At 33.9% G+C, this 57671-nt stretch carries 45 protein-coding genes (2 of these 45 running past the window's edge); 34 read left to right on the forward strand and 11 right to left on the reverse strand.

The window, feature by feature from the left end:
- From BLW74_RS05120 to BLW74_RS05205, 19 genes are all read left to right on the forward strand, one after another.
- Positions 1–1877 carry the 3' portion of a TraG family conjugative transposon ATPase gene (locus tag BLW74_RS05120; RefSeq protein ID WP_089690350.1) on the forward strand. 1174 nt of this gene lie to the left of the window's left edge, so only the last 1877 of its 3051 coding nucleotides appear in the window; its start codon lies beyond the left edge, outside the window; it ends in the stop codon at positions 1875–1877.
- 85 nt (positions 1878–1962) lie between these two features.
- The gene (locus BLW74_RS05125) at positions 1963–2619 is read left to right on the forward strand and encodes a hypothetical protein (RefSeq protein WP_089690351.1); all 657 of its coding nucleotides are present in this window, start codon (positions 1963–1965) and stop codon (positions 2617–2619) included.
- An 11-nt stretch (positions 2620–2630) separates the two neighbouring features.
- Complete coding sequence (locus BLW74_RS05130) at positions 2631–3317, forward strand: hypothetical protein (protein ID WP_089690352.1); 687 nt, start codon at positions 2631–2633, stop codon at positions 3315–3317.
- 3 nt (positions 3318–3320) lie between these two features.
- Positions 3321–3986, forward strand: coding sequence for a hypothetical protein (locus BLW74_RS05135; RefSeq protein WP_089690353.1), 666 nt, complete (start codon positions 3321–3323; stop codon positions 3984–3986).
- 4 nt (positions 3987–3990) lie between these two features.
- Positions 3991–4821, forward strand: coding sequence for a hypothetical protein (locus tag BLW74_RS05140; RefSeq protein WP_089690689.1), 831 nt, complete (start codon positions 3991–3993; stop codon positions 4819–4821).
- Positions 4822–4823: 2 nt separating this feature from the next.
- Positions 4824–6071 (forward strand): TraJ family protein, encoded by a 1248-nt coding sequence (locus BLW74_RS05145; RefSeq protein WP_089690354.1) that lies wholly within the window; start codon positions 4824–4826, stop codon positions 6069–6071.
- A gap of 45 nt (positions 6072–6116) precedes the next feature.
- On the forward strand, positions 6117–6731 hold the full coding sequence (gene traK, locus BLW74_RS05150) for a conjugative transposon protein TraK (protein ID WP_089690355.1): 615 nt from the start codon (positions 6117–6119) through the stop codon (positions 6729–6731).
- Positions 6732–6733: 2 nt separating this feature from the next.
- Entirely contained in the window at positions 6734–7087 is a 354-nt protein-coding gene (locus BLW74_RS05155) for a hypothetical protein (RefSeq protein WP_089690356.1), read from the forward strand.
- Positions 7083–8288 (forward strand): conjugative transposon protein TraM, encoded by a 1206-nt coding sequence (gene traM / locus BLW74_RS05160; protein ID WP_089690691.1) that lies wholly within the window; start codon positions 7083–7085, stop codon positions 8286–8288. The genes BLW74_RS05155 and traM overlap by 5 nt, the downstream gene beginning before the upstream one ends.
- 4 nt (positions 8289–8292) lie before the next feature.
- Positions 8293–9162, forward strand: a complete 870-nt coding sequence (locus tag BLW74_RS05165; protein ID WP_089690693.1) for a DUF4138 domain-containing protein — start codon at positions 8293–8295, stop codon at positions 9160–9162.
- Position 9163: 1 nt separating this feature from the next.
- On the forward strand, positions 9164–9469 hold the full coding sequence (locus BLW74_RS05170) for a hypothetical protein (protein ID WP_089690357.1): 306 nt from the start codon (positions 9164–9166) through the stop codon (positions 9467–9469).
- Between the two features lie 4 nt (positions 9470–9473).
- The gene (locus BLW74_RS05175; protein WP_089690358.1) at positions 9474–11459 is read left to right on the forward strand and encodes a type IV secretion system DNA-binding domain-containing protein; all 1986 of its coding nucleotides are present in this window, start codon (positions 9474–9476) and stop codon (positions 11457–11459) included.
- A 143-nt stretch (positions 11460–11602) separates the two neighbouring features.
- Complete coding sequence (locus BLW74_RS05180; protein ID WP_228424778.1) at positions 11603–12334, forward strand: M23 family metallopeptidase; 732 nt, start codon at positions 11603–11605, stop codon at positions 12332–12334.
- On the forward strand, positions 12327–13040 hold the full coding sequence (locus tag BLW74_RS05185; RefSeq protein WP_089690360.1) for a hypothetical protein: 714 nt from the start codon (positions 12327–12329) through the stop codon (positions 13038–13040). The genes BLW74_RS05180 and BLW74_RS05185 overlap by 8 nt, the downstream gene beginning before the upstream one ends.
- A gap of 197 nt (positions 13041–13237) precedes the next feature.
- A complete protein-coding gene (locus tag BLW74_RS05190) occupies positions 13238–14476 on the forward strand; it encodes a hypothetical protein (RefSeq protein ID WP_139265701.1) in 1239 nt (412 codons plus the stop codon).
- 70 nt (positions 14477–14546) lie between these two features.
- On the forward strand, positions 14547–15227 hold the full coding sequence (locus tag BLW74_RS05195; protein WP_089690362.1) for a hypothetical protein: 681 nt from the start codon (positions 14547–14549) through the stop codon (positions 15225–15227).
- Positions 15228–15231: 4 nt separating this feature from the next.
- Positions 15232–20565, forward strand: a complete 5334-nt coding sequence (locus BLW74_RS05200) for an Eco57I restriction-modification methylase domain-containing protein (RefSeq protein ID WP_089690694.1) — start codon at positions 15232–15234, stop codon at positions 20563–20565.
- A 1307-nt stretch (positions 20566–21872) separates the two neighbouring features.
- Positions 21873–22007, forward strand: a complete 135-nt coding sequence (locus BLW74_RS22785; protein ID WP_262487312.1) for a hypothetical protein — start codon at positions 21873–21875, stop codon at positions 22005–22007.
- 109 nt (positions 22008–22116) lie between these two features.
- Entirely contained in the window at positions 22117–26157 is a 4041-nt protein-coding gene (locus BLW74_RS05205) for a hypothetical protein (protein WP_089690363.1), read from the forward strand.
- A 110-nt stretch (positions 26158–26267) separates the two neighbouring features.
- Here BLW74_RS05205 and BLW74_RS05210 read toward each other — a convergent pair whose 3' ends face one another.
- Both BLW74_RS05210 and dinB read right to left on the reverse strand, forming a co-directional pair.
- On the reverse strand, positions 26268–29321 hold the full coding sequence (locus tag BLW74_RS05210) for a DNA polymerase III subunit alpha (protein ID WP_089690364.1): 3054 nt from the start codon (positions 29319–29321) through the stop codon (positions 26268–26270).
- A 17-nt stretch (positions 29322–29338) separates the two neighbouring features.
- On the reverse strand, positions 29339–30487 hold the full coding sequence (gene dinB / locus BLW74_RS05215) for a DNA polymerase IV (protein ID WP_089690365.1): 1149 nt from the start codon (positions 30485–30487) through the stop codon (positions 29339–29341).
- Positions 30488–30548: 61 nt separating this feature from the next.
- Between dinB and BLW74_RS05220 the strand changes: the two genes are divergently transcribed.
- The 13 genes from BLW74_RS05220 (at position 30549) to BLW74_RS05280 (ending at position 48650) form a co-directional block, all read left to right on the forward strand.
- Positions 30549–31352, forward strand: a complete 804-nt coding sequence (locus BLW74_RS05220; RefSeq protein WP_089690366.1) for an XRE family transcriptional regulator — start codon at positions 30549–30551, stop codon at positions 31350–31352.
- Positions 31353–31631: 279 nt separating this feature from the next.
- Positions 31632–32195, forward strand: coding sequence for a recombinase family protein (locus BLW74_RS05225; protein WP_089690367.1), 564 nt, complete (start codon positions 31632–31634; stop codon positions 32193–32195).
- 59 nt (positions 32196–32254) lie between these two features.
- Complete coding sequence (locus BLW74_RS05230) at positions 32255–33091, forward strand: DNA adenine methylase (protein ID WP_089690368.1); 837 nt, start codon at positions 32255–32257, stop codon at positions 33089–33091.
- Positions 33092–33094: 3 nt separating this feature from the next.
- Positions 33095–34285: a metallophosphoesterase family protein gene (locus BLW74_RS05235; protein ID WP_089690369.1), complete on the forward strand. Its 1191-nt coding sequence runs from the start codon at positions 33095–33097 to the stop codon at positions 34283–34285.
- Positions 34282–36063, forward strand: coding sequence for an ORC-CDC6 family AAA ATPase (locus BLW74_RS05240; RefSeq protein WP_089690370.1), 1782 nt, complete (start codon positions 34282–34284; stop codon positions 36061–36063). Before BLW74_RS05235 ends, BLW74_RS05240 begins: the two co-directional genes overlap by 4 nt.
- A 1-nt stretch (position 36064) precedes the next feature.
- Positions 36065–36976 (forward strand): hypothetical protein, encoded by a 912-nt coding sequence (locus BLW74_RS05245; protein WP_089690371.1) that lies wholly within the window; start codon positions 36065–36067, stop codon positions 36974–36976.
- Positions 36977–37440: 464 nt separating this feature from the next.
- Positions 37441–38040 carry a Crp/Fnr family transcriptional regulator gene (locus BLW74_RS05250; protein ID WP_089690696.1) on the forward strand — a complete coding sequence of 200 codons (600 nt, stop codon included), beginning with the start codon at positions 37441–37443 and terminating at the stop codon, positions 38038–38040.
- 1603 nt (positions 38041–39643) lie between these two features.
- Entirely contained in the window at positions 39644–40063 is a 420-nt protein-coding gene (locus tag BLW74_RS05255; RefSeq protein ID WP_089690372.1) for a hypothetical protein, read from the forward strand.
- Positions 40064–40070: 7 nt separating this feature from the next.
- On the forward strand, positions 40071–46385 hold the full coding sequence (locus BLW74_RS22625) for an RHS repeat-associated core domain-containing protein (protein ID WP_228424779.1): 6315 nt from the start codon (positions 40071–40073) through the stop codon (positions 46383–46385).
- A 3-nt stretch (positions 46386–46388) separates the two neighbouring features.
- Positions 46389–46841: a DUF4304 domain-containing protein gene (locus BLW74_RS05265; protein WP_089690374.1), complete on the forward strand. Its 453-nt coding sequence runs from the start codon at positions 46389–46391 to the stop codon at positions 46839–46841.
- A gap of 73 nt (positions 46842–46914) precedes the next feature.
- On the forward strand, positions 46915–47358 hold the full coding sequence (locus BLW74_RS05270) for a DUF4304 domain-containing protein (protein ID WP_089690375.1): 444 nt from the start codon (positions 46915–46917) through the stop codon (positions 47356–47358).
- Between the two features lie 114 nt (positions 47359–47472).
- On the forward strand, positions 47473–48015 hold the full coding sequence (locus tag BLW74_RS05275) for a DUF922 domain-containing protein (RefSeq protein WP_089690376.1): 543 nt from the start codon (positions 47473–47475) through the stop codon (positions 48013–48015).
- Positions 48016–48050: 35 nt separating this feature from the next.
- Positions 48051–48650 (forward strand): porin family protein, encoded by a 600-nt coding sequence (locus BLW74_RS05280; protein WP_089690377.1) that lies wholly within the window; start codon positions 48051–48053, stop codon positions 48648–48650.
- A 113-nt stretch (positions 48651–48763) separates the two neighbouring features.
- Here BLW74_RS05280 and BLW74_RS22850 read toward each other — a convergent pair whose 3' ends face one another.
- Entirely contained in the window at positions 48764–48946 is a 183-nt protein-coding gene (locus tag BLW74_RS22850; RefSeq protein WP_089690698.1) for a T9SS type A sorting domain-containing protein, read from the reverse strand.
- Positions 48947–49383: 437 nt separating this feature from the next.
- Here BLW74_RS22850 and BLW74_RS05290 point away from each other — a divergent pair, with 437 nt between their 5' ends.
- Both BLW74_RS05290 and BLW74_RS05295 read left to right on the forward strand, forming a co-directional pair.
- Entirely contained in the window at positions 49384–50196 is an 813-nt protein-coding gene (locus BLW74_RS05290) for a GLPGLI family protein (RefSeq protein ID WP_167358374.1), read from the forward strand.
- Positions 50197–50893: 697 nt separating this feature from the next.
- Entirely contained in the window at positions 50894–51253 is a 360-nt protein-coding gene (locus tag BLW74_RS05295; RefSeq protein WP_089690379.1) for a DUF6876 family protein, read from the forward strand.
- Positions 51254–52334: 1081 nt separating this feature from the next.
- Here the strand turns inward: BLW74_RS05295 and BLW74_RS05305 are convergent.
- The 8 genes from BLW74_RS05305 to BLW74_RS05340 all read right to left on the reverse strand — a co-directional run.
- On the reverse strand, positions 52335–52808 hold the full coding sequence (locus BLW74_RS05305; protein WP_089690380.1) for a PH domain-containing protein: 474 nt from the start codon (positions 52806–52808) through the stop codon (positions 52335–52337).
- Between the two features lie 125 nt (positions 52809–52933).
- The gene (locus BLW74_RS05310) at positions 52934–53644 is read right to left on the reverse strand and encodes a helix-turn-helix domain-containing protein (RefSeq protein ID WP_089690381.1); all 711 of its coding nucleotides are present in this window, start codon (positions 53642–53644) and stop codon (positions 52934–52936) included.
- The gene (locus BLW74_RS05315; RefSeq protein ID WP_089690700.1) at positions 53641–53895 is read right to left on the reverse strand and encodes a DUF3853 family protein; all 255 of its coding nucleotides are present in this window, start codon (positions 53893–53895) and stop codon (positions 53641–53643) included. Before BLW74_RS05315 ends, BLW74_RS05310 begins: the two co-directional genes overlap by 4 nt.
- Positions 53896–54066: 171 nt before the next feature.
- Positions 54067–54420, reverse strand: coding sequence for a helix-turn-helix domain-containing protein (locus BLW74_RS05320; protein WP_089690382.1), 354 nt, complete (start codon positions 54418–54420; stop codon positions 54067–54069).
- Between the two features lie 280 nt (positions 54421–54700).
- The gene (locus tag BLW74_RS05325; protein ID WP_089690702.1) at positions 54701–55525 is read right to left on the reverse strand and encodes a toprim domain-containing protein; all 825 of its coding nucleotides are present in this window, start codon (positions 55523–55525) and stop codon (positions 54701–54703) included.
- Between the two features lie 377 nt (positions 55526–55902).
- The gene (locus BLW74_RS05330; protein WP_089690383.1) at positions 55903–56892 is read right to left on the reverse strand and encodes a replication initiation protein; all 990 of its coding nucleotides are present in this window, start codon (positions 56890–56892) and stop codon (positions 55903–55905) included.
- Positions 56893–56899: 7 nt separating this feature from the next.
- The gene (locus BLW74_RS05335) at positions 56900–57181 is read right to left on the reverse strand and encodes a helix-turn-helix transcriptional regulator (protein ID WP_089690384.1); all 282 of its coding nucleotides are present in this window, start codon (positions 57179–57181) and stop codon (positions 56900–56902) included.
- 106 nt (positions 57182–57287) lie between these two features.
- Positions 57288–57671: the 3' portion of a hypothetical protein gene (locus BLW74_RS05340; RefSeq protein WP_139265702.1), read on the reverse strand. Its footprint extends 381 nt past the window's final position; 384 of the gene's 765 nt are visible here — the last part of the coding sequence; the start codon falls outside the window, past its right edge — the gene reads right to left on this strand; its stop codon occupies positions 57288–57290.

The following is a 57671-nucleotide window of genomic DNA, read 5'->3' on the forward strand; positions in this document are numbered from 1 at the left end:
AGTCCAACTTCTACCTAAGGTTTACAGACCGGCAAGGGGTCCCTATAAAAGTAGACCCTGCAGATTTACCAATGAAAACAGGAAGAATCAATAACAGAAATAAATTCGTTCTAGGGCCGTCAGGTTCAGGAAAGTCGTTCCTGATGAACAATATCGTTGAGCAGTACCTCACCTATAACTACGACGTTGTTATTGTCGACACCGGAGATTCTTATTCAGGAACCTGCCAATATAAAGGCGGAAGGTATATCCAATATACGGAAGAAAAACCTATTACGATGAATCCTTTCCTGATGGATAAAAAAGAGTTCAATATTGAAAAAATAGAATTTTTAACCAATTTGATATTTCTTATCTGGCAAGGTCCTGATGCTTCGATGTCTTCTGCGCAAAAGTCCATACTGGATAATGTACTGATGTCTTACTATCATCAGTATTTCAATTCAGGAACCGAATGGTATGAAGATAAAGATTCTGAAGAGCTGATCCTGTATCTTGGTAAATATAATATCCATATAGAAGATATTGTTGTTGGGCTTGATAATGGTTCAGAAGCACAGCATAACTATTATGATATTTTGGGAATTGCATTTAATGCTAAACCGGAAGAAATTAAGGAAGCCTTCCGAAATCTTGCTATTGAGTATCATCCGGATAAAAACGTTAATAACCCCAATTACGACAGCGAAAAGTTTTACAAAATCTATGAAGCTTATGAAACTCTGAATAACGAAGAGAGGAGGAGAGTTTATGATGAGTCCCAGCTGCTGTTAATTAAAGCGAATGAAATTTCAAGACAGCCCAAAACTGCAGAACCTTGGAATGAATCGATAAGAAAAGCCATTATCAAAAAAATTAGGGAGCTGGAAGAAAAGCTGGCAGTGAATGAACTTTCCTTTAATGGCTTCTATGATTATTGCGAGAAGTTCCTTCCATTGTACCTGAATAATAAGAAATACAAGATCAGAGAAATGGAGTTTAACCTCAGGACATTCCTTTTTGTATTAAGAGATTTTTACAAAGGCGGAAGGTACGGAACTACCCTAAACGAAAGTGCTGACAATACACTTTTTGACGAACCGTTTATCGTTTTTGAAATTGATAACGTAAAAGATAATCCAAAGCTTTTTCCTATTGTGACTTTGATCATCATGGATACGTTCATTCAGAAGATGCGACTGAGAAAGGACCGCAGGAAAGCCCTGATTATTGAAGAAGCCTGGAAAGCGATTGCCAGTAAACTGATGGGAGGATATATTTTATACTTATATAAAACTGTCAGAAAGTTCTGGGGTGAAGCGGTGGTAGTGACGCAAGAGCTGGATGACATCATTGGGAATGCTGTGGTGAAGGACAGTATTATCAACAATTCGGACACCTTTATTTTGCTTGATCAAACTAAGTTCAAAGATAATTTTGATAAGATTGCTTCGCTGCTTTCCCTCAATAAGGTGGAACAGAATAAAATCTTCACAATCAATAATCTTAACAATAAATATGGAAGAAGCCGTTTCAAGGAATTCTATCTAAAGCGGGGCCCCAGGGGAGAGGTCTATGGAAATGAAGTTTCTCTGGAACAGTACTTAACCTATACCACTGAAAAGCCGGAAAAATCTGCTCTTGAATACTATGTAAAAGAGTATGGAGACTTTGATAAGGCCCTGGAAATTTTTACAGCTCAGGTAAAAAGTTTTGAAGATGATATGGGAAGCATGGTCTCCCTGATTAACCTTTATCAAAAACCTTTAGACCGACTGGCTTTTGAATTTTACCATGAATTTAAATACAGGCACAGAGGGCAAAACATCATCAAAAATCTTCAGGCCGAGCTTGAAACAAGCAACCAATCTTTAGCACAGTATATACAGACTGCATAAGTTGGAAACCCATCGTGAGAGCTGGTAGCAGTTGTTACAGTCGAAAAAGACAAAATATAGATAAATTGATATAATTAAAGGTATTATGAAAACGCTAAGCATATTTATTTTACTCGGTTCAGGAGGTTTACTGTACGCTCAGAATACCTATATTGATCCTACTGTAACGGCAGCAATGATCCTGTATTCTGAAAACCTGAAAGCCAAGCAGAACGAAGTTATCGATGAAACTTCCAAGTTGAAGGATGCCCAAACCTGGGTGGGAACACAGGTGGTGGCGGCCAACGATATTCAGAACAAAATATTAAAAGGTTTGAAAGAAGTTTCAGGCACTTTACAAAATGGTATTCAGGTACAGCAGATTTATTCTGAACTGAATAAGTGCTACAATTATTCTTCACAGGTGGGCCAGTTGGCCTCTGCGCATCCGCAGTATGCCATTTTCGGGGTGAAAGCTTCCCAAAAGACCTATGAACAAAGCCTGAAAATCGTTACCGATATTTCAGATATTCTTGCGTCCGGAGAGCTCAATCTTGCTACTGCCGGAGACCGTTACAAAATTCTTCACAACATCTCGGGGAATGTGAAAAACCTCAAGCTTTGGCTTTTGGCGATTAAGTTGAGATTAGAGAAAGCCAATCGTTTAGGTTTCTGGAATTCCATAAATCCATTTGCGGGCTATATTAACACAGACAAAGGGATTGTAGAAAATATTATGAACAGGTACAGGAAGAATTTTTAAATCTGATGTTTATGAAAAAGAAGATTCTTTTGGGCTTATTTTTTTCTGCGATATACGTTGTCATCATCTCTTCCGGTGGTAGCTCAACCCCTGCATGGCAAAAGGAAAATGTCTCTTTTCCCATGATGGACATCCAAATCAATGCTGCGATGAAAGAGTACGACAGGCAAAAGGAAATGAGACAGAAACAAACGGCGAATGCTACTGTAGAGACTGCAAATCAATCACAGTGGAAAAATTTTAAAGAGAAGGTCACCAAGATCCAGGACAGGCTGAGAATTGTCTCATTTGCCATTCAGTCCATACCTACAGGAATTGCGATGAGCAGGGAGGTAACCAAGATAAAGAATAATCAAACTGCCATTATAAATGAGATTGGTTCAGCACCGTATTCCATTATAGCAGTATTACCTTCCCAGATAAAGTTTGTAGATGATCTGCAGATGGTGATACGGCTTATAACGGGAATTATCCTGTCTTATGGAGCCATTAACCAGATGGAAAAATCTGAACGTAAAATTTTATTGGATTATGCTTTGGGCGAAGTCAAAACATTAAGCAGAAATTCAACTTTTATGCTCTTAAAAATAAGGGATATCAAAGCGAAGGTTTTAAGAAACAAAAGAGCATTTCAATACTATGTTAACAGAGATCGGCAGGTTGTGAAAAATATCATGAACGACATTAAATCTTTTTAAAAAATGAAGCAGTTATTTTTTGGAGCTATCTTACTTTTTGGCGCTATTTCAGTAAACAGCCAGCAAATCGTTATCAATGATCAGTTATTAATCCAGCTTACAAAAGACCATGGCGTGAGACTGGCAAGTGAACAGACATTTTTGGATTCTTATGAAAAGCAGAAAAAACTTTATGATGAGATCAGTAATAATACCACAAAGATTATTGCGATTCAGGAGTATATTTACCAGCAGTTGAAAAATGTTAACTCAGCACTCACCCAAAGTAAAAAACTGATTTACCTGTATCAGTATTTTGGTAAGATTGTGAGCAATTCCGGTAAAATGCTGAGTCTATCCGCCGTACATCCGGAGTATGCGGTTTTGGTTTCAAAATATTACGTTGAAATTGGTAAGCAGGTTACTAAGCTTCAGCAGGAAATCTCACAGGATATTTTAAAAGAAGACAAGGACTTTTTGATGGATTCGATGGACAGGGAAATGCTCATTGAAAAGGTATTTACGCGTGTGAGAAATATTCACGGAAACATCCTGTACATCATTTTACGGTTGGAGAATGCCAGAAAAATACCCTATCTGTACCAAATACCTGTGCTCAAAAATTACATCAATATCGATAAAGCCATTGTAGGTGATATTATTCAGAAATACAAATATCTATTCAATTAAAATCATGAAACACATACAAAGAAAAACAGGTTTATTTCCACTCCTGCTTATAGCAGCCTCTTTATCCGGGCAGGTGAGTGTAAAAAGACTGAACGACCCTTCCATAGTAGCCCAGCATAAAAGGATGACTTTTGAAAGATGGGGAGACTGGCGACCTTACCCTAAGTACTTTCTTGGCATTCAGACCAATTTTGCGTATGCAACAGTCTGGGGATTATGGGCTCCGAAAATCAACAGGGACTATAAAGATGGCGATGATATAAGGCCCTTGAAACCTACAGGATTGCAGAATCAGCGATTTGCCCAATTGAAATTTCAGGAAGAGGAAGCGAAAAAAATTAAAGCTGCTTCGGACACCATTTATAAGCGAAGTGTACAGGATTTTGCACATTGGACATCTGCCACAGCAGATGCCGATCCGCTTTGGTTATTGTATTACAAGCGAATGCTGAAACCTATTACCGAATTTCCAGATACTCCGCAGAATTTTACCGATTGGAGGCTGAAAGACCAAAACACATATGAAGCTCTAAGTACTACAGGAACCTTAAAAAGACTTCAGGAAGAGCTGGACATGATCAAGGAAAAATACTCAATGTCCCGATCTATGGATATGCCTAGAGGGAAAAGGTTTATCATGTACCACGAAACGCTGATCAGGTGGCGGAAATTTGTTGAGGAATTAAGAAAATACAACAATAAGACAAACCTTCTTCTGGATTATAAAAATATTCTGAAGAATCATTTGTCCACCTCTTTACCACCTAGCTGGAGCCCAGCATCTGATAAACAAATTGTACATCGTACGATGCAGCAATACAAAAACAAATACTAAATATGAAAAATAAACTTACAGTTTTTTGCAGCCTGTTGGCTATACTGCTGCCTATTATGGGGTTTGCCCAGACAGACGGTGATTACAGCAATCTGCTTCAGTTTTTAAAAGGCGATGGAGCCTTTGAGAAATGGTTCATGGAGGTTTTTACCAAACTGGACAACAGTGTACAGGACAGTGCTGCCGGCTCGGCACTTGTGGGGAGAGCAATAGGAGGCATGGGAGCTCTAATGTACCTGGGTTACATGGGCTGGCAGATGGCTGCCGGAGACCGTGAATGGGAAATTACCCCCATGCTAAAACCTGTTCTGATCGGGTTTACACTCGTGTACTGGACCGGATTTGTTAATCTTATCCAGTCTCCTTTTGAAGCGATTGCTGAACCTGGTATAGCTATTTTCAGTGAGATCGAGTCTGAGGTCAATGATTTAAGAATTCAACGGTTTAAAAAGCAGCAACAGTTACTAGATGCAGTCATTAAATTGAAAGCTGAAGAAGATGCTAAACAGGACGTGATCGATAATACGGGGAAAGATGCGGATGACTCATGGTTTGATATCAGCGAAGGACTGGACAAGCTTATCCAGCCTATCAAAGAGTGGCAGATCAGAATGCAGTTCGATCTGCAGAAGCTGGTAGCTGAGCTCATTGAATTTGTCTGTCTTTCCATACTCAGGGTATGTGTGTACCTTGTTTTCTTTATCCAGAAGATTTGGTCTTATATTCTTATTATTTTAGGGCCTATCGCAGTAGGAACGGCGCTGATTCCCGGATTTGAAAACTCGCTGTACAGCTGGGTATCTAAGTTTATCAACATCAACCTGTATACTTTTGTCGCCTATACGATTATCAATATCGGCCAGCAATTAATTGCTTCGGGCTACGAGATGGAAATTGAAAGATACGACACCCTCTTAAGTAACGGAACCATTACCAATTTAGATGCACTTCTGGTATATGTGAGTAATTCAGGAATGATATACAACCAGCTTTTTACCTGCGTTGCGTATATCGTGACGGGAATCGGTGTTTTGATGACTCCCACTATTGCTGATACCATTGTAACGGCAGGAGGTGCGGGAGCGATGACCAAAATGAAAAGTGCTGCCGGAAAAATGGCAAGCAGTGCAAAAACAGCTGTGCTTGCTGTTAAAACAGGAGGTGCTTCAGTAGGGGCAGCGGCCGCAAAATCCGCAGCCGCGGGTTCAGCATCCGGCAGGGTGCAGGATGCTATGAAAAACGGAAAATAAACCCGATATGAATAATCCAATACTATCAACCAACAAAAAATAAATATGCTTATTAAAAATATCGAACAAAGGATTAAAGTCAATAAAGTTGTTTCATTGTCAACAATTGCTTTTGCGGTGTTTATCGTTATCTGTGGTTTTTTCTTTGCTTATAAAATGATTGAAGATTCCCGTAAATCCATTTACATTCTCGATAACGGGGTGCCTGTCCTTGCCAAACAAACCGATGTTCTTTTAAATCGTCCGGTTGAATACAAAGCTCAGATTGAACTTTTCCACAGGCTGTTTTTTACCCTGGCGCCAGACGATTCCTATATTAAGGATAATATTCAGAAGTCGCTCTATCTTATTGATGACAGCGGGAAAAAAGAATATACCAACCTGAGGGAAAAAGGTTTTTACAACCAGATCATCGCCTCGAGCTCCATGGTGAGTATTCATACCGATTCGATTAAGATCGATATGGAACTAAAGAAATTTGCTTTTTTCGGCAAACAGATGATTACCCGAAAATCATCGGTCATTACCCGAAAACTTAATACCTCAGGTTTTTTTGAAGATATCATCCGCAGTCCCAACAATCCCCATGGTGTGCTTCTTAAAAACTGGCGAATTATTGATAACGAAGAAATTTCAACCCAAAACAAAAACTCATATTAATAATGATTGCTTTAATTCAACAAACCGGACAAAGATGGTGGAACTGGGCTGTTAAGAATCCCCAACAGTTTTTTACGTATTCAATGATTTTTTTATCGGTTTCATTTATCGGGTCTATGATACAGGGAATTTTCTTTCCACCTGAAATGGCATTTAAAATTAAGCCTCCGGTTCTATATTCTAAGAGCCACTTTTCCCAAGGTACTGCAGGTAACAGAGAAAAGGAAATGGAAAGAATAGTCGCTGAGCTCAAAACTTTAAAAATAAAAAGAGACCGCCATGATTTACAAAAAGAAGACAGCCTGAGAATTGAATATTTGTTTAACCAATTTCAACAATTAAAAAATGGACATTAAAAAAATAGATTTCAAACAAAAAAAATACGTCATGCCTCTTTTAGCATTACCTTTTTTGCTGCTCTTCACTTATGTAGGGACTCAGTTTGTAAAAGATGATAAGGTAGAAGAAAAACCCAAAGAACTTTCTCTTTCACTGGGTGAATCGCAGGATTCGATTATGACTAAAAGTGATGCTTATGATGCCTTTTTCAAAAAAGAGGATAACAGAACCATGCTTGAGGGCCTCAATAAAGAAGAAGACAGCTTATTGCATTACGGAGATCAGCTGTCACTGGCCGAGAAAAGAAAAATTGATTCATTGAAAGCAGTAGGAGGAAGACAAAACAGGTACACAGGAAAAGGAAATCCGTCATCATATTATAATCCCAATGAGCAAAACGAGAACAGGGACTATAAAAGGTCTTCTGACATTATCAGGATGCTGAATGATAAATCCTATGGCAGGCCTGAAAGCCACTATTCAGATGAGTCTCCCAGATTCGCTGCTCCAAACACACAGCAGGATCCTGTAAAATATCTGAAGCAGCAAATGCTGGTGATGGATTCTTTAGAAAAATCCAGAGATCCTGAGTATCAAAGCAAGCTGGCAACAGAAGAGCAGCTCAAAGCTAACAAAGTAAAGCTGGATGAGTTTCTCCATTCCACTTTTAATGTCAGTAAATCCGGTATTAACAGTGATTTCAATGCTTTTTACAAGGAGAGTGAAAATAGCTTTATCAAGGCTGTGATCGATGAAAATAATAAGGGACTGCTGGGAAGCAGAATCCGGTTCCGTCTGCTGGAAAACATCTTTGTAGGGGGACGAAAACTCGATAAAGGATCAGTATTGTATGGTCAGATTTCGGGCTTTTCAATGCAGAGGGTTAATCTTAGCATTGTTTCGGTATATACCAAAGGTGAAATTTTTCCTGTCAATCTCTCTATTTACGATCTTGACGGAATGAAAGGTTTATATGTTCCCCAAAGTGTATTCAGGGATATGTTAAGTGAAATGGGAAGTAATTCCGTGCAGGGCACCCAGATGGATATGGGCGGTCAGGGCTTTTTCACCAGCATCGGCTCCAAACTGTTTACCTCTACGTCAAAATCGATTGCCAACCTGATTAAAACCAACAAAGCCAAACTAAAGTACAATTCCTATGTACTGCTGGTTGACGAAAAACAATTAAAAAATGTACAAAATCAACAGAAAAAATAAAAAGATGAAAGTAATTGTATTCACCCTGCTGTTATTGACAGCCCAATTTATAACGGCACAAACTGCTGCTAAAGAACAGATCATTTCCGAGTTACCTGAATTGGAGATCACGGAAGGGATTAATCTGCATATTATTTCACCAGAACCTATCCTGTACGTGGATTTATCTACTCAAAAGCTGACCGGAGATTTACCTGCCGGTAATATTGCCAGGGTCAAAATTACTGACTTTTCGGATAAAGATCTAAAAGAAAAAGAGAGAGCCCCTGGTGTTTTTTTGAGTGGAGATCAGATTGGAGTTATAACCGTTGTCGGACAATCATTTATTGCGCAATATAAGGCAATTTATAGAGATCGGGATAATCTCAATACCATAACCAATATTCATATACAACCTGAGGAAATGCAACCCATAGAGTTTGATAAAACCGCATTCTCCAATCTTGAGCTGAGAAAATTTGCTATGAATATCATTCAAAAAAATACAGAAAAAAAGCCAATCCGAGAAGAGCGAAGCCTGGGACTTAGCGTTCAGCTCAATAATGTATATGTTATCAGTGATTATATATTTTTAGATATGACTTTTAAGAATAAATCAAATCTTAGCTATGATATTGAAGCGCTTAAGTTTTCTGTAGAAGATAAGAAAATCCATAAGTCTACCAATAATCAAAGCATTGAAATGGCATCGATATTCCAACTGAATTCCCAGAAGCACTTCAGGAAGAATTTCAGAAATATTTATGTATTTAAAAAATTCACCTATCCCAATTCTAAAGTAATGATGATCCGGCTTATTGAAGAGCAGCTCTCAGGGAGGACCATTGAAATGAAAATCAATTATTCTGACATTCTTAAAGCAGATACTTTTTAATATGGATTATACAATAAAGTTATCAAAAACCCGCGCTGAAGAATTGAGGCATGAAGCTATCCTCTTTGGAATGGAGGATATTGGACATTACGTTTTGGAGAAACTGAAAGCAGGGATAAGGCGGGAAGAAAGTAAACCCATTAGAAATTTAATAGGGAAGAGAACATTATCAGCATACCAAAAAAATATTCTTAGGGATTTTGGACATGAATATTTTGAAAACTTATCCAACGCAAAAATATTTTATAAGAATGTGAAACATTTTATAGTGAGGCTCAGATTGAAATTGAAGAAAATTAGTTTTTAGGAGTATGCAAGAGCAACAGCACCAGATCAAAATTTATGGATTTCTGCAAAAGGCAGTTTATGCAGTGGTCGCATTAGATTGCGCTTCATTGTTTTACCTGAATGCCGGCATTCCTGTCGTTTCCAATTTGCTGAGGAATTTCTCAAAAATGAGCTTTATATATCCCCCTGTGAATGCCAAATTTGCCACATTGATCCTGATAGGATTGGTTGCCATTGGTACAAAGGCAAAGAAAAATAAGGACTTGAATGTAGGAACTGAAATTGTTATTCCTATAACTGTAGGCCTACTCATGATTTTTTCATCACTAATTTGGCAGGATGAAGCCGGAAATAGCCTCCGTCCCAAGATTTTTCCAGGACTCAACCTTTACCAGGTTGTTTATGCAGTTCTTTCATTTTTAGGAGCAGTAATTCTGCAAATGGGTGCAGATTCGATTTCGAAGTATATGCGTCAAAAAATGGGAAAAGACCGTTGGAATGTAGAGGAAGAAAGCTTTGAACAGAATACGGAATTGGTTGAAACAGATACCAGTATCAATATCCCATATCTGTTCCGGTACAACGGAAAAAACAATGAAGGTTGGATCAATATCAATCCGTTTCGCGGTACGATGGTTATTGGAACTCCGGGCAGTGGAAAAACATTTGGTGTTATAAACCCAGCCATTCGTCAAATGATTGCCAAAGGATTTTGCCTCTGTATTTATGATTTTAAATTCCCTGATTTAGGCCAGATTGCCTACTATCATTACCTTTTGAAAAAGAGTAAAGATTTGGAATATAATTATAGCTTTCATGTGATCAATCTCAATGATGTTGGAAAATCAAAGAGAGTTAATCCATTTCGGAAAGAATATGTGAAAACATTGGCAGAGGCCCAGGAAATGGCTGAAGCAATGGTATCATCGCTTCAAAAAGGTGGCGCAAGTGCCGGAGGTGGTTCAGACCAGTTTTTTACACAGTCAGCGATTAATTTTCTTTCATCATGTATTTATTTCTTTGCTACTCATGAAAATGGAAAATATTCAGATTTACCCCATATTCTTTCTTTTATGAACAGGAGTTACAAAGAGATTTTTGATACACTTTTCCATCACGAGGAATTGTATTCTCTTTTATCACCTTTCAAAACTGCTTATGATAACAAGGCATTTGATCAGCTGGAGGGGCAGGTGGGTACGCTCAAGATTTTCCTTTCCCGACTGGCAACCAAAGAAAGCTTTTGGGTATTTTCGGGTGATGAAGTTGAGTTGAAAATTACTGACCGAAAAAATCCGTCCATTATAATTCTCGCTTCCGACCCTGGAACACAGGATATTAATTCAGCACTATATTCCGCAGTGCTAAATAGAACTTTACGATTGGTGAATTCCAAGCATAATCTGCCGGGAGGAATTATTGCAGATGAGTTTCCAACCATATATATCCATAAGATTGACAATGTAGTAGCGACTGCAAGGAGCAACAGGGTTGCTGTTTTACTTGGACTTCAGGAACTTCCACAGCTTCGTCAGTTTTATAAAAAGGAAGTTGCAGATACCATTTCCTCTATTGTAGGAAACATTATCTCCGGCTCAGCGAGAGATAAGAACACCTTGGATTGGCTTGAAAAGCTATTTGGAAAAATCAAGCAAAAATCATTCTCCCAATCCATATCACAGCAGGGAACAACAACAAGTATCAATGAAAAGATGGAATTTATGATTCCTGCGGGAAAAATTGCCGCCTTAAGGACGGGAGAAATGGCAGGAATGATCGCGCAGGACGAAGAAAATGATACTGATGAATATAAAACATCAGCCATCAACGGGAAAATTAATCTCAACAGAAGAAAGATCACAGAAGAGGAAAACAAGTATGTTCAAATGCCGGTTTATTATTCTTTTATAGACAAAGTGGGGAAAAACCGCAAGGAAGAAGTTCTGATGACCAATTTCCGAAAAATCAATAAGGAAGTAGAACTCATTGTCAGTGAACTTATCAGATAATTGAAAGAATTAAAAATAATGAAATAAAAATGAATATCGTGTTACAGAAATACATCACAGCTGCCTGCATGACTTTCGGGAGTTTTGTCTTCGGGCAATTTAATACGTTGAAACCGTCTTTACCTAAAAAAGAGGAAGCAGGAATGATTACAGATTTAAATAATATTAAAAGCAAAGACACCGAAAAAGAAAAAGAGAGGAAAGAGAAAAAGTTCTTGGAAAAGATTTTTGGCAGAACTACTAAGGCTGACCTGAAAAATGAAATCGATTCACTGAAAATAATGATTAAACAAAGTTCAGCATCTGTAAGCAAGCAAGAAATATGGGAAAAAACAAAAGCTTCAATTGTTGTAACCCATCACAGCAAAATGTTAAACAATAATAAAAGCAGCAAAGAACAGCCTGTTACTTATGATTTGATTGATGAGTCCAGAGAGGGGGATGTGAAGGTTAGAATGCCTTTAAAACGTAAGATATCTATTACATCATCATATGGAGCAAGGAAACATCCTCTTTTCGGAACAACCAGATTTCATAACGGAATTGATATGGCTGCCTGGTACGAGAATGTCTATTCGGTTCTTGACGGAACTGTTACAGATACTGGATGGGATAGCAGAGGAGGAGGGAACTACATCAAAATAAGGCACTTTAATCGGTTTGAAACTTCATACCTCCATCTTTCCGAAATTTATTATCACCCCGGAGAACACGTAAACGCTGGATTCATCATTGCCAAAAGTGGGAATTCCGGAAACTCTACAGGACCCCATTTGCACTTCTCCGTAAAGGAATTTGGAAAAAGCATCAATCCCGTTCATTTTTTGAATGATTTAATAAGAGTAAATAATCTAATTGATATATACAATGAATAACAACACATTACCTACAGATGATTTAAAGAAGCACGGAATCATCAATGAAGATTTTACCTTTTCCAAAAAACTCAGTGCAGATGATGTTCAGAGGTTTCTGCAAGGGTATACCATTGTTGCCGATAACGCCACAAAAAGAGCCACTTTTCAATTGATTGAAAACAATACCAGGCTTAAAGTAATCTTTTTGGAAAGGGATAAAAGCCTGTCAAAGATCCTGGAAAAAACTAAAGAAAAAATTCAGTATTCTGAAACCAAAGGACAGTATGAAATCCCTCAAGGTAAAAACTCTGCCCAACTTAACTTTTCGAAGCAGGCATTTGTTTATGATCGTGAAACCGGTACTGTAAAGGAACTGGATCTGATAAAAAATGCTGCAGAACTTACCCAAATAATTGTAGAAAGGAAAAATCCGGATGAAATCACACAATATAAATCAGAGCTTGAGAAGCTGAAAAATTTACTTTATGATAAAATGGACAATTATCCTGAAATAGCAAAAGAAATTTCAAATGATTTGAATATTGTTGATAGGGAAATAAATTCAATTTTGCCTTTATCTGCTACGACCTCAAAAGTTGATAATGACCATTATAATGGTGTTCAGCTATCAGTGAACGACCCTGATCTGTTTGTAGATGAAAATCGACAAAAAGAAGAAGAACAGGAGGAAGAAGTATATAAATCTAAAGGAAGAGGAAGATAACTTTTTAGTAAAAAAGAAGGGAAAAACAGGCACTTTTAAAGGTGTCTGTTTTCTTTTTTGCATTAAATTATCTCTCTATAAGTATTTTTTAGTCCAATTTAATACTCTTTAGTATTGAGCTTACTATCTGTATAGGTTTAATGATCACTATTAATCAAATTTGTCTGATATTCTTTTATCAGAACCAGAAAATCCAGATGAAAAACGAACGATCCAGGTTAGACCAAAATAGTAATCAAGATAATCAATCAGATTTAGATGCTATTAACGCTATTGAAGAAAATGAGTTAAAGAATATCCTTCAGAAAGCACAGAAACATCCTGAAAACCTCATTTTTCCAAATGAAGAAATTCAAAATTTATTCTATCACAAGATTGATTTGTTTGATAACGAGCACCTTCTCAATGATGAGCTAAGGAAACTGATTAATTACTACAACAACATTGATTATGGCGAGTCATCCTATGGTCAATGTGAAGAATTTCAAAGAGCTGTAGAACAAATAGGATATACATTTGATTATGGCCTTGATGCGTTACCGATGAATCTAAGACCGATTGATCAATATGAGCAGATTATGCTTTATCAAAATATATTCCCTGAAAATATTCTACAATCAGGTGAAAATGCTTCGGATAAAGGCAAAGACTATATTAACTTACAAACCCCAGAGATTATGGCAACACAAAAGGAATTTGATCAAACCGAATATTTAAAAACACAGCTAAAGTACCTTGGTTTTGGAGAGGATAAGTTTCTCCACGAAGAGTTGGAGAAAGGAATTGATTCACAAAATCAGAAGTTTGATATTAAAGCTACTTCTCAGAAGGCTTTACCAGGAAATAAGATTGATTATACTTTAAATTACAACAAAACCGAAAAAGGTGGAATTTTTCTAAACTCATACGAAGCAAGTTTAACCAATAGTGAAGGAGAATCTCTTGTTCAAAATTTTCGAGTGTCAAAGGAGGCTTCCTTTACAGCTAAAGAAGCTTTAAATCTTTTAGAAGGACGTGCTGTAAAAATTGAATTTGTTAATCCAAAATCGAATGAAAGAGAGCCTGCTTTTGTAAAGCTGAATTTTGAAGAAGCAAAAAATCAGCATGGCAATTATAATTTCCAGACTTTCTACAAAAACTATGGAATCAATGCCGCTGAAATTGTGGAAAAATCCAACTTGGTTTTCGACAAGCCGGAGTACAAAGCCGGGACTATAAAGTCATTGGAAAAAGGAAATGTCGTCAAGGTAAAATTTGAACTTGATGATCAGGTGATCGAAGGAAAAGCCGTTCTGAATCCCCAGTATAAAAATCTGAATCTATATGATAGTGACATGAACCGGATTAACACCAATAAACCTCTGCAAGGGATGTATAATGAGAATAAGCATGAGAAAGGCAATGTAAGAGAGCAGAATTTGTCCAGAGGAATTTAGATTGATATTGATAAAAAACCATAACAAAGCGGTACAAATATGTTTTACCGTTTTGTTATTACCCGTATATATGAAAAAAATCTTTTTACTTTCAATTATTTTTCTCTTTGCTGTAGTGATTTCCTGCAGTAAAAGAATTCCATCTGAAAAAGGCGGGATTGATATTATTTCAAATGTATATTTCAATGCCTCCAGAGGCTTGGATAATATGCGGAGTTTTCACGTTTCAAAGCTCAATTATAAACATGATTCGATTATAGAGATGGTTCCCGAATTGGAATTTCCCGAAATGACCAAGGTAACTTATTTTATCAAAGACTCTGTTTTTTATGTTCTGGAAAATGATCATGCAGCTGCATTGTTGGCGGAAGTACAAAAAAAACAAAAACCGATTTTAGTTTATCGTAAAAATGCTGGAGCAATTTTTACAAAAGATCAGATCCTTAATTACAGGAATCGTAGAAATCTAAGTGATACTATTCTTTTCAAAAAGCATTATAAGCGTTTTGAAATTAACTCACCCTGGAATTATACAAGATATTATATTTATCCCACCGATACCATTCTGCCATATTCCTTTTATAAAGAAGTGGATAATGATTATCACGGAAGAATTGAAAGGATTGATTCTTATGATAAACAAAAAGACATTTTTGTCTCCATGCAGCTGATCCCAAGAAAAAACTGGGATTTAGAAGCAGAGGAAATTTTTAAGTTTAACCGCTATATTGAAAGCAGGAAAAAAAAGTAACGGTATGCCAGATTTTCCAAGGGAAGAATCAAAAACTTTTGCAGAAAACAATGCTCATGCAAAATTGATCAGTCAATTAAGCCCACATCAGTATAAGTTTACAGAATATTTTGAAGAACAAGGGATCTCAAGAAGTCTCATTCATCAGAATACATCTCAGGTTTATTATCAGTATGAAGGGAAAAAATATTTAGGTGTCGCAATGTCAACTCATTCCGGCGGATTTGAAATTCTATATCCGGATAATCACGGCTTAATTGGTAAACCTGGTATATCTGAGATTAAAGGAGTCAAAAATGAGATGGTAGTTTTTGAAAATGCTTTGGATACTCTATCGTTTCTGCGTCTTCTGGAGATTGAAAACCGTAAGAACACGAGAACATTGGTTACACTGAATTCAGCAGCGAATACAGATATACTGTTCGAAGAATACAAACATTTTGATGGGAAAGTGATGTTGTGCATGAGTAGTAGTTCCCAGGGAAATGATGCAACCCAAAGAATTTTGAATCTTTTTAAAGGCAGTAATGTCCGTGATGTCCGTCCATTGTACAGTATTTCAGAAACTGGAAACAGGACGCTTAATCATTATTTGATAAACAAGGTCAACAATGAACAGAAAATCAGTAATTTTGATACATTAAACATTTCAAAAGATGAAAATACCACCATTAAATCCGCAGGAGTTTCCGAATCTCAGCAAGTGGAGTCCAGAATATCTCGACAAAGTGTTGGAGAATCTTTCGAGGAAAGCCAACCCGTCCAAGACCGAAATAACACTTCAGGACAAGCATTGGTCGGCAACAATGCTGGAAATGGACTTGCAGGCGCAGAATGGAGCAATCTGGAAGGAGGGCAAGGAGGAAGATCCGCAACTGGCCCACAACAAAATGATGTTCGAGAAAATGAAGAAGAGCAATATTCCCTGGGCGGAGTATTAGGTTCAACGACAGGTATAAAGAACTTAGATGCTCTTATCTTACAGTATAAGGAGCAAAAAATTACTAATGAACAGGTTGCGGAAGTAGTTTCCGCAGCCTGCTTTGTTTCTGATGATAGGAAAATCCTGCTCAAAGAAAACCTTATTATCACAGATGATTTGAAGGATATCTGCAACCAGTTTAAATCCGGAGGAACAGATAAAAAGGGTCGGGGAATTTTAGATGAATATTACACTGATTCCAAAATTGTTGATGCAGTGCGCAATCTCATCAAAGAAGAGCTGAACGAAAAAAAGCACATAAAGGTTTTAGAACCAAGTATCGGAACAGGAAACTTTGTTTATGCGGCTAAAGGTCTTGTTGCAAAAAGCGAAATTATCGGGTTTGAAATCAATGAAACCACAGCAAAAATTGCTAAAATTTTTCATCCTGAAACGGACATTAACTTACGGTCATTTGAAACCGAATTTATTAGCGACACAGGCTTAAAAATAGATCCGCAGGAATTTAAAAACAGGTACGACCTTATTATAGGCAATCCGCCTTATGGTGACCATAGAGGCTATTACAAGGGGTTAGGAGAAGAGCCCTCTTTATCTAAATATGAAGATTATTTCGTTAAGCGCAGTCTTGATGTCCTCAAAGACGGTGGAACTTTGGCGATGGTGCTCCCTTCCGGTTGGCTAAACAGGCAGAAAAAATTAAACGGAGCCGATATAACAAATGCATTCAGGCTGCCTTCCGGCACATTTGCCGGAACTAAGATCGGAACCGATATCATCATCCTAAAGAAAAATACTTCTAAAAAAGCTCAGGATATTTCTGGCTATTTTGAACATCACCAGGATAAGGTTTTGGGAGAAATTAAAGAACGAACCAATCAGTTTGGAAGAATGGAAACATATGTTTCCGGAACCCTTGATAACGCATTTTCGCAAATTGAAAAAATCTTATCTCAAAACAGTACTGAAAGGATAGGAAATCTTTTTGAAGATTATTTCACTAATAACGACACGATTCAGCAAGTTGATGATCCTTCAGCATTACTAAGTATAGAAGAGACGGCACAATCTGCTATTTATGATAAACGGGAGGAAAGGAAAACATTGCTTACCAACGCTCAAAATAAAATCATTGAAGTTCTTCAAACATTGAATGATATTAAATTCAAATCTCCATCTGTCAATGCTGAAATACGAAAATATGAAAAGTACAATAAATCAATAGATACTCTTTCACCTGATCAACTTGATAAGCTTTTCAAGAATGCAGAGAAAATACTGCAAAGGAGTACTGTAAAAAATGAAGAATACAAGATTCAGTCTAAACCGGATATAAAACCGAGTATTCTCAAATACCAATTCAAAAAAGAGGACAGCATTGTTGCTGCATCTTTGCAGAACAGTTCTGATCTATCACAGGAACTTCTTAACGCTTTTAAAGATACCCATTATGACGGAACGTTAAATAATCATGCTCAACATTATGCATTTGCGAATTACATTGATGGACGGTGGGTGCACGATTTTTATTATGTTGCAGGAAATATATATAAGAAGTTAGAGCAATTGGAGAAGGATTTTTCCGACAAAAATGCTAACGGAGGAATTAAAGATCAGTACGAAAAGCAAAAAGCATTATTGGAAAGTGTTCTTCCCAAAGCTAAATCTCTGGAACAGATCATTATGAGTCCGAATCATGAGTTTGTACATCAATTTCACCTGGGAACTGTTGAAAGATTACAATGGAATGGAACAAGTAGACAGTCCGAACCTACGATTGTTAAATATAACCTTGCTGAAAAATTCAAGGACTTTGTACGGGATCTTCCTTCCGATGCATTTGGCGGTTCATCATCATGGGAAGTGCGCGAGTTTGTAGATAATGAATCCGTCACTGGAAGCGATAAAGAACGCAATGCGCTTATCAGAGAAAGAAGGAAAGAAGCTGCCAATGATTTATTTGTCAAATTTATCCGTGAGGAACTGTCCGACGAATTAAAAGAACGTTTTGTAAAGGAATTTAATAAGAATTACAATAATATTCATGTGCCTGACTATTCTAAATTTCCTTTGTTTTCAAACATATATCAAAATTTTAAAGGAAAGGAATTACGGTTAACCGAGGTTCAGAAAGGTGGAATTGGCAGAATGACCACAAAGGCAGTCGGCTTGCTTGCTCATGAGGTGGGTTTCGGGAAAACTTTGTCAGGAATACTAGCTATGCACGAAGCAATGGAAAGAGGTAATGCTTTTAGGCCTTTGATTGTTGTTCCTAACAACAGTATTCTCAAACAATGGGTGGATACAATTGCTGAAACTATTCCACATGCGAAAGTAAATATCTTAGGAAACCTTGGTAGAGATTATGATTTGTCAAAATTTGATAATAAAGATGGCGAAATTACACTCGTTACTTACGAAGGTTTTAATAATATCGGTTTTTCAAATGAAATTACAGAGAGGCTGGCCTCACGCTTTAACTATATTTCGGCGAGCGATCTCAAGGGAATAACGAACTCAGAAAGAGATTTCCAAAAAGAACTTGAAAAGGATAGGGAAATGCAGGGGAAAATGAAACGTGGGAAAATTTATGATTGGCAGGATTTCGGATTTGACCATCTTACCTTTGACGAAGCGCATAACGCCAATCATATTGTAGGTAAGGTAAGAATTGAAGACCGGCGTTTTGCTTCTGATTTCCGGAGCCAGAACCAGCAGACTTCCAAGCTTGGAATCAATACCTGGATGGCAGCACAATATATTCAGGAGCAAAATAACGGAAGAAATGTATCTCTTCTTTCTGCAACTCCTTTTACGAATAAACCTCTGGAATATTATTCCATTCTTTCACTCATTGCAAATGATCGTTTAATGGAGTCAGGCTATTTCAATGTAAACACTTTCTTCGAGACCTTTATGGAAGCTGATAATGATATGGAAATTGATGCTAAAGGTGATGTGAAATTTAAAACCAATGTCCGGCGGTTTAAAAATAATTCTCTTTTTCAACAGCTCCTTTCTGAATTTATTGACATCAAAGGGGAAGAAGATAATCCAGAGCTGGTACGTCCTAATAAATTTAATAAAGAATATAAAATTGAGCAGAATGACCTGACCCAGGAGCAATATGATTTGTTGACCGAAAGTTTTAATGATAGGGAAAAAGGAGCAATCCTTACTCACATTTTAAATGCAAGAAAAATTGCAATATCTCCATATCTCTCACCGTATTATGATGATGAAAACCCTACTGTAAAAGAGTTTGTGGAAAATTCTCCCAAATTAAATGAAACAATGAATCTAATCAGGCAAAATAAAAAAGACATTCCCGAATCTGGGCAGATTATTTATTCAGAGCTTGCGGTAGAAGAATTTCCAAAACTTAAAGAGTATCTAGTGCAGGAAGTAGGGTATAAGCCTGAAGAAGTAGGAATTATCACCGGAGCCACAAGTAAGGCTAACCGATTGAAGATCCAGGATGATTTCAATTCAGGAAAAATAAAAATTGTCATAGGAAGTGAAGCTATCCAGGAAGGTATGAACCTTCAGGATAATACCTCCGATATGTATTTACTGACTTTGCCCTATAATTTTACATCCTTAAGACAGGTAGAGGGACGATTTTGGAGGCAGGGAAACAGGCATGAAAATATCAGAGTAAACTTTATGCTTACCAATGACAGCATAGATGTTTTTATGCTTCAGAAACTGCAGGCCAAACAGGCAAGGTATCTTGAAGCAATGAGAAAAGGTGCAGATGTAATTGATGTTTCAGACATCAATGCACAGGAACTGAAAACTGCCATTATCACCAATCCTGAAACCAGAGCAAATATTGAAATTGAAATCCTGCAGAAAAAAATTGAAAACGAAAAAAATAAATTCTTGGCTGACAGTGCTTTTGTTTTGAGGAAATATGATGAATATACGAAAGAAAAGGAAAAAGTCTCCCAAGCAGAACTTACTTATAATAGAATTGAAGGTTATGCTAATGAAGGTGACGAAAAAGCAGACTATTGGATAGGTCAGCTTCCTCACTACCAAAGGATGATAGAACTTGCGAAAGCAGATGTTGAAAAAGTTGCACAGAAACTCATTGAAAATGGGGTAAATGTTACAGAAATAGAAAAACAAACTGAAATCAGCAAAGCCAAAATCGAAAAACTGGAGTTACAAATAGAGAACCTGCCACAGCTAAGAGAAGAGTTAATGTCTCAATATTGGCTAGAGAAAGAAGAATCCCTACGAATTGCTGAGAACCGTGATTATGTAAAGGAAAGGGAAAGGGAGAATACTGAATTGTTTAAAAACAAATACTTAGACAAAGTTGTAAGCAATAAAGAACAAAATGTTACAGAAGGAGAATCAAAAGTTTATTCATCTCGAAAAAGATAAGTCAACTAAAAGAGATGAGAAGCAATTCTTTTAGTTCATAAAATTGACTCAATGTGTGAATTTTAATATCAAGAATAATAGAAAATGAAAGGAACCGAAATCTATCCGGTTCCTTTTTAATTTACTTCTTTGTCTCAATCTCAATTGAGAATCCTTTTAGGAAACTGAAACTAATAGATCCTTTAAAGCTTTTGCTCAAAATCATTCCTAAAAAGAATAGGACAATGGTAGTTACTATTATTACTATGAGTAATTCCATAATATTAATTTTAAATTACTTTTAATTGTACTTTCAACCTTTGAAAGTGTTTCAATTATAAATCTGTTGTTTTTTTATAAACTTTTTCTGATGATTTATTTTACAAATTTTATTAAAATTTTTAAGTTTTCAGCTATTCATTTTGACATTAATTATTTTATATTTCTTTGATATCACACTATTTTGCGAATAGTATTTTTAGAAGGGTTAATATCTAACCCCTCTTTTCCTTTTTCTTGTTCTTTTGTTTCTACCCTTATTCCAGTTGCTTATTAAAGAATTAATAATTGGAGCGATTACTGCAATAACATTTACAATCTGCTCAAAGTTTAGATTTTCCATTTTTTAGATATTAAGTTATTTTCTTATTAAGTGTTTACCACTCTCTCCTTATTTTTCGATTAAAATTGAATTTCAAACCTACTACCGCTAATATTAGTTGTAAAGGACAACCTTGCGAAGATCTATTTTGGGGTAATAATAAGTTGTAATGCATTGTAAGTTATTGTAATACATGTGTTTAATTAAACATGAGTTTTGTGCTTCTATCTATATTGTGAGGTGGATATGATGACTGAAAAAATAATGCATTACATCACAGAAATGAAGGGAAAGCCCCATGTATAGTACTTGAGAATGTATTTTGAATTAGGGGTGGCTGGATCTAAATGTATATTTTTCTTACATTATTTTGAAAAAATAAAATTTGTCTCTTGACAATTTTTTGTCGCAATTTTACACATGAATTATTAGTAAACGCACCATTTTTTTGACCCTATTTTGTGTAATTTTTTTCGAATTTTTATTACCTTAAAAATTTTTAATTAAAGAATAGTGGATCGAAAGAGTCTTGGAAAACCCAAGACATTGTATAATTTTAAAGATTAAAAATGAATACTGAATCTCATAAAAAAATGATTTATTTTTTTATGAGATTTAAACAATCTATATTTAACTAAAGTTACACGATGATGAAAAAGTTTAAAATATTGACAATATTTTTTCTTTTATAACCTTCAGTTTATTAAAAATTTCAAAAAACGATATAATGAAGCATCTGGAAGAAATTTATAAATCGTTTGGATTGACCAGGGCAACATTTTATAGATATGCTAAAATTCCGAATAATCATTCTGATCAAGAAATAAAGAAAATGGCAATTAAAAAATATTTTTTTGCTTAATTTAATGACTTAATTTACGGTAATCCGTAATGTAGTTTATTAGTGAGTTATTATATTTGGTAATTTAGAATTAAAAGTAATTTGTAATTTTTTTTAGATTAAAACGCTCATGTCCGCAGTTTCAGCTCTCAAAGGTTATAGAACTCAATTCCTATATTCATTGCATTATATCTTATCCACCTTGTCAGATGATTTTATATACAGATTAGAAGGAGAGGAGGATTTGGATGTTTTAGGAAACAATGGTAAACTTCTGTATGCAATACAGTTAAAAAACTTAGGAAAGCTTATCACGTTATCCGATATTCTTTCAGACAGTAAAACTTCATTCATTAAAAGATTCTTGGATAACTACTGTGACGCAACCCCCGTACTTGTGTCTTATGGAAAAATAAGCGAAGACCTTAAAAATTGGAATAGACATAAGAATAGCATTAGCGAAAAAGAAAAATCTAATTTAAAGAAGTACAAAATAACTTCAGATGATTGGAAAATAGTTAAGAACAAAATACAATTTTCAGAAATTAACGAAGAGTTAATTGCAAACGAAGTTGAGCAATTAATGAAGGATAACTTTACAGAGATTGACCCTATACCAACCATCGGATATTTGTTGTATTGGCTACAGTTTATTGCAGAAAAACAACAGCCAATTACAAAAAAAGATTTCTATAACAAGGTTCAGGACTTTGCTAAATATCTAAGTGAGAGGATTGCTATTCACAATCAATATTGCTTGGTTCTAAAACCATTACATAAAATTTCAACGGAAGATGTGAATCGTCAGCAGTTAGAGAAAGAATTCTACAATGCGACATTAACAAGGTATGAACATATTTTATTGGGTCTTGATGTTAATAGAGAAAAGCATTTAGAGAAAATTAACGAAGAGCTACAGGCAAATAATGCTGTAATGATTAAAGGTGCATCGGGGCAAGGGAAAACAGCTTTGTTATATAGTTATGTGCATAAATATATCAATCATTGGCTTTCTTTTGAACTTAATATTCAGGAAGACCCTATAGTTACTCAACAGTCAATTCAAGCGATTGCATCTATAAGCAGAAAGTTAGATATCCCCACAGTTTTTGTAATAAACGTTACACCCAATACTACTGAATGGATTAAAATAATTAAAGAATCCTCACATCTAAAGCATATCAAGTTTCTTGTTGCAGTAAGGAACGAAGATTGGTACAGAGCTTCTGCCATAGGTATTGAGTTTGAATACAAAGAAATAGACTTGTCACTTACCAAAGAAGAAGCAAAAATCATTTATTTAAAACTAAATGAAAGAAACCAAATAAACCATTTTACTGATTTTGAGCAAGCTTGGATTCAGTTAGGTAATGATGCTCCATTATTAGAATTTGTTTATTCCATTACACAAGGAGATTCCTTATTCAATAAATTAAAACAACAGATTCTACAAATACAGCAAGAAAAAAATCAAAATGACAATCGGCAAATTGAGTTTTTAAGAATTGTAAGTCTTGCCGATTCCGTAGGTTCTAAGATTGATGTTTCAAAATTGAGCTCAAATATAGACTATCAATTTATAATTGAAAAATTAGAAAATGAGTATCTGATTAAAAAATCTTCTGACCGAAAATACATTCAAGGGTTGCATATAGTGCGCTCACAAAAGTTGACGGAAATCTTATTTGATGAATTTATTAATCATAAAGAAGATTATGCTTACAAAGCAATAGAATTAATAGCTGAAGAAGATTTGTATCTTTTTCTATTACAGCTATTCAATCTTGGTATTTTAAAGTCAGACAAATTCATTCAAAAATTAAATGAAGATATTTCTGTAGAAAACTGGGCTACATACGCATCATTTGTAAAAGCTCTTATATGGCTTGGCACAAAACAGTATGTGCAGAGTAATCAAAAAGTTTTGGAAGAATGCAGAGCACTTTATGGTGAAGCTTGGTATTTCTTCGTTGACTTTAAGTTCGGTGTTGACTATGATAAAAATGGATTGCTTGATGTGTTTTATGTAGATGATGAACATAGAAAAAAGATAGATCAAATAAATGAAAATCTAACTCCAAAAGAAACCGTTTTCAATTTAGCAACGACAGTATTAAATAAACTTACTTTTCCAAGTAAAATACCTTCTACAATACTTGAATGGAAATCTTTCGGAGAGTCTTTGTTTTGGCTAAAAAATGTACCAAATGATAAACAAACTGTAGAAATCTATGAAGAAGAAAAGTTTGAAAAAGCTTTTAAAATAATGGATAGTAAAAGCTTATCTAAATTAATGTTAGGTATGTATTCTTATTCGACTGAATTGGATAAAATTAGAAAGAAGTATGTAGAACATTTTGTAAAGAAAATTAAGGAAGAATTTGATATTGTACATTTCGATTTTAATGGAGAAGAAATAACTATTCATTTCATTATTGATATTTTTAAAAATACAGAATTAAGGTCAAGTAATGATTTTGTTGTTAATATTTTAGATATTATAAGAACAGCTTTGCCAGAGAAGAAGAAATTCAATTCTCAAGGATATGGTCATCGTCTGCAAACTTTAGCAGTCAATTATGATTCAACCCATAAAACAATGCCAATTGAAAATATGCCTTTGGAAGAATGGGTAAATATCAATGCTTCTATGACCAAACTTTATGATTATGAATATAGACCAGCCGATTGGAAGGAATATTTAATTCAACTCAATCAATGGGAAAATTTAATTAAACAAAAGGTAAACGAATTTAATAAGTCGTTTGCAAAACTTTTTGCAGGCAGTAAAACATATACACCTGTAGTTCCAGTAATACAAAATGCATTTCTAAAAATGCCTGAAAAAGTTAAGGAGCCAAAATCCGTGACTGATTCTTTAGGTGTATTTGGAAATAAGGAAGAAAATAAAACTATTACCAACAGACAGTCTTATGTATACAAACAATTGAATTCTAAATATAGTCATTTTTATAAGAGTCTTTCTGATTTCAAAGGAAGTATAGAAATTTTTATTCAACAATCTGCAAAAGCACTTTACTCAAAAATTCAATTGAAAACTGAAGAGGGGCATATTCACGATGAAAATATTGAGCGATTATCGCAAACCAATCTTTATGATGCAATAGATAAACTTGCTGAATATAATGCACAATATGAAAATGTTTTAGGAAACATAGATGCCAAACATAATTCTAAATTAGAAGTAAATTCATTACTTACAACAGCTGTCATTTGGAAAGATTTTTTGAACGACAACAATAAAGGAGATCGTTCATTCAATCGAGTACTAAAATTAAAGTCTGATTTTGAGAATAGAATAATAAAGGAATTTAAACAAGCCTCTAATGCTAATTATTTTACAATAAAATATATCAATAATAAAACTACAGCTGATAAGCCAATCGTAATAATTGATGGTCAAAGTCCGTTTTGGTCATTAATGGGATTTAAAGAAGCTTATAATATTCTTCATAAAGCCATTGATAATCCGGAATACACAAGCCTAAAGTATTTGATGTTGCAAATAGGTTTTTCAAACTTTTATTTTATTCAAACAGTTCAGAATAAAACCCTAAACAATCATTGGAATGAGGTAAGGCTTTATATGCTAAAAGATAAAACATTTGAAGAATTATCTGTTATTAATGCAATTACAAAACCTGTAGAAGAAAATATTTGTACAAAATTAAATATAGATAGTTGGACGCAATTATATCCTGAATTTAATGAAATTAATAAAGCAGGCGAAGCGTATGGAAAACTACTTTTCTTAGTTGACCATTTCTATGACTTGAGATTATTTGATGAAATTGAACTTTCAGAATCTGACAATAATACTTTGCAACAACATTTGAATAAGGTTGGTTTAGAGCTACAGCAATCTTTTCAAACGGTATTAGATTCTTTATTCGATTGGATAAATATGTTTCCATTTGATGAAGATATTTATCTCGACAGTGAAGAAGAGCAAGAGTATTTTAAAGCGATGTTCCGTATCAGAGATTACATCTTTCCTGAAACTAAAGGCGATGAAGAAGATTATCAGTTAGCCCTTAATATGGAAATAGTTTCAGAATGGGTAGAACGATTGAAAGTTTGTACGGAAAGTTGGGTAATATTTATACTATTACTTTCTGGAAAATATATATCCAAATATAGAACAGAATAAAATTAATATTTAATAATATAGGTATTAAAAGAGGTTATCAATATATTAGAAATATTAACTAATCTCAAAAAACGATCTCTAAAACTACATAACCATAGGAAAGTTTACAATTAACTAAATTTTTGTCTCGGTAAACCGATTTCATGTTCCTGCGGATATGGCTTTCTATGGGTCATACTCACATCTTCTCTAATCTGATTGTGAATGTCATATTGCTTTTCTTTATCATAAGCATAACGAGGGTCTGGAATCATTGGCATTTTTGCCATCTTAAGAATAGTAACAGTGGGAAAGTGAAAATCAACTTCAACAGTACCCATTAACAAATAACATCCTCCACCTTGAAAATTATACTGCTTCAAACTATCCGGAAAATGAGCAGTATCGAAGTAGTTACCGTGAATATCTATCCAGGTGCCAAAGTACATGGTACCTTTTTTCGTTGGTACATGTTTTCTTGAAATTAGGTATGCTAGCATTTTCACTTGTTTTTTATGATATTGTAATAAATCCTTTACGAAGACAGACCCTCTGTATTTAGTCTGCAATAAATCAAACGGGCTGCATGAAACGGGAAATCCAATCAACTCAATTTCGTCAAAAGCATCCTCAAACTGCTCTCTTTTCAATTCAGGAAGTCGAAACTCCTGAACAGGTTCTTCAATCAGCATAAGCCCTCTTTGTTCTGGTTTAAAATTGATCAATAATAACCGTGCCTCCACAAGAAGCTCATTTTTAGGTTTACCAGTAAAACGAAATGCTCCAATGAAAATTAATATTTGGATTGTTTCAAGGCCAACAGGAACACGTCTTATGAAGTTCTCTAAAGATATATATTTACCATATTTTTCACGTTCTTCAACAATACCATGAGCAATTCTTGTTTCCAGTCCTTCCAGAAGCATCAAACCTAAGAAAATATTTTTTTCTTGTAGTATGGTTTTATATTCACTTATGTTAACGCAAGGTGGCTGGATATTTCCTCCAGACATTCTTGCTTCATGGATATATACTTCTGTACGATAAAACCCTCCCTGATTATTAATCACTGAAACCATAAACTCCAAAGGGTAGTAGACTTTTAGATAAAGACTTTGATAACTTTCCACTGCGTAAGATGCAGAGTGAGCCTTGCAAAAAGAATATCCGGCAAAAGACTCAATTTGTCTATATGCTTCTGCGGTAAGCGGCTCAGAGTGCCCCAGCCTTTTACAGGATTCAAAGAAATTAGCTTTTACCTCCTGAAGCTTCTTGATGGAGCGACTTTTGCCACTCATTGCTCTTCGTAAAATATCACCGTCGGCTAAGGATAAACCACCGAAATACTGCGCAATTTTGATCACATCTTCCTGATAAACCATAATACCATAGGTTTCTTTTAGGTGTTCTTCAAATACAGAGTGAAAATATTCAAATTTATCAGGATGATTATGCCTGAAAATATATTCGCGCATCATTCCACTTTGCGCAACTCCAGGGCGAATGATAGATGAAGCAGCCACTAATGTTCTGTAATCTCCGCATTTTAATCTTCTAAGTAAGCCGCGCATTGCCGGAGATTCTATGTAGAAGCAACCAATTGTTTTTCCTTTGGCCAGAAATTCATTTGCTTTTTTCTCATTCTTGGATAGGGAAGTATCCTTAATATCTACAGTAATACCTTTGGTCTTTTTTATGAGATGTACAGTATCATTTATGGTTCCTAGACCTCTTTGCGAAAGAATGTCAAACTTTTCTAAACCGATATCTTCTGCCACATTCATATCAAACTTAACAATAGGAAATCCTTTAGGTGGCATTTCCAGAGCAGAATAAGAGGTAATAGGTTCTTCCGAAATAAGTATTCCACAAGAATGCATGCTGCGCTGATTGGGAAACTTTTCTAATAACCTGCCATATTTGTGAATGGCTTGTACTACAGAGTTCACTTCATGCTGATCTGTTGGCTTTTTAGTGAGATCATCAAGTTCATCCTTTGGCAAGCCAAATGCTTTACCTACCTCCCTGAAGATTGATTTGTATTTGAATTCAACGTTGGTTCCGCAAAAAGCAACATGGTCTTTGCCATAGCGATCAAAAATATATTCTAATATCGTGTCTCTGTTCTGCCAACTCCAGTCAATATCAAAATCCGGAGGACTCTTGCGGTTTAGATTTAAAAATCTTTCAAAGTAAAGATCAAGTTCCAAAGGGCAAATGTCTGTAATTCCCAGGCAATATGCAACAATGGAATTTGCACCGCTACCTCGCCCTACATGCATGAATCCCATGCTATTGCTATAACGAATAATATCCCATGTAATCAGAAAATAAGAACAAAAATTGAGCTCATTAATAATCTTAAGCTCTTTTTCAGCTCTTTTTTTAGCAACCTCATGGTTAAGACCATATCTTCTCTCCAATCCTGAATAGGTGAGCCTGCTCAATAGCTTTAAATCATCTTCCTTGGACTTTGTATAAAACTTCTTGTTTCTGATCTTTGCAAAATCAAAATCGAAAGTACATTGTGAAATGATGTGCTTTGTATTTTCAATAATACTTTTATATCTCTCAAATGATTGTATAATTACCTTTTCAGAAATAAAATATTCTGATTTTCTGCATATTTCCCTTTTTGTTAATTTTGAAAGTAATGTATTGTGATCAATAGCTCTGAGAATTTTATGTAGTTTATACTCTTCATTGGTACTAAAAGTAACAGGATGAAGAATAACCATTTTAGCAATATATTTCTGATATTCCGGTCGTATTAAAAAATTCAGCTCGTCTATTCTTACTCCCACAAATTCATTTTCTTTTAACTCTGCAGGAATATTACTCATTGGGTATATAACATATACATTATCAAATTCCGGGGCAACTTTATTTAGTTCTTTATTATCACAGTTATGATCTGTAATAACTTTATTAATCTCTCCAATTCCAGAAAACTTTTTGGCTATAGCCAGATAAATAAATTGGTCATCCTTTCTTACTTCCATTCCGGCAATAGGCTTTATATCTAGTTTTTCACATTCCTTTTTAAAATCATAAATGCCGGTTACCGTATTGATATCTGTCAATACCAATTCTTTTGCACCTGATTGATGTGCCTGTCTTACTAACTCTTCTATTGATAAAGTCCCGTACCGAAGACTATGGAAAGAGTGACAATTAATAAACATGTCAAAAATTTTAAAATTTATTTCCCGAAATCAAAACCAGATGCCCTTCCAACAGAATCAGATCCAAAGCGCTTCTTAATATAATCCATTGTCTGGTATAAACTCATTTGTTCCTCAGTATCTTCAAATAAATTCATTTGATGATTTCCATGTACCAAACCTGTAAATCGTAATCCCACTAAACGAAGTCTCATTCTCCGTGTGTACACCTTATTAAAAAGTTCCAATGCTACTCTTGACAGGGTGTGATCCGCAGATGTATAAGATACTTTACATTGTTTTGTCTCTGTGTCAAAATTGGCATATCGTATTTTTATAACAACTGTAGAAGTCAACCATTTTTCCTGTCTCAACTGATAGGCTAACTGCTCTGCCATTCCGGATATTATTCTCTTCAGCTCTATAACATCCATGGTGTCATTAGTAAAAGTTCTTTCTGTAGAAATGGATTTCCTTTCCGAATAGGGAACTACAGGATTTTCATCAATGCCATTTGCCTTTTTCCAAAGCTCCTTTCCGTTTACACCGATCATCTGTTGCAATACCAATATGGGCATTTCAGACAATGTGTGAATAGTACGAATTCCAATTCTTGATAATAATTGAAAGGTTTTGTCGCCTACCATTGGTATTTTTTTTATAGATAAAGGGTTTAAAAATGGCTTGATTTCCATTTCTTTAATCTCTAATCTTCCAACAGGTTTAGCTTCTCCTGTACCAATTTTAGATACTGTTTTATTAGTAGATAATGCAAAACTTATAGGCAGTCCGGTTTCCTGGGTTACCGTTGCAGCGATTTCCTTAGTCCACTGATAACATCCGAAAAACTTATCCATTCCTGATAAATCCAGATAAAATTCATCTATGCTTGCCTTTTCCATTATTGGAACCTTACTCTGAATAATCTCAGTAACAGTATGAGACAAATTAGAATACATTTCATGATCTCCACGAATTACTTTAGCATCAGGACAAAGCTTAAGGGCCATACGGATTGGTATGGCAGATCGGACACCGAATCTCCTGGCTTCATAAGAACAGCTAGCAACAACGCCACGGTCTCCACCACCTATAATTAAGGGAATATCTTGAAGTTGCGAGTTATTGCGTCTCTCGCAGGATACAAAAAATGTATCAAGATCCATATGTACAATTGCCCGATTCATGTTACAAAATTAGAGACTATTTGTCCCAAAATTATTACATTTGCTGGTACAATTTGTCCCAATGTCAATTTTTGCAGATAACATAAGGTTTTTAAGAGGTAAACGAGGTTTATCCCAACATGCTTTTGCCAATGATATTCTTATCATCAGCAGAGACCGGTACTCTAAATATGAAAGTGGTCGTTCAGAGGCTCCCTACGAAGTATTAATAAAGATTTCAAAGTACTTCAATATAAGTATTGATTTACTTCTTACTGTTGATATCCGGAAGTATCCCCTGGAAGATATTCTTAAGCTTCCCGATAATCGAATTGTTTTGCCTGTTGTTGTAGATCAATTAGGAAACAACAGCATCGAAATCGTTCCGCAAAAAGCATCAATGGGTTATTTATCCGGCTACAGTGATCCGGAATACATTGAAAATTTACAGAGAATCACACTGCCTTTCCTGACCAATGGAAAGTACAGAGCTTTTCCAGCGCAAGGAGATTCAATGCCTCCATTTAAAGATGGTTCTTATATTATTGGGAAGTTTGTAGAAAGTTTGAATGATTTAAAGGCAAATAAAAGTTACATTTTTGTCACGCTCAATGAGGGAATTTCTTATAAGAGATTTATCGGACGCAATGGACAAGTACTAAGTGTAAGTTCTGATAATTTTTTTTATAAACCTTACGATATTCCATTAAACGAGATTATTGAAGTATGGCAATATGCATCAGGAATATTTCCTGAAGATTTTGAGCCCGAAAATTTTGAAAATTATAATCTTAAAGATTTGATCGCTCAGTTAAGGGAGGATGTTCAGAAACTGGATACTAAAGTATCTCATGAAATAATAAAATCTAAGAAAAAACATCTTTAGTTTTAATAGTTAATAGCAATAAAGTTATTAAAATTGTGAGTAAATACTGGCAGTAAGTTTAATAAGCAAGTTCTATTTTTATATGTGAGCAATTTTCTCTATACAGTAAATATTAAGCAAAATAGTTCACTGATCATATAATTGAAAACTGTTGAATGCCTTGTTTTAAAAGGTTCGTTTTATGAAAATTTAAACAATTATATTTTTTTGTTTAATAACAGTCTCATTTTCCGTTTTATTTAATAGTTTTGCAAATAAACCTTTTTTTAAACTAAAATTATGATTGTTGGATATGCTAGAGTTTCTACCTCTGATCAAAATATCTCTACGCAAGTTGAAATTTTGAGAGAAAAAGGATGTGAGAAAATTTTCACAGATATTGCCAGTGGGGTGCGTGAAGATAGAACCGGGCTGAATGAGATGCTTTCTTATCTACGAAAAGATGATATAATATTAGTGTACAAGACAGACCGTATTTTTAGGTCTCTTAAGAATATGATTGACTTAATAGAAAAGTTCAATGAAAAAGGAATTCTTTTTAAAAGTATCACTGAACCTGCATTTGACACAACATCAGCAAATGGAAAATTTATTATACAGATTTTTGGTGCAGTTGCAGAATTTGAAAGAAATCTAATTAGTGAAAGGACTAAATCTGGATTGGAAGGAGCAAGAAAAAGAAAAAAACTTTTAGGTAGGCCAAAAGGCTCTAGCAAATCAAGTATCGAAAAATATCAATATGCAAAACATCTGTACGATAATAAAAAAATTTCAATTGATAAGGCTTGTAGACAGGCAGGAATAAGCAAAGCAACATTTTATCGTGTTGAGAAACAAAATTAAATATAATCCTATTGTAAATAATAAATTTAAAACAAAATAAAAGGATACCTTCTACATACATGACTAAAGAAAAAAAAATACAGATATCAAATTTTCTAAGATGGACAGGATCAAAACGATGGTTTGTCAAAGATCACATTCAGAAATTTTTACCTCATAAGTTTAATAATTATCACGAACCCTTCCTAGGGGGTGGATCTGTATTTTTCTTCATAAAACAATTTTTAGTTACAGACCAAAAAGAATTTTATCTATCCGACACTAATAAGGAATTAATAAACGTTTACGAACAACTTAGGGACGGTCCTGAAGATGTAATTAATTGTTTAAAGAAATTTAAAAATAGTAAAGATGATTATTATAAAATAAGGAATTATAACCCTAGAATAAATTCAAAAAAAGCGGCCAAATTTATATATTTGAATCGTACTTCTTTTAACGGAATTTACCGAGTTAATGCTAATGGAATCTATAACGTTCCTTATGGACACAGACCTAATGTAGATTTTGTTACTGAAGATTTACTTAGGAATGTTAGCAAACTATTACAAGGAATTAAATTTTCTACACAATCATTTGAAGAAGCTTTGCTATCTGTTAAAAAAGGCGATTTAGTTTTTCTTGATCCCCCTTATACTGTAGCACATGAAAATAACGGGTTTATTGAATATAACCAAAAACTTTTCTCCTGGGATGATCAGGAGAGATTGAAACAAATAATTGAACAAATAATCAGTAGAGAAGCGTTTTTTATACTTACAAATGCTAGCCATCATTCAATTGAGGATCTTTATAATGGCATAGCAAATATTACAGTTCTTTCACGGCCGAGTATAGTGGGAGGAAGATCAAAAACAAGAGGTATATATAACGAACTTATCATTTACAATTTTTGAAGTATGGAGAAACGTGTACTTAAATTAGCAATTATCAGTGATCTACATTGCCATCCAAAAAGAAAAACAGGTGAAGGTAATGATGAATCTTATTTATTAACAGACAAGCTTAGAGTACCCTCTAATGATCATCCTGTAGATGATCTATTGGAAAAAATAAATAATAATAAAATAGATAAAGTTGATTTAACATTGTGCCCTGGTGATTTTACCGACAAGGCAAATCAACAAGGTTTTATTTCCGGGTGGGGTTTCTCATTAGAAATTCACAGAGCATTAAACTCTAAAGAAATAATTGCTACTGTTGGGAATCATGATGTAGACGTATATGCCCAAAATTCAAATTATACATTAGATGTAGCAAAAGGAATAAAAAGAGGATTTCCTATTGAAGATGAAACAGCACAAGACATTTTTTGGTCCAAAGGTTGTGTCATTATAGAGCGTGATATTTATAGAATACTTTTAATTAATAGTACTCATTTTCATTATAATAAAGAATCCTCTAAAAGTGGAAAAGTTGGTGATGCTATGATTGAATACATTGAAAAACACCTTTCTTCAAATGATGATGACAAAATAAAGATTGCTATGAGTCACCATCACCCAATTGATCATTCCATATTAAATCTTGGTGAAGAAGACAAAATTAAAAACGCTGATTCACTATTAAATGTATTAGGTAAATATAAATTTGATTTGTTCATTCATGGTCATAAACATCACCCATTAATTAGATATCATAATACCACTTTACACGGTCATAGATTGCCAATATTTGCTTCTGGTAGTTTTTCTTCTCATAGTAATCTAATGTTTACAAGTGTTAGAAATTCATTTCATTTAATTACACTACAAAAAGATAAAATTTGTAAAGGAGAAATTGATTCTTGGACCTTCTTTCCAAATTCAGGCTGGGGACAGCCAGACGATGAAAGTGGATTTCCATCATACGCAGGATTTGGATGTGAAAAAAATATTGAAGACCTTGCAGAAAGTATAGATAATATAATGAAAAGCGAAGGAAAAATGACATGGAATGATCTAGTAAAGCAGGTTCCTGACTTAATACATTTATTACCAGACGAAGGAAAAAATCTTGAAAAATTATTGTCTGACAAACAAATTCATATGGATAAAAGTTTAAGAGCTAAGCCAACCCAAGTATATAATCTAGCAAAATTATACTCATGAGAATAGATGACATATATCCTGCTTATAATGCAAGGCATTTAAATCCAAATGAAGTAGGTGCTTCTTTCATATGGTCTGCAAATTTTGAAAAATTAATACAAAACGGACACTCTGTGATATTAGGAGCGAGAGGTTGCGGTAAAACAACCTTAATGAAAATGCTTACAATTCCTGCCTTAAATTCATGGAGAGATAAACGAGCTAGTAAGATTAGAAAAAGCATTCCATTTTATGCTATATATATTTCAACAGATATATATTGGGATGTTAAAAATCACACCTACAGTTCTCAGTTAGAAAAATTCGAAAATTTTGATCAGATTATTTCATATTTTTCAGTGAATAGTAATGTATTTACCTCTCTCTGTGATACATTTTCCTATATCATTGATGAGTATGAACTTAATGATGAATCAAAAGAAATTGAACTTTGCAAAGCTTTAATAGAGGCTTGGAAGTTAACTCAGGTTATACCAAAGCTTGTTTATATAAAAGAAGCTTTAAATAAAAGGGTAGATGAAGTTAATCAGCTAGTCCAGCAAGTAATTTTTAATTATAAAAAGGGGGATATTATTCCACATCCATCATATTTCAATTTAAATTTTGAGACTTCTGTCGAAGCAATTATTCCAATTTTTGAAAGAATTTATAATCTAAACGATGGAAAAAAATGGGCACTATGCTTTGATGAGTTAGAATTTGCCCCACTATGGTTACAGCAGAAGCTGTTTCGATCTCTGCGAAGTAGAAAACAATTTTTATTATACAAATTAAGTGCAAGTCCAATACTATCCCTAGAATTAGAAAAGTTATTGCAATCTGAGTATCCGGCTACATCTGGAAATGATATGCAAATTATTAAAATGTGGAATTCAGGTGATAATGAGACTTTTTCAAGCCAGATAATTACTTCTCTTTTGAGAAAAAAATTTCCCGGTAAGAAAGGCATAGACTTCTTTGGATCAAACGAAGTTTATAATAGTTCAAACTTATATACTAAGGGGTCCTCATTTTTCAAAAAGATTATTGAATTAGCTAAAAAAGATCCTTCCTTCAATGATTTTTTAAAGGACAGAAATATCGATCCCAACAATCCTGTAATAAACGATAAAAAACTTAAAGACACTATATTCCGAAAAATTAAACCCATCGTATATTTTAGAGATTTTTACATCGATGAGATCAGCAAAAATAACAATAAAGTAACCTATCGAAGTAGAAAAAAGGGAAACGAATTATTTTTTGGACTTGAGGTTTTATCAAAAATTTGTGATGGAAATCCAAGATGGTTAATTGGTATTATAACTTCAATACTATTAAAATCGTCAGAAAGTGGCGCTGAAAAAAATTTGCAATTTGATGAACTTCATAGTGCTGCTCTAAGATTTAAAAATGTTATTGCTAATATACCTATTGGTAATAACACCTCATATTCCTTAATTGATATTATGGAAAAAGTAGGTTTATATTTTAAAGACCAAGTATTAGGTGAAAGATTTTCAATGGATCCTAAAGGTACATTTGAAGTTGATAGCAAAGAAATACTTTTAACAGATGATATTATTTTTCTTTTAGAAAAAGCTATCTCCCAAGGTGCAATAATTTTGGTAGATTCAAAAGATGATAATTTTGATTTTAGAATTCGTGGAAAGAAATTTAAGCTTGCTTATTTACTGAGTCTTTTATACAACCTTCCACTTAGAAGCTACCCTAGTGTTAAACTTTCAGAATGCTTGAGGGGTATTAAGCAAGTTAACCAAAAAACTCTATTTGATTAATATGGAAATAAAATATGGAAAACAAGTTGATATAGATAACATTAATGGAATATCAATAGATCTTTTAATCTTAGCTGGAAACCACGAAAAGAGGATGTTAACTTTATTTGATAAGGTAAAAGATAAAAATGAAATAAAAAAAACAATAATGTTTCGTTTCAAAGACGATTTTAAACCAATATCAAATAATTTTGAATTACAAACTATCAAAGATTGTAATCAAATTTATTATCTTCTCGATAATATTTTCACTAACCATAATAAGGAAAATTTTACTTTACTTGTAGATTATTCTTGTATGACTAAATCATGGTATTATTCTATTATACTGTACTTGTCAAAGAAAAATCTTAAACAAAAAAATATCCGTGTGCTATTTTCCTATACACCTTCTAAATATTCAGAGCCTCTTACACCTAAACCCAATTCTGATATAGCACCATTACCTGGAAAATATGTAATTCCAACTGATAAGCCTAAAGCATTAATTGTCTGCTTAGGATATGAGCAAAATAAGGCAGAGGGTATAATAGAACATTTAGATCCTAAATTCTGTCATATATTTTATACTAAACCCTCATTGGATTCAATGTTTTCAAAAAAAATAGAAGAAAACAACAAAACTATAATCAGTGAAAGAAAAAACCAAATAACCACATATGCTTTTGGAGATTTGCTTAATTTAGAAAGATCTTTGAACGGTTTATATCAGACATTAAAAAAAGATTATAGTATAATTATAGCACCTTTAGGCCCTAAGCCATTTGCTTTAGTGTCAATGATAATGGCCGCAAAATATCCTGAAATAGATATATGGCGAGTTGGTTCTGGATATGATATAAATGAATATGATAGAGAACCATTAGATAATAATTTTTATATTATAAATGACTTATACTTCTCTAATAATTAAATTTAAATACCAAACATAAAATGTGGGCTTTCCATTTTTTATCATCAAATAGAGCTTTCCATTCTCTTTTACTATTGACAAATTCCACAGATTAAAAAATGCAGTAAGTAATAACTTTTGAAAATTACTAAAGTAATTTTCATCTATTGTTATTTTATCATCTTGAATTGTAAATTATCATTTTCTTTTGTAATTGACACAATATCCCCAAATCGCCTTTTACATTTTAGTATGATGTCGCTGCCTGAATTTACATTAACTATTTTTTTTATCTATACTTGACTAAATTCTTTCAAAATGATAAAGGCTGACAATACGACTATTATTCATCTGTATTTTCTCAAACGAGGCATTATGTTTAGAGATTGTTAAACATAATTCCCTTAAGCCTTAAAGGTATAAAAATTGCATACTAAAAAGCACCAATTTACTAAGATGATCAATCTATTAAAAAAAAAATGGATATGATAATCAAAGAAGAAATACTATTAGCAAATGGTGCCACATTTGAAGAGTATAGTAATAATGACACTATTTTCAGTGAAAGTGACAAACCTCAATATTATTTTCAAATAATATATGGAACTGTAGAACTTAACAATTATCATGAAAATGGCAGTGAATTTACACATAACATTCTGAGGGATGGACAGAGTTTTGGCGAATCCTTATTATTTACTGATCAACTTTATCCAATGAATGCTGTTGTTAAAGGTCCGTCCATGATTCTTAAACTTCCAAAAGAGAGCTTTCTTAAATTAGTACAGCAAAACCCTGAAATTTCAATAAGTATCGTTGAATGTCTTGCAGAAAGATTGTTCTATAAATATACAATGCTTTTTAACTTATCTTCTTCAAATCCTATGCTTAAAATTGAAAATATACTTAATTATCTCAAAAGTTTTAACTCTGATAAAAAAGACCCATACACATTTGAAGTTCCATTAACGAGGCAGCAACTCGCAAATCTAACAGGTTTAAGAATCGAAACGGTGATTAGAACTGTTAAAAAAATGGAAAAGAGCAACATTCTGAGGCTAAAAGGTAGAACAATTTATTACTAATTTAACTCTTCAGTAAGTTCTGTTTCAGACTGAGAAGATATAATGCTCATTTATACGACGGGAGCTAGTATGCCAGTATTTGATGTCTTAAAAATTGAATAGCAAAACATCAATCTTACTCCCAACTCCATAATACTAATAGTCTATTTTCCTTCACATAGATGATACAACATGGGGGATACATAATTTATTCACAAGTAGTAAACTATTTAAAAACATTGTTATCTCACCAATCAGCTAAGCTAAACAGAAAATATAGAATCTAATTACGGATATCCGTAAAACGGTTACTTTTTTATTATGAAAAAAAAGCACTAGCTTTGCTTTATAATTTTTAACGATACAAAAGCGTAAGCTATCATTTGGCTACAGAAAACTGCGAATCTTCTTTAATGCCCAAAGTGATAGACTTACGCCCGTACTTCATACGGGTGCGGGCTAAGTCTTTCTGGGTATTAGGTTCTTCGCAGTACCTCTGTAGCAGATTGATTTAGTTCCGCACCTTTCGCTTTTATATTGGTTCATAGATATAGTATAATTTAATATAAAACAAATGAAGAATACATTCTGCAAGGTTAAGATAAATCTACCGTAAAAGTCACATGATAAATATGGGATTTCCCCATTATGAATTATTTATCATTTATAATTTCACACCGAAAAAACATAAACATGAGAAAAATCTATTTCTGTGCATTTATTATATGCACGTTTCTTGGCGTATTCGCTCAGGAAAAAAACTGAACGAAATAAAGACATCCAGCCATCTACCCAGCATTTTCTAAGTCAGATTACCAATAAAATGAAAAATCAGTATTTGATTGATCACAGAAATCTCAATTCCGAGCAATAAACAGCAGACTTCACAAAGAAAACAAATAAAGTTTAGCTTTTCTTTTGGTTAAAAATATACAACAAGGGATTGAAATTTGAGAAAAATATTTTAAAAAACAATACAATAAATAATAGTAATCAGAAATTTTCATAGGTAGTTGTTTGTGTATCGGATGAAGTTGAAAATCTCATCCATACGATGGATGGCGGGGCACTATTGGGGATATATTATAAGAGTGATGTTTCTAATGTAAAAGCAAGTGCTCCGGCGCCATCGTCAACATCCTATTACACATAAGATGGCAGTAACCTATTGAAGATGAATTCAGGACTATAAAACTTGATAAAAACTGAAAAGTAAAATTATTGTAAGGCAGCAAATGAGAATAAAGAAATTACGTTCCCTAGCTTAATTTCTTGCATACACAATATAAGGATTTTCCTTATTTCTTTTGTGTAGGGCTTAAAGCCTATGGTCTCCCAGACTATCTATTTTAATACCCTGATTTCTGTTGGGTTATATTGTTACACCCTAAAAACAAAATGTATGAAAACATTGTATCTATCAGGATAACAAATTCCTATCGCACGAACGACCGTTAAATATTGCGGGAAATCCCATTTATCAGGATAACCCAATCAACTTTTAACTTTAAAACCAAATACAATGAAAAAAAATTATTTAGGTACATCTTTTAGATATACTGCTCTAGGCAAGTCGACCAGAAAAAACTTACTAAATAGGAAAATTCTTCCTCTAATTTGTTTAATGATCGGATTTTTGGGATATTCCCAAACCGAAGTCTATTTCAAATACGATGAAGCCGGCAATCAAAAATATCGTGGTCCCGAAGACCTTGCCGGAAAATCTTCAAAACAACTTAGAACAGCTTCTGTGGCAACTGCACAGGTGATGGATGAAAAGAGTTTCTGGAAACAGTTAAGGCTCTACCCGGTTCCGGTTAATGATCTTTTAACCATTGACTGGACAGAGGAAACGGACAAACTAATAGAGTCTGTTTCTCTTTATCAGCATAGCACGGCACATTGGAAATTCCAGCAGAAGAATATTCCCGGACTTAACATGCAGTTAAAAATTAACATGACTGGTTATGATTGGGGAGTATATATTCTTCGCTTTACGCTGAAAGATGGAAGAGTTTTCAGTAAAAACATCACTAAAAGATAACACTGCTATGAAAAAGTACAATCACAAGAAAATACAAATATTTTCATCGCTCGTATTATCTTTCTTTTCAATATTCTCGCTTGCTCAGAACTTCCATGATACTAAAGGAAATATTGAAGTCAACAGAGTTGGGCAGCTTCAGTTTTCTTTGCCCATAGATGTTCCTCCTGGGGTTAAAACAGTATCACCACAGGTAGGTTTGGTGTACAACAGTGAATCCGGCAACGGTATTGCGGGATATGGGTGGAGTATTTCTGGAATTACAGCCATCACCAGAACTGGCAAAACTATTGAAAATACCGGAGAGGTAAAAGGAGTGCAGATGGACTTCTCCGATTACTATAGTTTTAATGGTAAAAGATTGGTGCTAAAGTCAGGAGAATATGGCAAAGACGGTGCAGAATATGTAACCGAGAAATATTCCAATACAAAATTTAAGTCTATAGGAGCCGCCGCCGGATGGTATGGTCCGGAATATTGGGAAGTGACTTTCGAGGATGGTTCCCAGGCATGGTATGGCCGTAATCCAGTTGCCAAAACTTCCACCGACTATTATATAGATGAATGGAAAGATCCGCAGGGCAACTACATTTCTTACAGCTATATCCAGGGAAACGGTGTTGCGATGATAAGCAGCATTAGCTGGGGTGGTAATGAGAATGTGAATACTCCTTACATGAACACCATACAGTTTACATACAATGATAGAGATTTAAAAGAAGAATCTTACATTCAGGGATACAAATTTTACAAAAGTAAAATTCTTTCTGAGGTAAAGGTACTTACTTATAATAATCAGTTTAAGCGATACAGTATAGAGTATACAGGTAATGGAACCAATTACCAGTTTGCAGGGAAAATTACAGAATACAATGCCAATAACGAGGCTGCCAACCCTGTTACCTTTACTTATCCGGCTATGGTCAATTCTTCTTATGCAGAATATACAGCAGAGCCGGAGCCCTTTAATGATGTGAAATTGGTCGGAGATTTTAACGGAGACTCTTATCTGGACTTCCTGATGAATAACGGTACTGTAAAGCTTGGTGCTTTTAATGAAACTTTTTCTACCGTTTCTACGGGTAAAACATTTGCAGGTAACGCTAAAGTAGTCAGCACATTATTGGACGAAACCGGACAGGTTTACAATGGGAATGGAATTGTAGAATATAAAGATAGCAGAATTTATGGGTATATCTTCAGAAACAATGATTTTGTAAAAGTATTCGATAAAAGTTTGGGTAACACTTTTTTTAACGGATTAGGTGATAATTTAATCCTTGAAGTAGGTGATTATAATGGAGACGGAATACCTGATGCCTTTCTTGATGATGGAGGTCTGCCAGGATTCAATTCAAAAGCTATTGTAGACCTTAAAAGTTCAGCTACACCTTTAATAGGACTGCTGCTTGATTATGGAATCAATGAAAGTGGCTATAAGGATCGCAAATATACAGATATAGACGGAGACGGAAAAGTAGAAGTTATCAGTGTTGCTGATTCACAGTATACTGTTTTTGAATTTGTAAAATACAATGCCGATTCATACCTGCAGAAAATAAGGTTTTCGGGAAGCCTGCTGGAATCTAAGGATGCTGAATTTCCTGTACTATACGGGGATTATAATGGTGACGGAAAACTAGATTTTGCAATTCCTATTACTGATAATGCTATAGGAAAACCTGATGACTGGAGATTTTACATGGGAACCGATAAAGGTTTTGTTCCTTTTCTAAAAAAGGAATTTTTTACCTATAGGAAGTTCCAGAAAGAAATGACTGCTAATTACGCCAAATTTGCCAAACAATATTTCTTTTCGGTTACGGATATGAACAAAGATGGGAAATCTGATATTGTTCAGGTATTCTCCTATAACCAGATCAATATGTTCAATGCAGGTGGCTCAAGAGATTTCGGTTATGTTGTAAGTGCTAAGATGGCTAATGGATCAGATGTTATTGGAACACCGAACTTTACTCCCAACTGGTTATTTCAAAGCCCGACTTACAGCACGCAGGATCTGTATGACCTTACTCTCTTTACTCCGATTACCAATTCTATAAAATCAGGAAATAATTATTACAATGTCTTTTTATACTGGAAACAGTTCCTGAAAAAAATAAAAGGTCCTACTCCTGTTTCTGAATTGGCAAGAATGGCTTCCATTACGCAGGGAGGTGTTACAACTTCTGTAAAGTACATAGAGTTAGTTCCTAGCAATGCCGCTATTCCTGATTTCTATAAGAAGGAAAAGAATGAAATTTATCCTTACTATGCCATGACAAGGGTGGATCAGGCTTACGCTGTATCTCAGCTTATGGAAGAAGGCAAAAAGCAGGATTTCCGCTATAGAGGGCTTGTAGGAAATTTGAAGGGTAAAAATTTATTAGGGTTTCATCAGATCGCCCGTTCATCATGGTACGCCGATGGTTTTGAAAATACCAAGATATGGTCAGGTTCACAAATAGATCCCGCTTTGGATGGAGCACCTGTAAAAGAATGGAGTATCAGAACCAATAATGAAAATACTATTTTCCCGGCAGATATCTCAGAGAACAATAGCCAGCTTCTGAGTTTTGAATCTGTGGATTATAAAGCAGATAAGCTTTTGAATGGTCAGGTAATTACCTCCATTCCTGCAGGGAGTCAGTCCAAAATTGTTACCGCTATTGTTCCTAAGTTTACCAAAACAAAAGATTTTTTAACCGGAACATTTATTCAGAAGGTAACGAGCTACGGAAACTATTATCTGCCTTCTAAAATAGAAATTAATACCAATTACGGTTATGGTGTATCTACCACTGAGTTCGACTACACTCATAATATTGCAGGAACAGGAACGAATTATTATGTTGGAAGACCGACAAGCAAGGTAGAAAAAATAGAAGCTTACGGTGATGTACAGAATACCTTCACCACCTACACCTATGAGAACAATCTTTTAAAAAACACCCAGTTTTTCCCCGGAAATGATGCTACGCAAGCTTTAAATGAAGAATACTCTTATGACGGGTTTGGGAATATCACGGCAAAAAAAACTATTTCGGGCATAGACGGAAATTCAAAAAATCAGAAAGATGAGTATGATCCAACTGGAAGGTTTATCGTTAAAAAAACAGATAATCTTGGACTGGAAACAGGGTTTACTTACAACAATCTGGGACAGATTCTAACTCAAACAGACCCGAATGGTAATATCCTTACTAATATATATGATGTATGGGGTAAACTCCAGAGTTCTGCTTCCAGCTTAACTGGAACTACAACTTATCAGTACGCTAAGGACAGTCAATACAATGAAACTATTACCCGTAATGATCCTGATGGTGATGTTTCAAAAGTTTTTACCAACAAACTGGGAGAGGAATATAAAATATCTTCCAAAGCGTTTGCACAGGGACAATATGTTTCTAAAGATGTCCAGTTTGATGTCCTTGGAAGAAAGGTCAAGGAATCTGAACCTTATTTTGATGGGCAGGGAGCTAGTCAATGGAATATCATTGTTTATGATGATACCGTATTCCCGGCGAAGGTAAAAGCCACAGCATTTACCGGAAAGCAGACAGAAACCATTATATCAGGACTGACCACAACAGTAAAAGAAACCAGCCCGCTGGATTACGGAAGAACAACTTCCCAGACCCTGGATGCTTTAGGAAATGTAGTATCATCTACTGACAAGGGAGGTACCGTACAATTTACTTACAATGCCTCAGGTCAGCAGATACAGGCCAAATATGAAGAGCATATTGTAACCACCAGATATGATGACTGGGGAAATAAAATACGTGTAGACGATCCTTCTACCGGAGTATATGAATATCAGTACCTTGGGTATATGGGAGCTCTGTCAAGAGTAATCAGCCCCAAGGGTGAAAAACGATATGGGTACAATAACCTTGGGCAGCTTATTATTCAGAATGAAAAGTCTACTACCGGAAACGAAACAGATAAGGAAATAAAATACAGCTATAATGATAAGGGTAGACTTATTGAAAGAACAGGAACCTCCAATGGCAAGAAATATACCTATACCATAAACTATGACCCTCAGGGAAGAAACATCTCTTCTTTCCAGGATACTCCTGAAGCCTATTTTTCGCATAAAAATGTAGTTTATGACAGCGAAGGAAGGATCAGCTCTTATGAAAAAGAAATACAGACTTCCGTAGGAACCACTAATGTTTCTGTCGAAAATCTTTACAATCCATGGAATGGAGAACTGTATATGGTTAAGGATAAGAGTTCAGGTAAAGTTTTATGGGAACTGAAAGATACCAATGCAAAGGGGCTATTGCTAAGAGCTCAATTGGGCGCAGCTGTCATCCAAAACGAATATGATAATTACGGATTTTTGACCAATGTTAATCATTCCTCGCCCATAAAACCAGACATCTTTAAGGCCACTTACGAATTTGATGCCATCAAAAACGAGCTTAAAAGCAGAAAATCAGTATTGCCTTTTGAAACAGAATATTTTGATTATGATGAGAACAACCGTCTGATTAACTGGACAGATCCCGTACTGGGAATTAAGCCGGCTACCAACAGAAATATTTATGATGCTAAAGGCAGGATACTGAAAAATGACCAGGTGGGAATCATTAAGTTTGAAAATGCTGACAGAATCTACCAAGCTACTGGAATGACCCTGAATAATGAGGGGATGCAAAATTATGATCAGGATCTGGTACAGACTGTTCTTTATAATGAAAATAATGACCCGGTATACATTGTAGGGGAAAAAGGTTCAGTAGCATTTCAGTACGGATTAACCGGGATGAGACAAAGAGCTACCTACAAAGGCCAGTTTTCTCCCGAAAATGACGGGGAATTCACCAAACTCTACAGTGAAGAAGGAAGCTTTGAAGTAGTAAAGAACAATATTAATGGAAAGGAAAAACATACCATTTATATTGAGGGTACTCCATATGATAGTAATATTGTATTTTTGAAAAACTTTGATGAGAGTAGTGGTTCTTTTAAATTCCTGCACAAAGATTATCTCGGCAGTATTATGGCCATTAGTGATCAAGCGGGAAATATGCTTGAACAAAGGCATTTTGATGCATGGGGTAATTTAACTCATCTTCGCATTGGAAAAAGTAAACTGGCTATTGGCAAAGCCAGTATTGATGTCCTTATAAATTTTTCCGGAGGGTTATTGATAGACAGAGGATATACCGGACAAGAGCACTATTTTGAAGTGGGAATCATCCACATGAACGGAAGGCTTTATGATCCGCTTCTAAGAAGGTTCCTAAATGCAGATGAAAATATCCAGGATCCCTTCAATACTCAATTCTATAACAGATATGGATATGTGGCGAACAATCCACTGTTATATAATGATCCCAATGGAGAGATTGCGTGGATTGCTGTAGCGGCAATAGCAGGAGGAGTCTTTGGCGGTTACTTCACAGGAGTAAAAGCTAATGGCTCATATAACCCTTTCAGCTGGAATTGGGGAGCTACATGGGGGAAAATTGCAATGGGAGCTGCTGTGGGGGCGTTTACCGGAGCAGTGGGCTTTTCCGTTGGAACTGCTGCTCTTAGTGCAGTATCAGTGTATGGAATAACTGGAGGTCTTTTGGGTGGTGCTATTTCTGGAGCTTCAGGAGGAGCAGTTGCGGGTGCTATTAGTGGATTCGCAACCTCAGTAATGTTTGGTGAGGATGTAATAGAAGGAACCCTAATGGGTGGCTTATCTGGTGCAGCTGTTGGAGGTGTTTTAGGAGGTGTATCCGGAACTATAGGCCAGATGATAAAAAATGCACAGGCAGCTAAAATAGGTACTCCACAGGGAACTATTCTTAAAGATGCTCCTATTGCTGAAGGTAGAAGTGCATGGACTTTGAACAATACTCCGAAAACTACAACGGTAGGAGCGACTCACCTTGTACCCAAGACTACAACTTTAATAATTGGAGATGTAGAGAGAGGAGTTGCCGATGAAATTATTGGCTACCAGATCGTAGATGAAGTACCAGTACCAATTTATAAGTCAGAAGTTCCTACCACATACAAAGGAGAATATATGAGATCCAGTTTGAAATTGGGAAGAGATGTACATAAAACTTACAATTTCGGAAAAATTGGAAAGGAATATAGATTACCCAGCGGAAAACGAATTGACTATCTTGATATGGAGAACGGAAAAATTTATGAGCTAAAACCTTTTAATCCTAAAGCGATTGAAGCAGGAAATAAACAATTACAGATGTATTTAGAAGAACTGCAGTCTCCGGCAGCAATCAAAGCAAACCCTAGATTGAAAGATGTGGAATGGAAAAAGATTTTAGAAGTATATTATAAAAAATAATTTATGAATAGTAAAGAATTTAAGAGCATATTTGGCAGTGTTGCTAAAGAGAATGATTTTTTACAAGCCTTTGGTGGTTGGTATAAAGAAAGTCCAGAATGTATTTCAGTACTTGAATTGCAAAAGTCAAATTTTGGAGATTATTATATACTTAATATAAAAATTTTTATTCAAGGTTCTTTTGACAGAATTTATTCTCCTACAAAAGACTTAATAAAAAGTCCAATGGGAGATATAAATGAAAATGAAACTGATAAATATAGAGAAATATTTGACTTTGATAAACCTTTAGATGATTCTTTAAGAATTGAAAAACTAAAAGAATTATTTAAAAACCACATTGTTCCGTTTACCACCCAAACATCTACAAGATTAGGTATTATAGAACTTGAAACAAGTGGTCAAATCTCCATACTTTCCTCAGTAAAAAAAGAGCTGGATAAACTTATGAAGTAATTATTTGTAAGATTTTTAAATTCTAAAAAGAGTTACCCGTGAATTCGGGTGGCTCTTTCTAAAAAATTAATTTATGAGTAGTAAAGAATTTAAGAGCATATTTGGCAATATTGCTAAAGAAAATGAATTTTTACAAGCCTTTGGCAGTTGGTATAAAGAAAGTTCAGAATGTATTGCCATACTTGAATTGCAAAAATCAAAGTATGGGGATTACTATATGCTTAAAATAAAAATTTTCATACAGGGAGCTTTTGATAGATCATATTCTACAACAAAAGAATTGATTAAAAGTCCTATGGGAAGCATTGGAAAGCAAATAATTGATGATGTTTTCTCGTTTGATAAACCCATTCCTGATGAGCTAAGAAAAGAGCGACTGAATGAACTTTTTAGTAATAGTATTATACCATTTGTCAGTAATCTTATGACAAAAGCAAATATTATTGATTTAGAAAGCAAAGGAGAAATTGTGCTTCTTTCCTCTGTAAAAAAGGAACTGGAGAAACTTATGAAATAATTATTCGTAAAGTTCTTATAACACTAAAAAAGAGCCACCCGAGAAATCGGGTGACTTTTTCTAAAATGAAAAATATTTACCTAAAAAAATATATATCTTAATTTTAAAAATACTATGATTAATAAATTACTTTTTATTTTTTTGTTAAGTTCACAAGCTTTATTGAGTCAGGCAATCACATGGTCACCAGATCGAAAGTTGGATTTCAAAGATTTTACTAATAATATGCATGAGGAGGACGACAGTACGGGGGCGGAATCATATATTGAAATAGATTATAAAATTGTTTCTACTTCGATATGGACGGGTAGAATTAAAATAAAAGTATCCGCTACATTTTATCCGGAAAAATCTTGGTTTAATAAAAAATATATAACCGCTAGTTATATCCTCAATCATGAACAAAAACACTTTGACATTGCTTATATATTTGCTAATAGACTTCAAAATATAATAAATACCAAAATTAAATGCACAAATGATTTTAACAATAATTTTCAAAAATTATATGATGAAAATTTTAATGAGTATAGCACTTTTCAAGCTAAGTACGATTCAGATACCGAGCATGGTGCAAATTTGGAGCAACAAAAGGTATATGATACTATGATTGAGGAGATGATAGATGATACATTCAAAACTCATAACATTAATTAAAGAAAGTAAGAAATTAAATATTTAAAACATAACACATGAAAAAACAATTATTAAGTATTTGCATAGTTTTAGGGACTATGACATTTGCACAATCTTCAGACGGACCAAGATTTGGACTTAAAGCAGGAGGGAATCTTTCAAGTTTTACGGGGGGAGATTCCAAATCTAAAATCGGATTTTATGCCGGAGCTTTTGTTAATGTTCCTTTATCTGAGTCATTCAGTATTCAGCCAGAAGTTGTTTATAGCCAGCAGGGGGCAAAAGCAAAAGACGATTATGAGATGGCAACTTACACCATAAAGAATATGCAACAAAACCTGGGGTATATCAACGTTCCTATAATGCTTCAATATAATGCTACCCCTGAATTATATTTTGAAGCGGGACCGGAATTTGGTCTTCTCGTAAGTGCTCAGGCAAAAGGAGATATCAATGGTAGCACTTATAAGGCCAATAATAAAGACAATTTAAAAAACTTTAATTTCGGAGCTGGCATTGGACTAGGATATAAATTCACTCCACACTTAGGAGTGAATGTCCGTTATGTTGCCGGGTTAACTAAGGTTTTAAAAAACGAGTTTGGCGATTCTTCGAAAAATACTAATTTCCAGTTAGGCATAAATTATTATTTTTAAAAGCTGAAAAGTAAGAAATGTAAATTCACTCAGGGTGTATTTACTATAATAAAATCCCTCCTGATTAATCAGGAGGGATTTTAGTGCTTGCAAAACGCTTGTCGGTAGGAGATTTAATTTTTAATCAATTTTTCTTTAAATATTTCTCCGTTTTTTGTTTCTATTTGTATAAAATAATTTCCTTTTACCAAATGCTTTATTTTTATATGTCTATTAAATTCTGAATTTCCATTAAGTACTTGTTTACCAGTGGAGTCAAAAACATTATATTTAAAATTTTCATTTAAATTCCCGATTTTTTATCAGGCGGCAAAAATGCAATTCCTTCCTTTGGTTGGAAACGCATTTTTGCAGTTCAAAGCGGATGCAGCCACATTTCAAAAAACATGTACATAGTTACCCTTTTAATGTTTTTTGAAAAGAGGTTGCGGAATTTATCTTAGTAAAAATTATAAATTTTTAGATAGATTTTTTTCTGATTAATTCTATTACGAACGGAACCATTAAAAAAATGATTTATATTGTATCGGCAAAAAGGGTTTTTGGGTTTAATGATTGATAAAGCCTTTTATTGGGTTAATAGAATAGTTCATTTAAATCTTATTCTTATCCTTATTTCTATCAGTCGAGAAAACAAAAATAAGCTAATAGAAAAAAATATCTAATTATTTTTGAAATGTAGAAAATGTACTGGAATTTTTTTCCGGAAGTTAATAAAAAATACAAATTTGTTATGAAAAGCCTACTATTTATATTACTGGGAACATTTATGATGTTTGCCCAAAACAACAGGTTCATCTATGAAGTTAGATATAAAAAGGATTCAACTTCAAAGAATATTACCAAAGAAAATCACTATTTGGATATCACAAAAGATGATATAGCTTATTATAACAGAATGTATTTTATTAATGATTCATTAGGTCTCCATGGTTTTAAAGATTATAGGTTGACCACGTTTCTCATTAAAAAGAAAGGTAATAATTCATATCAAAGTTATGAGTACATCGGTGATGTAAATTTTTATAAATTAGCAGAAGAACCCAAGCAGCAGTGGATTATTACGGACAGCATCAAAACCTCGAATAACTTTCAGGTTCAAAAAGCCATAACGAAGTTTGGAGGAAGAATCTGGATTGCATGGTTTTCAAAAGATATCCCGATTCCTTATGGCCCTCATAAATTCAATGGTTTACCAGGATTGATTATAGAACTCTACGATGTAAAAAAAGATTATAATTTTAAAGTCATCAAAACCGAAAAAATTCCCCAAGATTACAAGCGTCTTTCATTGGAAAGTTCTATGTCCAGAGCAATTCCTGTTACTCAGAAAGAACTTGATAAATTAAAGTTAGATCTTTACTCGAGTCCATTTAAATACGTTTTGAATGAGAGTTTGACTTTACCTGAAGGAAAAAAGCTTCTGCTTGATGACGGGACAGTTCTTTCTAAAGAAGAACTGAAACCTGCAGAAGTAAAAGAACGAAAAAAGTTGAAAGCTTTTAATAATCCTATAGAATTAGATAAAGCGGTCAGGTATCCTTGATGAAAATATAAATATAAGTGCCTTCCAGGAAATCTGGAAGGCATTTTGTCATATATACGGTTGATATTTAAACATTATTCAGAAAGAAAATTTGTCCTTTTTATTATTTGTAATAGCCACGACTTTATCTGATCAGGAGCAATTTCAGTTTTTCCATCACTAAGTTTTCGTTTAGATAGATGATAACATTTGGAATTACAATCAATCTTTTTTACCTGATTTTTTTTACAATTGAATTAAATCAACTGGTGATTTTGACTTCTTTGAATAGATTACAAATTTATCTTTCATTTTCTAAACGTTTATAATTCTCCTGTGATTTTGTTTTGAAACTTTATGAAATATCCTTTTGATTTTTGTCTGATCAACAGGGCGTTTTTAGTATGCAAAAATATAAATCACATTTCTGCTCAAAAAAATCTTTTTGGGCTTCTAAAAAATTCTTTCCACAAGCTCCAATAATTGTTCAGACACTCCTAAATCCTACAGACAAAAAGATTTCGGAGCCTTCATTCCAATACTTTCATTTCGGTTTTGGCTGAAACGTGATTTATTTCGTCAGAAAGCAATAAAAAACGACAAGTCGGTCAGATAAAAAGCAAAAGTGTTTTTTGATATTTCCAAGAAATTAAAAATCAAAACTTAAAAAACCGACACGTTTCGAAAAAAGAAAGTTAACAACTTAAAATTTTACATTATGAAAAATCCAAAAATTTCAGCAAATGAGTTCTATGAAAATTTTATCGGTACTGAAAACTACTACAAGTACCTCTTGGGCTTACTATTAACTGATGGTGTAAAATCTATCGCTGATGAAGAAAAATGCTATTGGTTCCTTGATGCAATCGCCTCCTATCAGTTTGAAGCAAAATTTAGACTGCAAGAATTTCAGGTCTGGAAAATTGAAAGAGTAATTGATACCAGTTTCAAACTTTCAGCAACTGATGGAAATAATAAGGTCTTAGTTACCCAAGAGATTGAATTTTCAGATTTTTTCTTTAAAGAGTTTACAATTTGGAAAGAAGGTAATGTTCTATTACTCCCAAGTGAACACTAAAGATTATAACACCTCACGATGTATAGGAAATCGTTTTTTAACCTTAGAATAAATCATATGAATAAGAAACAAATAGAAGCTATCAGAGAGAAAAAACTCGAAAATATGAATAAAGCAAAACCATTCCTTAAATATCCTTATAGATAAAAGGAAAGCTTTGTGATTGAAGTAGAATGTACCGAAAAAGAGCATTCTGCTTATTGTGCTAAACTAGGATTTAGTGGAATGTACAGTGATACATCAGGAAAATGATTTTTACTGAATTTTTATCAATACAAATAAATATTATGGGAACCTACTCAATAATTTATCTGAAAAAGCCTGAAATGGCAACGGAAGTAAACAATTTTTTTTAAAGAAAATTTTAATCTTCAATATGAGCGTTATAACGGAGGTGATTACGGTGTTTTCTTCACACAGGAAATTTTTGATGAAGATCTCCGGTTTGTGAATGAAGATGAAGATGGCAAAGCCAATCTTCCACATTTTAAACGTCCTATTTCCAGTGAGTCGTATCACTCTCTTCCTTTTGGACCCGGAATTGTGGGGGATATTGGAGCATGTTATATGAAAATTTCCTACGTTAGAGAGGAAGATATAAAATTATAAAAGCTTTACATGAATTTTCTAAAACTCCATTGTTTAAAAAATACATCGACTAAGAAGAGCAAAAAATCTAAAGAGATTGCTTGCTATCCAATTGTAATATGACATAAAAAGAGCAATCGGAAGTAATTTTCCTCTTGCCTTTTTATATGCATGCAAAATGATCTTGCAGACAAAATAGCGTGGCAAAAATGCAATTCCTTCCTTTGGTCGGAACCGCATTTTTGCCCAAAAAAGGAGCAACAACATTTCTAAAACATTTTCAGCACCTTTTCCTTAGGAGGTTTTTGAAAAGACGTTGCGAAACCGGTTTCATTTGAATTTATTAGATATTTAATAAACGCATTTAATGTTGACAAAAATAAATAGCGGATCAAGCTGCTGCTTTTTCGTAGATGGGAGAGTCAAGCTATACCCTAATGATGTAGGGATGTACAAAGTTAAATTCTCAACAACGTGTGGAAATATATAATTATTAATCTAAACTATTCTTTAGCATAAATATCGCATCCCTAAGTTCTTGAGGATGTCTAATGGTGTACGTATGGGTTAAACTTCCAGTAGATACAATGAGCGTTCCGAAGTCCAAAAACTTTCCTAAAAAACTTTGCTGCAAAGTCATTCCTTCTAGTTTTTGCAATGAGAGGTCGAAAGATGTTTTGCCTAATATTCCTCGAGATAATGTCAAATGGCTATCGGTAATAAAAATTTTGGTATTTCTGTTTCTCAATAAAAGGATTAAACCTCGAATGAAAATATAAATAAGAAAAAGAGAAAAAAGACCAATAAAACCAATCATGTATTTATAACCTACTAATAAAAATGAGATAACCCCTAAAGAACCAATTGTCATAAGGAAGAAAGGAATTACACAGGAGATCCAATGGATTTTTGCTGTATAGTAAATGTGGGAATTGCATGCTTCAGATGTTGCAAGTAGATTCTTCATATATTGTGTTGTTCTAGTAGATCCCGGTGTAATATAGAAAAAAAAGAACAAAAGTCTGAATGACTTTTTGCTGATCAAAGAAGTTTACAGATCAGTGGATAGGTTTTATATCATTCCAATGATCACTATTTTTCTGATTCATCCCTAATTGATCCCGGAGGTTTAATTGTCGGAAGAGTAATCATTTGTGTGCTGTTATTATTTGATTGCAATTCATTCTGCAGAAAAGGCATTATATTTCTTAAAGAAGATTTCCAGTTTGTTATGGGTTTTCCATATCCGTTTTTCCAATGATTTCCTAGCCAGCTGGAATACTTTTCCTTAAGTAGGATATCTAGTTCGGCAATGTAGTTATGCAGTGTTTTTGCATATTGCATAAATTCTTCCAGGGATGGATTATTATCATTCACCGGAATAGTTATTGCAGCCGGACTAATATTAGATTGATGTGAATGCAAATTTTCACTCTGGGAAATTATTACTTCTGGTGGCACTTTTCTACTGGCTTTCTGCTTTTTTTTTGGAGTAATAGTAAGATTTTCATTAGAAGGTGTTGAAAGTGTGTGCTCTAAACAAATATTGTAATGACCAGGAAGACCATTTTTAGACTGAAATTGAATCATTCCGGCAGAGATAAGTTTTTGGCGAATAGCAATTATGGTTGGCCTGGAGATTTTTAAATATTTACAAATTTCAGTATCCGATAGATTAAAATCATTTTCTTCATTTTCCTTCCATCTTTCGAGCAGTAGCAGATAGATGGAAGCTGTAACAGCTCCCATCGGTTCTTTTTTGTTGTTTTGCCAAAACTTTGTAATTAATACAGAGTAATTCATTTCTTATTCTGGGTAAGTAGCTGCATTGCTTTATCTTTATCAATGATGATAAGATTTCCGTTTTGAACGATTGCATCATCCAATATGCCTGAGGACTTTATTACTGATGCCTTAGAACGGGAGCAACCCAGCATTTTTGCTAAGCCTTTAAGCCCATATTCATATTTTTTTTCTGTAGCAGAAGCTTTTTGCAAATCCAAAAACTCTCCAACAGTCAGTTGAAGCAATGGTTTTTTTTTGTCAATATTCATAGCCAGGGTTTTATGCATTCTGTTTTTTTTCGTTTTATTTTTTTTAATTCATAAATCTTTTCGAAATCTGATTTTGTTCAATTTTAAAACAAAGTCAAATCCTAAGTATAATTCTTTAAATTTTCACCAAGGTTACCATATTTCCAATATGCTATTTTAAAAATGTTCTAATCATAAAGGGCGTATTTCGATACCATTGTCTTGTACAATATTTTTTTTATTTTGTATGAGATCTTGTAAATGATCCTCGCTTCGGCGAATAAGGTTTTCATCCAACATTCTTTTAATTTCGCTTATTTTGTAATAATTTTTCCCTCGTATGCGGGAGTAGGTGATTTTGCGTTGGCTGCGTAGCCTTTGCAGCGTGCGGTCACTAATCTTCAAAAAGGTACAAACCTCATAGCTGTCTACCCAAGAATCTTCTTTATTCTGTAAATTTTGCTGGGTAATGACATAATCGAAAATTGTGTCTACTTTTGACATCAAGCTTTTAAAGGCTTTAGATTCAATTGTGATAACGTCCATCTGTGTGTTTTTTTTCACCTTCAAAATTAATAGTAGATTGGTTTAAATACTAATTGAAAAATGGTCAATAACAGACAGGAAAAAGTCAATAACAGACATTAAATTTGTCCTTTAAATTAGTATAAAAGGTTGTATATCCTTGTGTTTGCTGTACTGTTAGTTTGTAAGCAAAGGTGCACAGTTATAAACCAAGGCATAAACATTAGAAAGAATACTGTATTTGTTTGCTAGGAATTAAGACCAGAAATATTGTATTGATGTTTTATTAAATTATTCTGGCTCACTTACTAATTAGAAAGTCATTTATATCCTTAAATTCGCCATACAGGTATCTTTTATCTTCTGCATTTGGAAATATATGCCGAAGTTCATTTGTACCTTTATCTCCTGCATGATCATTGTCTAAGTACAATTCAATTTTTTCATAATTTTCTTCTAATTTACGAAGTAAATAAATTTGACTGATGGAATTTAGTATAATATAATCTGCTGCCTCATTTCCGCCGGAATTGGATAAAATTTTAAAGGAAATGAAATCTAAAAATCCTTCAAAAATCAAGAGCCTTTTTGCGTTGCTTTTAAGAAATGTAATATCTTTTTTACCAAGACAAAGTTTTGCATATTTATTTCTGATTTCAAAGCCACCGGAATTGTTTTCAAATGCGATCGCAAAGTATTTTTTACCTGAAATTTCATAATGAATTTCCCTTAAGTAATGAGTTTCTAAAGTAATTTTTCTGGTACGTAAATATTGAATTAATGCTGGGTGTTGAAGATCTTTAATGGTTACAATTTTAAAGTTGGTTCCACTTTCTGCAATAACTTTTTTCTCTGTATAGGAATAATCTATACCTGACAGATATTGTAACGCATCTGTGACGGAACATTTTTTAATTGTTTGAATGATAGAAATATTGTCATATTTCTTTCCTGTACCATAATCAAAAGCAGTATTTTCTATAAAATTTATTGAAAGACTTGGTGTGTTCTCTTCGCGATCCAGCGCAAAATAGAAAGCAACTCTATCATTCTCTTTTTTAGGGAAAAGAGAAAAACTCTCCATGACCTCTCTGATAGGTATATTCTTAGCCTGTTTTATGTTCATTTTTTTTCGGGGGGAATTTTTCTTTTTTTTAAAGCAGAAATTGTTTTTGGAGATAAAATCCACTTTATTTTTAAATTGAAATATTTTTTAATGTTCTGATTTATAGTTTTTTGTAATTTTTGTTTTTATCCACATTTAGTATTTTAATTAGAAAGATTAGAAAGAATAGTTACAATTAATATAATTAGATAGCATTATATTGATCTCATTAGATACGATCAATAGAGAGTTTGCCAAATATTACTATAAAAAAACGGAGATAGAATCACTTTTTGCGGAGATAATATCCACTTCTTTGGAGATAAAACCTACTCTCATGGAGATAAAGTCTGCTTTTCTGTAGATAAAATCCTGGATTGTGGAGATAAAGGCTCAACTTATTTTTCAAGTAAAATGAGAACAGCTTTTATATACTCCTGTCCTTTGTGAGAATAGCTTATTTTACTTTTTATCCTCTTTGACAGTTCATCGTAACCTCTCAATAAATATATTTTTTTTAGAACTCTTGCCTGCGCTTCATCCAATTCACGTCTTCTTTTTATGTATTTCAAAGCTCTGTCAATCTGAAGTTCATTTAAGGTCTTAAACTTTTCGTGAGTTCCAATTGCTTTAACAGTATCATAGATTACGAAAGAATATTTGCCTTCTCTGTAGGAATAATTGAAACTTAAATTATTAAAACAGTCTAGATCTGCCTTGATATTCATTAAAAAATCTCTTTCGAAGCGAGAACGACCATCGTACTTATCACTAGGGATATGAAGTTCTTTTAATATTTGTGAATAAGCCATCGTCAAACCTCCGTATTTTTTAAACTTAAGAATCCACATAAGAAACTTTATAGTATTGGCTGATGAGGCTTCATAAGGTAGGTCCTTTTTTAATGGATAATACTGACTCATATTTACCAGATGTTTCATTACAGCTTTGTCCATTTTGAAGAAAATATTACGATGATTCCAGCCTGGTTCCAAAATGAACGGAACTGCTCTGAACCCATTGATTGAATCATCTTTTAATTGCAGCCAATTAATGTTTGTCATATTGATCAATGCTGTTTTGATGGATTTATTTTTCATCTTCCGTTTAGGATTTAAATCCTTTAGTGGAATAATAAAATCTACAGTTCCTTGATTCGCCCAACCATCAAAGCACTCATCAAACGAAAGCTGTTTTTGAAAGATATGATCAATTGGACTTTTTACGGTAATAAACATGGCCTGTTCATCCTTTATACAAGAAAGTATCATAACAATAAGGCGTTGCTCAATAATTGTTGTATCCTGTCTAATTAGGATTTCTCTGAAATCATTGGAAATAAGAACTTTTTTCCTTTCCGTTGGTTTAAAAGATTTCGTGTTATCCATAGTAAAATTATTTTTTCTTTAAAGCAAATTCAATTGACTCGCGATTGATTTCTTCTTTAGATTTACTTGCATTTTGAAGTAAGAATTCATCAACTTTTTTACGATCAAAAAAAAGTACTTTTCCGTTAGGTTTTGAAAAGGGTATAAGATTTTCATGCACGAGTTTATAGATATAGGATTTTTTAAAACCTGTATAATCGGCAAGCTCTTCAACATTAAGAATGGGTTTCATAGCAAAAATGTGTTTTTCGATTCGGTTAAGTTTTTGTAGAATAAGTTCGTTTTCCATTATTTTCTTTTGTTAAAAATTCTGGTACAAAGGAAGATAGAGGAAATGTAAAAAGAAAAGCTATGTCAGTTGTGACATAGCTTCCCATAGCTGATTTACAAAAGATTTATTTGAAGAACTCAGAATATTTATCAAATTCTTTTTGCTGGTATTCTAATAAATTATCAAAGTTTATCCGATCAAAAGCATTATCAAAAGACCCATAATCAAGTTCTCCAATAATTGTTTCTCCCGTATTCGGATCTCTTTTTTCAAAGAGAAATTTGTTTTCCATTTCATTTCTAATATTTTCTTTAGTGAAATGTTCTCTTTTTAAGATTACTTTGTAAAATAAGATTAAAGTTGTATATGTTAATCTACCATTGTATTTCCCTGTCCAAATAACTTTCGTTTTGGTATTTTGGTAAGAAAATATTAAATGAAAATCATCTTTGTTCGTTTCAGCGCTGATTTTTTTTGTTTCGATGAAATACTCAAAGATATTTGGATT

The organism is Chryseobacterium culicis (assembly GCF_900108365.1).
GTDB lineage: Bacteria > Bacteroidota > Bacteroidia > Flavobacteriales > Weeksellaceae > Chryseobacterium > Chryseobacterium culicis.

Bases quoted from the DNA above. Each gene is read 5' to 3' on its own strand.
- BLW74_RS05335 (WP_089690384.1), bottom strand. From the start codon at position 57,181: ATGGAAAACGAACTTATTCTACAAAAACTTAACCGAATCGAAAAACAC.
- BLW74_RS05240 (WP_089690370.1), top strand. From the start codon at position 34,282: ATGAGAATAGATGACATATATCCTGCTTATAATGCAAGGCATTTAAAT.
- BLW74_RS05145 (WP_089690354.1), top strand. From the start codon at position 4,824: ATGAAAAATAAACTTACAGTTTTTTGCAGCCTGTTGGCTATACTGCTG.
- BLW74_RS05270 (WP_089690375.1), top strand. From the start codon at position 46,915: ATGAGTAGTAAAGAATTTAAGAGCATATTTGGCAATATTGCTAAAGAA.
- BLW74_RS05220 (WP_089690366.1), top strand. From the start codon at position 30,549: ATGTCAATTTTTGCAGATAACATAAGGTTTTTAAGAGGTAAACGAGGT.
- BLW74_RS05330 (WP_089690383.1), bottom strand. From the start codon at position 56,892: ATGGATAACACGAAATCTTTTAAACCAACGGAAAGGAAAAAAGTTCTT.
- BLW74_RS05170 (WP_089690357.1), top strand. From the start codon at position 9,164: ATGGATTATACAATAAAGTTATCAAAAACCCGCGCTGAAGAATTGAGG.
- BLW74_RS05210 (WP_089690364.1), bottom strand. From the start codon at position 29,321: ATGTTTATTAATTGTCACTCTTTCCATAGTCTTCGGTACGGGACTTTA.
- BLW74_RS05190 (WP_139265701.1), top strand. From the start codon at position 13,238: ATGAAAAACGAACGATCCAGGTTAGACCAAAATAGTAATCAAGATAAT.
- BLW74_RS05320 (WP_089690382.1), bottom strand. From the start codon at position 54,420: ATGGACGTTATCACAATTGAATCTAAAGCCTTTAAAAGCTTGATGTCA.
- BLW74_RS05175 (WP_089690358.1), top strand. From the start codon at position 9,474: ATGCAAGAGCAACAGCACCAGATCAAAATTTATGGATTTCTGCAAAAG.
- BLW74_RS05280 (WP_089690377.1), top strand. From the start codon at position 48,051: ATGAAAAAACAATTATTAAGTATTTGCATAGTTTTAGGGACTATGACA.
- BLW74_RS05180 (WP_228424778.1), top strand. From the start codon at position 11,603: ATGATTACAGATTTAAATAATATTAAAAGCAAAGACACCGAAAAAGAA.
- traK (WP_089690355.1), top strand. From the start codon at position 6,117: ATGCTTATTAAAAATATCGAACAAAGGATTAAAGTCAATAAAGTTGTT.
- BLW74_RS05315 (WP_089690700.1), bottom strand. From the start codon at position 53,895: ATGAATATTGACAAAAAAAAACCATTGCTTCAACTGACTGTTGGAGAG.
- BLW74_RS05125 (WP_089690351.1), top strand. From the start codon at position 1,963: ATGAAAACGCTAAGCATATTTATTTTACTCGGTTCAGGAGGTTTACTG.
- BLW74_RS05265 (WP_089690374.1), top strand. From the start codon at position 46,389: ATGAATAGTAAAGAATTTAAGAGCATATTTGGCAGTGTTGCTAAAGAG.
- BLW74_RS05195 (WP_089690362.1), top strand. From the start codon at position 14,547: ATGAAAAAAATCTTTTTACTTTCAATTATTTTTCTCTTTGCTGTAGTG.
- BLW74_RS05130 (WP_089690352.1), top strand. From the start codon at position 2,631: ATGAAAAAGAAGATTCTTTTGGGCTTATTTTTTTCTGCGATATACGTT.
- BLW74_RS05255 (WP_089690372.1), top strand. From the start codon at position 39,644: ATGATCGGATTTTTGGGATATTCCCAAACCGAAGTCTATTTCAAATAC.
- BLW74_RS05200 (WP_089690694.1), top strand. From the start codon at position 15,232: ATGCCAGATTTTCCAAGGGAAGAATCAAAAACTTTTGCAGAAAACAAT.
- BLW74_RS05305 (WP_089690380.1), bottom strand. From the start codon at position 52,808: ATGAAGAATCTACTTGCAACATCTGAAGCATGCAATTCCCACATTTAC.
- BLW74_RS22785 (WP_262487312.1), top strand. From the start codon at position 21,873: ATGAAGCATCTGGAAGAAATTTATAAATCGTTTGGATTGACCAGGGCA.
- BLW74_RS05230 (WP_089690368.1), top strand. From the start codon at position 32,255: ATGACTAAAGAAAAAAAAATACAGATATCAAATTTTCTAAGATGGACA.
- BLW74_RS05135 (WP_089690353.1), top strand. From the start codon at position 3,321: ATGAAGCAGTTATTTTTTGGAGCTATCTTACTTTTTGGCGCTATTTCA.
- BLW74_RS05295 (WP_089690379.1), top strand. From the start codon at position 50,894: ATGAAAAATCCAAAAATTTCAGCAAATGAGTTCTATGAAAATTTTATC.
- BLW74_RS05250 (WP_089690696.1), top strand. From the start codon at position 37,441: ATGATAATCAAAGAAGAAATACTATTAGCAAATGGTGCCACATTTGAA.
- BLW74_RS05325 (WP_089690702.1), bottom strand. From the start codon at position 55,525: ATGAACATAAAACAGGCTAAGAATATACCTATCAGAGAGGTCATGGAG.
- BLW74_RS05290 (WP_167358374.1), top strand. From the start codon at position 49,384: ATGAAAAGCCTACTATTTATATTACTGGGAACATTTATGATGTTTGCC.
- BLW74_RS05205 (WP_089690363.1), top strand. From the start codon at position 22,117: ATGTCCGCAGTTTCAGCTCTCAAAGGTTATAGAACTCAATTCCTATAT.
- BLW74_RS05140 (WP_089690689.1), top strand. From the start codon at position 3,991: ATGAAACACATACAAAGAAAAACAGGTTTATTTCCACTCCTGCTTATA.
- BLW74_RS22625 (WP_228424779.1), top strand. From the start codon at position 40,071: ATGAAAAAGTACAATCACAAGAAAATACAAATATTTTCATCGCTCGTA.
- BLW74_RS05275 (WP_089690376.1), top strand. From the start codon at position 47,473: ATGATTAATAAATTACTTTTTATTTTTTTGTTAAGTTCACAAGCTTTA.
- BLW74_RS05245 (WP_089690371.1), top strand. From the start codon at position 36,065: ATGGAAATAAAATATGGAAAACAAGTTGATATAGATAACATTAATGGA.
- BLW74_RS05225 (WP_089690367.1), top strand. From the start codon at position 31,632: ATGATTGTTGGATATGCTAGAGTTTCTACCTCTGATCAAAATATCTCT.
- BLW74_RS05185 (WP_089690360.1), top strand. From the start codon at position 12,327: ATGAATAACAACACATTACCTACAGATGATTTAAAGAAGCACGGAATC.
- dinB (WP_089690365.1), bottom strand. From the start codon at position 30,487: ATGAATCGGGCAATTGTACATATGGATCTTGATACATTTTTTGTATCC.
- BLW74_RS05155 (WP_089690356.1), top strand. From the start codon at position 6,734: ATGATTGCTTTAATTCAACAAACCGGACAAAGATGGTGGAACTGGGCT.
- BLW74_RS05310 (WP_089690381.1), bottom strand. From the start codon at position 53,644: ATGAATTACTCTGTATTAATTACAAAGTTTTGGCAAAACAACAAAAAA.
- BLW74_RS05235 (WP_089690369.1), top strand. From the start codon at position 33,095: ATGGAGAAACGTGTACTTAAATTAGCAATTATCAGTGATCTACATTGC.
- BLW74_RS05165 (WP_089690693.1), top strand. From the start codon at position 8,293: ATGAAAGTAATTGTATTCACCCTGCTGTTATTGACAGCCCAATTTATA.